Origin of the sequence: Borrelia venezuelensis (assembly GCF_023035835.1) — a bacterium.
GTDB classification, from domain to species: domain Bacteria; phylum Spirochaetota; class Spirochaetia; order Borreliales; family Borreliaceae; genus Borrelia; species Borrelia turicatae.
Window position 1 is genome coordinate 346,029 of sequence record NZ_CP073220.1, and the last position, 57,671, is coordinate 403,699.

Sequence of the window (57,671 nt, forward strand, 5' to 3'; positions counted from 1 at the left end):
ACATTATTCTTATCTATAACTTTATTTCCAGAATCGACAAAATAATAATAAATTCTACCCTTAGGAAGGTCTTTAAGCTTAATAGTATATACCCCTTTATAGGGTTCTTGTTCAACCAATCTATTTAAAAATGGATTAAAATTATTAAAATTGCCAGCTATTGTAACAATCTGCCCAGGACGACCTATATAAAAAATTTCAACTTCTCTTCCATCAGAAGAATCAATCGGATTTCGTAAAGACACGTAACTATGATCTACACCTATATCAATTATAGAGAATGGTATTAAGTCTTTATTAAACACTACATTTTTATTATATTCATCATTTGTCCAGATACCATCTACAACAAGCCTATACTTAATGCTACCAACTCCATGAGGGAGATTAATCTTTACAAAAAAAAGTCCATACTTATTCTTCTTAAATAAATACTTTTTTGCATAACCATCAAAATCAAAAGCAGCAAAAATTTTCCTAATACCCTTATTCGAAGGATAAAACATAATGACTCTCTTAGAGTCAACAATTGGTGATAAATTATCCTTTCTTGTTGAAACTTCCAAAAACTCATTTAAAGATAAATCAAAATTTTCAATTACATAACATTGTGAACAAATATTAAAAATATTAAAGAAAAAGAATATAAAATAAAATAGCCAACCTAAAATTCTTTCCATGATTTAATTATAAAATCCAATAAACAATTCTTTTGCAAAAATACTACACATTTGTCTTATTTGTTATTATACTAAAAATATATACTAAAGTAAATATACAAATATTAACCAATAAGGAGCGGAAAATGGGCTTTCATATTTATGAAATAAAAGCTAGGCAAATAATTGATTCTAGAGGAAATCCAACTGTTGAAGCAGATGTCATACTTGAAGATGGTTCTCTAGGCAGAGCAGCTGTTCCATCAGGCGCATCAACAGGAACCAATGAAGCTGTTGAATTAAGAGATGGTAATAAATCTGTTTATATGGGTAAAGGGGTACTCAAAGCAGTTGAAAATATAATAAATATTATCTCTCCAGAACTTGAAGGAATGAGTGCTTTAAACCAGGTTGAAATTGACAAAAAAATGCTTGAACTTGACGGCACTCCTAATAAATCAAAACTTGGGGCTAATGCTATTCTTGCGGTTTCAATGGCTACAGCTAGAGCAGCAGCCGAACACCTTGGACTTAAAGTTTATCAATATCTTGGTGCCTACAAAGCCAATATTTTACCTACACCAATGTGTAATATTATAAATGGAGGTGCTCACTCAGATAACTGTGTCGATTTTCAAGAATTTATGATAATGCCAATTAGAGCAAAAACTTTCAGTGATGCAATAAGAATGTCTGCTGAGGTTTTCCATACACTCAAAGGTATCTTAAGTAAAAAAGGTTACGCAACAGCTGTTGGGGATGAGGGTGGATTTGCACCAAATCTAAAGTCAAACGAAGAAGCTTGTGAAGTTATTATAGAAGCCATACAAAGTGCAGGATATATACCTGGAACAGATATCGCAATCGCTCTTGATCCAGCAACATCTGAATTATATGATCCAAAGACAAAAAAATATGTACTTAGATGGTCAACAAAAGAAGAACTCACATCTGAAGAAATGGTTGAATACTGGGCAAAATGGGTAGAAAAATATCCTATCATATCAATTGAAGATGGAATGGCTGAAGAAGATTGGGACGGCTGGAAAAAACTTACAGATAAGATTGGGAATAAAGTTCAACTTGTTGGTGACGATTTATTTGTAACAAACACATCATTCCTTAAAAAAGGGATTGAAATGAAAGTTGCAAATGCAATTCTCATTAAAGTAAATCAAATTGGAACACTGACTGAAACTTTTGAAGCTGTAGAGATGGCAAAAAAAGCAGGATATACTGCAATAGTTTCACATCGCTCAGGAGAAACAGAAGATACAACAATTGCCGATCTTGTTGTTGCACTTGGAACAGGACAAATCAAGACAGGATCTTTATCAAGAACAGACAGAATAGCTAAGTATAATCAGCTCTTAAGAATAGAAGAAGAACTAGGAAGTATTGCCGAATACCACGGAAGAGACGTTTTTTATTCCATCAAAAAACAATAATAACAACTAAAGCCCTCTTATGAGGGCTTTTTTTCATACAAACAAAATACTTATCTTTTTGAAAACTGAAAGCTTTTCCTAGCCTTTTTCTTACCGAATTTTTTACGCTCAACTTTTCGCGAATCTCTTGTTAAAAACCCATTGGACTTAAGAACCATTTTATACTCTTCATCAAGATCAAAAAGAGCTCTTGCAATACCATGTCTAATAGCACCGGCCTGACCTGAAATGCCCCCGCCATAAATATTAATGTAAAGGTCATATTTTCCAAGAGTATTTGTTAAAACTAATGGAGATAAAGCAATTGTCTTTAAATTTTCAAGTTGAATATAAGAATCAAAATCCCTATTGTTGATCTTAATATCACCCTTACCTTCCCTAATGTAAACCCTAGCAACAGAAGACTTTCTCCTTCCCGTACCCATTCCTAAATTAATACCTTTAACATCTGACTTTGCCATTTTTCCTCTCTTAATTTGCTTCTAATTTATAAAAATTTTGAGAATTAAGCATATGATTAGAACCCGCAAAAACTTTAAGATTTCTAAAAAGTTCACGTCCCAAAGGTCCTTTTGGTAACATACCCTTAATAGCTATTTCAAGAGGAGCTGTTGGCTTCCTCTCAGATAATGTTCTAAAAGTATCAGAACGAAGACCTCCAGGATATCTTGAATGTCTATAATAAATTTTCTGAGAATATTTCTTACCAGTAAGCCTAATCTTTGAAGCATTAATAATTATAACATTATCACCTAAATCTTGGTGGGGCGTATAATAAGGCTTATGCTTACCTCTCAAAATTTTAACAGCTTCTGTAGCAACTCTACCAAGAACTTTATCTGACGCATCAATCATACACCATTTTTTCTCTACACACTTAGGTTTAACCCATATTGTCTTATTATTCGTTATCCTATTCATAATAATATACAGCCCTCACTTAGATATTCTACAAAGTTATACTTTTTCATTGTATTATTTGTAAGTTAACCTGTCAATACTAACAGCCAAATTTATCCTGTAGCTTAAGAGAAACTTTGTGAAAACCATCTAAATCTCCTTTAGAAAATTTTAAAGGAACAAGCGAAGGAACATCAAAAAAAGGACTAATTAAATAGCCATTCTTTAAATACTCATTAAAAATTTCATTATGATACTCAGATTTATAAAGAGGAAACATATATCTATTAATTAGTTTAAATATAGGTGTAGCAAAAATATTAAAATTAATTTTTGTACTCTTTTCATAAGACAAAATCTTAGTAAGCATATGCCTAGCAACTGCTAAAGTTAAAGCATCAAAAGAATCTCTAAATTCTATTTTTCTAGATAAATTATCTACTATAGCAATGTTAATAGACATGCATCCAGGCATTGGAATCTTTACAAGCATAGGATATCTAAAATTATTAAATCCAGCCTTAAATTCATATATACCCTGCTTTTCCTCCCAAGGACTACTAAAACAACACTGGTCTGTTAAAGATAATAAAAAATCTCTAGCATCCCTTTCAAATTTAAAAATACACACAAATCCTGCTTCTTTAAAAAAAGAAAAAAGAACATTTTCAAATTGTTTTCTAAAAACAGAAGGATAAGAAGCAGTAAGACCTCTTGAAAAAGTTTGCTTAAGAATAAGATTTAACCCTTGAACCCTATGTCCTAAAAAGCTTAGTCCCCCATTCAAGTATAAATCCAAATACCTATTACCATGAATATCATAAAGATAAAAAAATCTTGCTCTTTTAATTATTGGAAAACGGCTAAACAAAGATCTATTATACATCTCTTAATTTATTCATTAAAATCTCATTTGCAAGAACGGGATTAACCCTTCCAGAAGTTTTGCGCATAATTTGACCCATCATAAACTTAATTGCATGACTCTTACCTTTTTTATAAAGTTCAATGGATTTAGGATTTTCATTCAAAACCTCAAACACAACTGACTCAATGAAAGAGATATCACTTATCTGTGCTAAATTTTTTTCATTAATAATAATAGCAGAAGAAACATTTCGCTCAAGCATTTCTAAAAATATTTCTTTTGCTATCTTACCACTTACCCTATCATTAACAATGAATTCAACAAGTTCACTAATATATGATGGTGGTAAATTAAAATCAAGTATATTCATTTCTCTACCATTTAGTACACTTAATACCTCAGACAATATCCAATTTGCCACTCTCTTAGGATCACTCGAGGCAATTGCTGCCTCTTCAAAATATTTAACCAAGTTTTTATCAGCCGTTAAAGTCACAACATCAAAATCACTAAGACCATATTGCTCTTTTAATCTAACTCTTGTATCAAAAGGCAATTCCACCATTCTATTAGACTTTATACTTTCAATATAAGAATCATCGAGTTTGATCAAAGGCAAATCGGGATCCTTTATATAACGATAATCAGCTACTGTCTCTTTGCTCCTTTGAAGCACTGTAATACCCTTTTTATCATCAAAACCCATTGTATGTTTACCTACACTCTCAAAAGTTCTTCTATGTAAAATCCACTCTTCTTTTTGCCTTGACTTTTCATAATCAATTGCCAACTTTACTGATTTAAAAGAATTTAAATTCTTTATCTCAGAAATGGGGGTTTTATACTCAACACCATTTTCATTGATAAGTAAATTAACGTTGACATCACAACGAAATGACCCGTTTTCCATGTTACAATCAGACAAATCAAGATATCTAAAAATTTCTCTTAAAGCACTCAAATAAGCCACAGCTTCTTCTCCATTATTAATATCTGGTTTTGAGACAATTTCTAGTAATGGTGCACCTGAACGATTAAAATCAATATAACTTCGATTTTCACTCTCAAGCAAATGCAAACTCTTGCCAGAATCTTCTTCCATATGTATCCTAACAATATTGATTTTTTTTAAACCTGAACAAGTTTCAATAAAGATAAATCCATTCTCACAAATTGGTGCATCATTTTGAGATATTTGATATCCCTTAGGTAAATCGGGATAGGCATAATGCTTTCTATCAAATTTAATAATATTTTTAATTTTAGAATTAGTAGCATGCCCAGCTAAAATTGCACTACTAATAAGTTCTTTATTTATACTAGGCAATGCTCCAGGAAGTCCAAGACATGTTGGGCAAGTACGAGAATTTGGAATTCCACCAAAATCATTCTTACACCCACAAAAAGCTTTGGTCTTTAATCCTAATTGTACATGAACTTCTAAACCAACAAGCAACTTATATTCCATTTAATCCCAATTCCTCTATTACATTTTTTGCAAAACTTAAAAGATCAAAATCTCTCTTAACTTGACCAATTATTTGCATACCAATAGATAATCCCCTATCATCTTGAGAAAAGGGAATAGAGAGTGCAGGGGAGCCAATAAGATTGGCAATCACAGTACACATATCAGAATAATACATCTTTATAGGATTATCAAAATTTTCACCAATTTTAAAAGGTTTCACAAAACTTGTAGGCGTAATAATATATGAATAATTATTAAAAATTTCATTGAATTTTGGAATTAATACATTCTCAACAATTTTACAAGCCTTTACATAGTATTGCAAATCATAACCTTCTGATAACAAATAATTACCAAGCACAATACGCCTTTTCACTTCTTCTCTTAAAAATAAACTCCTATGTCTATAGTAAAAATCATTAAGATTTAATTCATCATTTAACCTTTTCCCATAATGAAGACAAGTATAACGAGCAAGATTAGATGCAGCTTCAACTGGAGATAATGAATAGTAAAGAGAAAGTACAAAGTTCACTGCCTCTATTGAAACTTCATGAATTTCAACGCCTCTGTTTAAAAGTGCAGATTTAAATTTAGAAAATTCGCATGCAACCTCCGGTTCCATCAAATCTTCACTAAGTTCTTTAATTACAGCTAATTTAGTACCTGCTAAAGACTTACTTAACAATGGATAAGGATCTTGAATAAGATCTATGCTAGTAGCATCCATTTTATCAATTCCACAAGTATATTTTAATATTAAAGCCACATCATCAATAGAATTAGCAAAAAATCCTATTTGATCAAGAGATGACGCATATGATGCAAGTCCATAACGAGATAAACCTCCATAAGAAGGCTTAAAACCAATTAAACTTGAAAAGGATGCGGGAATCCTAACAGAACCTCCAGTATCACTACCAAGTGCAAAAGGAGCTTGATTGGCAGCAACAACAGCTCCAGAACCACCAGAACTACCACCCACAACATATTCTTTATTTAAAGGATTAAGCGTAACACCATAATAAGAAAACTCACAAGAAGAGCCCATTGCAAATTCATCCATATTCGTTCTACCAATCATAATTGCACCACTATCTTTTAATCTCTTAATAACAGTTGCATCATAAGGGGAAACATATCCTTGCAAAAGTTCAGATGCACAAGTCAAGGCTTTATTTTTAATTGAAATATTATCCTTAACAGCAATGGGCATACCAATTAAGGGCAAATTTTGTCCCTCACCTTTACCCAAAAGTTCATCATATTTTTTTGCCAATTCTAATGAATCATCAAAAAATTCAATATATCCATTGATATCCTTATTTGCTTCATAAAGTTCTTTATAAAAGAGCACAATATCATAAATTTTACACCTGCGAGTCAATATTAATTCTTTAATTTTTATTAAACTTAAACCTCTGAAGTCCAAATCAATACTCCCTATTCAAGCACTTTAGGTGATGAAAAGTAACCATCCACAAACACATTGCTAAAATTTTTAATAGATTCAATTGCCAAAGAAGGTAAAATCTCATCGTTTCTCAAAACAGAAAAATTACATGCCTCTTTTTGAATGCCATCTTTTATCTCAAATTCAGAAATTTTATTTAACATGCCAATAATTTTTTCAAATTTTATGGCAAATTCTCGTTCTTCATTCTTACTTAACCTTAGTAAACTTAACTTTAAACTATCTTCTAAACGAATATCTCTAATATCTCTCAAATTTAACCTCTAAATTTTAGCAAGTCCTTTAATATAGCTTGAGCTTAAAATAGCTTTTCTCCCATTTCTTAGATTGATTTTAATAAATGGCTCACCATTTTGATACCACTTATCAACAACTATTCCGTTCTCACCATTATAAGTTATATAATCTCCAATATTAAAGCTTTTATTACCACTTTTTGAAAAAAAATCTTTAAAATTATCTTTTAAATATTCTGGAACAAAAACAATATCATAATTATCTTTGCTAATATCTTGAAAAAAGACTGACATAGCTGTATTTCTGAGCATGCCTCCAAAAAATCTTTGCAAATTCATTGTAACAATAAGTTCAAATTTGGCTCTAGTAATAGCAACATAAAAAAGTCTTCTCTCCTCTTCCAGTCTCTCTCCGGTCAATTCTTCAATCTCAGCAGGCAATAAACCCTTTTCAAGACCAGATATTATCACTCTATCAAATTCAAGTCCTTTAACCCCATGAATTGAAGAGAGTAGTATACTAGACTTAGAATCTCCATGTATTAAAGGTGAAAGAGATGAATTTTCCAAAAATATTACAAGTCCCTCAAAACTGCCTGAATATTCAACTCCACTGCTGATAAGTTCATCAATATTTCTAGATTTTTCATCACCATCAAATTTTTGATAATAATCCCAAAATCCAGATCTAATTACAACATTTTTAATAAATTCAGATAAATTTACATAAACATCTTTTTGTATACTTTCTGCTAGTTTATCATACAGATTTAAAAAAGCAACAAGAGAATCTTTTGCTTTGCCCTTAAGACTATCAGCAACTTTTCTACTTGCAAGAATTAAATCAAAATTAACATTACGATCATTGAGCATTGCAATTATTTTATTCGTAGTAGTTTTTCCAATCCCCCTAGCAGGCTTATTTATTACTCTTAAGAAAGAAATTTTATCTTTTTTATTTACAAAAAGTCTTAACAAAGAAATTACATCTTTAATCTCCTCTCTTTCATAAAATCTAATTGAACCTAATATTTTATGTGGAATATTATGTTTAAAAAAAGATTTTTCAAACTGCAAAGATTGGTAATTAAATCTATAAAGAACAGCTGTCTCAAGTTGATTTTCAATAAGGAAATTAGAAAAATATTCAGCCTCCTCTGCAGGATTTCGAAAAACAAAAAATCTTATCTTCTTGCCCATTTTGTTTTCTGTACTTATTACTTTTTCATATCGATTTCTATTTTTTGAAATAACATCATTTGCAACATTAACAATGCTTAAACTAGAACGATAATTTTGTACCAAATAATATTTAGACACATTGTCAAATATTTTTTCAAATTCAAGAATATTTTCAATTCTAGCACCTCTAAAAGAATAAATAGACTGATCTTCATCTCCTACTACCATAAAATGCATATCTTTACAATAAAGCTCTTTTAAAAACAAAAACTGTGTATAATTGGTATCTTGATACTCATCTACAAAAACAGCCTTAAACTTCTTCTGAACCCTCATCTTTACATCTTCACAATCTCTTAACATCAAAACAGCTTTAAGAATAAGATCAGCAAAATCAAAAGCATTATTTTTAGATTTTTCTTGCTCATAAAATTTAATATCCTTGTAACTTTTCTCATCAAGACCACAATAATTATCTAAAAAACAATTTTCCTTATATTTAAGTATGAAAGACGCAACATGCTTTGAAAGTTCAATGGTTGAAGCAAGCCCAATTTGCTTAACAAATTTAACAACATCATTAGTATCCCAAATCGTAAAATTTGAATCATAATTTTTATCAAATTCTTTAAAATAAAGTCTCAAAAGCCAAGCACCAAAAGAATGAAAAGTCTGGATATGTAAAGCCTTATTAAAATCAAAAAGATAATTTAGTCTTAAATTCATTTCATTTGCAGCTTTATTTGTAAATGTTAAAGCAAGAATCTCTTCTGGTTTTAATTGCATTTCCTTTATTAAGTGTGCTATTTTAGCTGTTATAACCCTTGTTTTACCACTGCCTGGACCTGCCAAAACAAGAATGGGATTTTTAGTATCATCTAAAACAATTTGTTTCTGATAAAAATTTAAACTAAAGAGGAATTTTTCTATTTTGTCCATTAATAAACTTCAGAAACCTTAAGATCAAAACCTCCAGGGGTTTTTAACCAAAAAAATTGCACTGCCATTATTTCTCTTCCATAACTCTTTAAAATAGAAGTAATATCCTTACCTTGAAGAATAATATTAACATCAGAAAGTCTTGACAAAAATAAGATTAAAGATTTTTTGAACTTTAAATTAAGAGGCAACCCCTTAGATACAAGCAAAGATTTACCATAAATATTACTCTCATCAGCATATCTTAAAAACGTATCGTTTAAAAAATTAATCATTAAATCAATATTGGAAATATCTTGAGAAGAATATACAGTAGGATAATCACTAATAACTCTACTCTTAGGTCCATTAACTTCAAATCCCCAATTTAAAACATTAAATCTACTAGAAAGACTAGTTTCAAGCACATATTCAATATTGAGCATAAAAGATTCTAAGCTTACATGAGCCTTTCGAACCTTACCTTGAGAATAATTATCATACACAATCTTAACTTTAACATTATCACTTAAATCTATTTCCCGAAATTTACCTAATTTAAAAACATATCGCCCATTTTTCAAATCATTTGTAACAACCAAATCATCATTCATAAAAGAGACTCTATAATTTGCAATAGTATTGCCATAAACTAAAGATAAAAAATCACCATCTCCAAGAGCAACGTTCCAAAAACTTTCTTTATCAAAAAGAACTTCATGAACTTCTGGAGCTCGCTTCGCAGCATGATTTGCTTTGAAAAAATTCCCTAAAAATTGCTTAATCCCACTAAAATTTGAAATTAAAAGTATTAACAATATAATACTAACTAATCCTACCAGTATTTGAATCATTTTAGGAAAAGCTATCTTAGACAGATCTAAATACTGACCCCCAAGCCTGCCTTCGTTCACAAAATTTAAACTGCCATTTTGATCTTCAGTCTTAATTCCAATATAGCTACTATTAAGTCTTCTTTTGTATTCTTTAAAAAGGGACGAGACATACCAAACATCAATTCCTAAATACTCACTATAAGTCCTTAAAAATCCTAAAGCTAAAACTTCATTTGGAAACAATTCAATATTAGAATCTTCAAGTGCCTTAAGATATTTAACAGAAATTCTAATATCATCAGATATCATCTCAAGAGTTAACCCCTTATCAATCCGAGCCTTTTTTATAAAATCTCCAAATCTAATGAAATTATTTCTTTCCATTTCTCAACACCTCAAGTTTTTTTAACATCATATAAAAAATTATCCACTTTATTTGAAGTTTTTGGCAAATCATACTTAAATCTACTATCAGGAATTCCAACATTAAATTTTACAGATAAAAGATCAATAATTATTTCACGACCACCACCTGTAGGATAAGCAATCACTCTCCTAATTACACCATTTCGTGTAAAAGCAATCATAAAGGAATCAATCGTAGCAGCACCCTTATAAAGTCGCCTTGAAAAAGTCAATTTTATAAAATTCTCTGTATTTCCTCCTCCAGATTCGTCAAGTGGTTCTAAATTGGGAGAATTAGTATAAGACACACTATACTCAGTACTTAAAATATTCATAAAACCACTTCCCACTTTTCCCATAGTCAACTGTTGTCTAAAAGAAGTACCAAGAGTTGGTACATAAACGGTTAAAATTTCACCATCACTTACAAAAACCTGATTATTTGAATCCAAATTAACAATGAATTTATCGGGGGATTTATATAACAGAGTTCCTGCTTGCTTTAACCCTTTTATGTTAAGACTAATCTTAGCCTGCATATCTTCTATATTTTGGTAATTTGAATAAATATTCTCAAAATATTGATTGGCAGATACTTGAGCAAAAATTAAACAAGGAAACAAAATTAATATTATTTTCTTCATTATAAAACTCGTATATTACTAAGCTCAATTTAACAACAAATACATTATGTACGATCTATGTCTAATATAAATAGTACAACTTGTTATGATAATAAGCTATTATCATAATATACCATTTTGTAAATTAATAATAAACATATTTAGCAAAAGATCAAAGGGGATAAAATGTCATTAAACTACAGTGAAATAAATATCTTACTTAAAGAAGTGCCATTAAAAAATTCATTTTTAAGAAAAATCAAACAACCCAACCATAAAACTTTGATTATGGAACTTTATAATAAAGAAACAGAGGAAAAAAACTTTAATATATTAATCTCATTAGATCCAAAAAAAACAAGAATTCACAAAACAAACAAGAAATTTGAAAATACCAAACCCCCTTTAAGATTTTTTGAATTTCTAAAATCAAAAGTTCAAAATGGTAAAATACTTGAGGCATATCAAATAAAAAATGAAAGAATAATTTTAATTAAAGTGTTTAAAGATAAAATAATAATCTTTATCTTCATAAAATTATGGCCATCATCTCCTAACATAATTGCAACAGACGCAAATTTTAAAATCCTTGATGCATATTATAGAAAACCAAGATCAAAAGAAATTACAGGTGAAATATTCACAAAAGCCAAAGAAATTATTGAAAATAATGATATAACTGACAAAAAAGAAGTCAAACTCAAAGATGGATACAACAATGAAATATCTTACTCCGAATTTATTGAAAATTACTATGACAATTTAGAAATAAAAGAGACTCAAGCACACAACATAGAACTACTTAAGCAAAAATACGAAAAAGAAAAAATAAACTTAGAAAAAAAAATAACCTCTCTAGAAAAACAAATAAACTCAATTGAAAAAATCGAGGATCAAAGAAAAAAAGGTGAAATGATCTTATCAAACATTAACAAAATAAAAAAAGGGATGGATGAAATCATTTTAAACAATAACAATGGTGAACAAATTAAAATAGTGCTGGACAAAGCATTACTCCCTAAAGATAATGCTTTAAAATATTTTAAAGAATACAAAAAAAACAAAAATTCTTTAAAGATCATACAAGAACAATTAGAATATACAAAAACACAATACAATACATTAATATCAAAGACAGCTTATATCGACAAAACAGACTGTGTCATACCGACAAATGAAAAAACAAAAAAACAAAAAATTATAAAAAAACCATCTATTGGCCTTCATTTCATATCTTATGGATTTGAAGTTGTTATAGGCAGAAATGCAAAAGAAAACGATGTACTCTTAAGAAATTGGGCAAAGGGAAATGATTACTGGCTACACACAAGAGACTACCCTGGTGCTTATGTTTTTATTAGGAGCAAAAAAGACAAAACACCTCCTCTTGAAGTCTTGATAGATGCTGGAAACTTATGTGTGTTTTATACAAAACCTGCAAGACAATCAGGCGAAGCTGATCTTTACTATACCAATGTTAAATATTTAAGAAGAATCAAAGGAGAAAAAAAAGGACTTGTAATACCTAATAGGGAAAAAAATTTAAATATCAAACTAGACAAAAAAATATTAAACAAACTAAAAAACAAAAATTAAGTTTATAATATATGCTAATTTAATCTTAAAATAAAATGACAAGTTCTTAAAAAAATATTGTTATTGAAACTTAAAAAGCATAAAATTTAAGTACTGTAGGAGAAAAATAAATGATACAAAAATTAACAAAAATAGTAGCAACAATATCTGACCTCAGATGTGATCCAGAACACATAAAAGAGTTATATGAAGCAGGAGTAAATGTAATAAGACTTAATACTGCTCATCAATCTCATGACGATGCAATAAGAGTAATAAACAATGTTAGAAAAGTTTCAAATAAAATAGCATTAATGATCGATACAAAAGGGCCAGAAGTTAGAACAGCTAATATTGAAAATCCTATTACCGTTAAGATAGGAGACAAAATAATAATCTCAACATCATCTATCAATGAGTCTAATGCATTGCAAACCAACTATGATGGATTTGTAAATGAAGTCCCAAATGGCTCGACAATCCTTATTGATGATGGCGAACTTGAAATGACTGTTATTGAAAAACTCACAGATAGATTAATCTGCAAAGTTAAAAACGACGGACAAATCAAAAACAAAAAATCAATTAATACACCGGGAATTTCACTTAAACTACAATCTGTCACTGAAAAAGATAAGGGATTTATTGAACTTGCAGCAAAACAAAATATTGATTTTATTGCCCATTCATTCGTAAGACATGCAAAAGATATTCAAGACGTTAAAGATATATTAAATGCTGCTGGAAATCCAGACGTCAAAATTATTGCCAAAGTTGAAAATCAAGAAGGAATTGATAATATTGAAGAAATTGCAAAAGCTTCCTATGGAATTATGGTTGCAAGAGGCGATATGGGAGTTGAAATACCAGCTGAAGATGTTCCTTTAGCACAAATTAAAATAACAAAAACCTGCATTAAATATGGAGTACCTGTAATTACTGCAACACAAATGTTACACACAATGATTGAAAATCCAAGACCTACAAGAGCAGAAGTATCTGATGTAGCCAATGCAATTCTAAATGGTACAGATGCCATCATGCTATCTGGAGAGACAGCTTATGGTAAATACCCAATTGAAGCTGTTAAGATGATGACCAAAATTGCTATAGAAGTTGAAAAATATAGAGAAAAAACACTATTTCAAGATGAAATTTTCCACAGCAAAAGGATCATAAGAAACTATATTATTAAATGTGCAATTGATGCAACCAAAATAATGCCTGTTAAAGCCATTATTGTTGATTCACTCAAAGGAAGAACTGCAAGAATAATGGCAACATACAGAGCAAGTGTACCTCTATTTATTACAACAAATAATGAAAGGATAGCAAGAGAATTATCACTCTCTTATGGTGTTTATGCTAATCTGGTTGATCATAACTTCAAGGCAACAACTGAATTTGTAGTAACCTCTCTTGAAATGCTTAAAACACAAAAAGTAGTTCAAGATTCAGATATTGTAGTAATTATCTCCGGAAATCCAAATAGAGATACTAATAAAGGTACGGAATTTATGGAAATAAATACAGTAGAAGAAGCAATTAAAGGACACAACAGATAAATAAAATAAGAAATAGTTTAGTTGATAATATATTTTATTCAACCAATGATTGCAATTTAGAATTATTTAGCTTAAATAAAAGAAAAACTCATAAAGCACTTTTGATTAGTTATGGTGCTTATGAGTTTTTCTTAAACAATATTGCTCTGTTCAAAAAAGTAATAGCACATAATACAAAAAATGTGTTTATATTCTCACAAACAAAAGAAAACTCACAGATTAACATCTCAGATCATCAAACTTGGAAATTCTTTAATAAAACAATTGATGTCAATCTAAACATAATAAATTTAATAAAAAATTTTGAATTTACAAATACAGAAGATAAAATAATAGAAAATGATCATAAAATTGAAATTGTATTAAATTTTATCAAAGATATAACACAAAATATAAAAATTATTCCCATTATTTTAGGTAAACTTAAAAATCAAACTTTGAGAGAATTTTGTACATTTTTAAATCCGCTTATAACAAAGGAAGAAAATTCTTTTATATTCCTCTCCCACTTCATATCACACTCTACACACTTAAATAAAAGTATTCAACTATCAACAACATTAAAGGAGCTCTTAAGTACACCTAATTTAAATTCATCTACTCTATTAGAATATTATAATGCACGCAAAATATTTCCTGAAAATATAAACGCAATCATCATAATCCACAAGCTTTTCCACAAATTTGAATTTATAAACCAACAAATCATCAACAATGACAATGAATATTCAATAATAGAAAACATATTAATAAATTAAAATTAACAAAGACACAATTTTTAAATAAAATCTTCTATCTTTTTGGAATTTTTCTTCAAAAAAACACTAAGACCTAACTTCGAAATACTTCTTAGAGTACTTGCAGAAACTTTTATATTAACACTTTTCCCAAGCTCAGGAACAAAAAATTTCTTATTTATCAAATTTACCTTAAAAGTTCTCCTGGTCTTTACACCAATGTGTTGGCCCCCTCCACCCTTTTTTCTGGAAAGTCCCTTCCTTGGAACATTGTTTCCAAACATTGTCTTTTTACCTGTTATTTCACATTCTCTTCCCATCTAAATCTCCTAAACTGTATTTTTCTTCTCCAGATATAAATCCATCAATTTCAAAAACAAATTTAAACTATCAACTACATTTTTAATTATACTACCAAAGTTTACATTATTGCCATAGCTTTTTACAAGCTCAATATCAAGCTCTTTCCAATTATAAATAAACTCCTTTTCTGAAGCAGGTTTAAAATAATCTTCTAAACAATCATTCAAACGTCGTTCCAAAGATTTAATTACTAAATAATACTCATTCAATAAAATTAAAGCCTTTTTATTAATATCTGCTATTATATTCAACAGCAATTTCTCTGAGGATTTATCCCCAACAGAAATTCTGTGCAAAAGTGAATTTATTCTATTACCATAAGTACCCTGTTCGCCAAGATTATTATCAAAATCAATAAGATTGGAATAAACACCAACTAAAGAATGAATATCATTAGAAATTTCTCTAGAAACTTCCATATTCTTCCACTGTCCCTTAATAATAAGAACATTAATAATATCACTTAGCTCCTTTTTCACAAAATTAACCGCATGAGTTTTTATATAAACTAAAAGATCAGAGTAAACATATCCTGTAGTATTCACAATTGCAGATGTAATCTTAGCATGCATACGTTCACTATAATTCTCTAAACTTACAAGAGTCATTCCAGGAAATAATTTTTCGGCCAAAAGCTTAGATTTACTATTTTTTTGCAAAATTTCAATCTTTGCTCTCTCATTTGAAACATGTTTAGAGAGATCATTAAAAAATAATTTTGCCTTTGCCTTTGCCTTTGCCTTTTTGACACCAGATATAGGCAAATAATCAGGATCACCGCTAACATACCTTATAAGATATAAAATTTCCTTATTTTTATTGATCTCAATTATAGAGGTTAATATCTTAAGCCAAACATTTGGTTTAATAGGGAAATTGTCCCTATCCCCATATACTTCTAAAAGAATATCGTAGAGATTTCTCCAAATAGAAACATCTCTAATAGAATATATACATTCCAAAAAATCCTTAATATCATCAAGAATTAGACCACAACTAACCGCATTAAATCTTGGCTTATATATAAAGTCATTTTCTGGAAACAAACTATCAAAATTCTTAATAATTGAATAATACTGATACGAGGCTAAGTCAAAAAAGATATCCAAAGCACTACAAGTCTCATCTATCAACCTGATTTGTTCTTGAGTTATATTGTTCAACAAATAATTTAAATTATTATCCAAATTCTTAGATATATCAGGTGTAAAATTGACTACATCATTAGATGAGAAAGAATAAATATATTCCAAAGCTTGCTTTTGATTATCATTTAAATACTTTTCAACAACAAAATGAATTATCTTATTTGAAGTTCGATATCTTTGTACAAAAAACTTGAAAGGCATAAATGCTTTATAAAGATTATAAATAAACTTAGCAAATTGAGGTAAAGCCTGAATTTTTGAAGCATTAAAAAAATTGCCTACCTTAATTAGATTATTCTTTACCTCTCTAAGTCTTCTTTGCTTCACTTGTTCAGGAGTAAGCTCTCTATTAAAGATAGAAACTAAAAAATCAACTAAACCCAAACTAGCTACTCTCCTTTCAGAATAAAATCTGGAGTTCTCAAAGAGATCTAAAATTATAAAATAACTATAAAAATTATACATAATTTATTGTAAAATGGAAGAAAATAGAACAAATAATTTTTTATGTGCATAAAGAAACCAATTTTGATCATAGTTTTTACTTTAATTTTTAGTTGCTCAAGAAATGATACCATCACTATATTAACTGATAACAAAATCATGCCATTTTACATCAATCAATTCAATATCCAAAATAAAACTAGCTTTATCATTAAATATAGAGAACATATTAACATGCAAACGATTAATGAAGAAAATGCGCAAGTAATTATCTCAAAAAATATAGATAACATAAACATAAATAAAAACTTTAAAAATATTCAACAATACTATTACTCAGATTATCCAATATTGAATAATATATCTGAAAAATTCGCATACAAAATTGTCCCCTTAAGCTTTGATGTTCCAATTTTAATATATAAAAATGAATATAACATACAAAAATATATTGATATACAAAATATTAAAGAAATATACAAAAGCTTTCAAAAGGAAAAAAAAATTTTTATCTCTCCATACATTTCTGAAAATCTATTCTACACAATATCTGAAATCAATGACATAAATTTTTACTTTGGAAACAATAAGCCAGAATATAATGAAAAAAAAATGTCGGATATGATAAACCACTTTAAATCTTTCATAGACACAAATGAACTTGCATTACACAAAAACTTCACAGAAAAATACAAATATTTAAATTTAGAGAAAATATTACTTCAAAAGAAAACCATTTTAATTGCAGGATTAACTAACTTAACATACTACAATAGCTTAAACAAAGATATTAAAGATAAAATTAATTTTTCATATCTAACAAATAAAGAAAAAAAATCATCAATATGCAACATAAGCTTTATGGGGGTTAAAGAAATATCAACGCCTATAGAAAAATTTATTCAATGGATACTAAACCAAGAGGTACAAAAATCGCTAATTAAACTTAAAGAAAAAGCAAAATTCAATGAACATTTTGGATTTGCAAATGGATTTACACCCTATAAAGGTTTAAATTTAAAATTAAAACACATAATAAAAAAAATACCTTCATTTATTATAGATGAAAATTACATAAATAAAAATTCATATATAATCACTAAAGAACAAATAGAAAAAGAAAATCGCATAATTAATGAATTATTTTTATCTAATATAAACAACACAAAATCTAATGAAGATCATTCTTCTTTATAATTAACTCGTATTATATGCAACACAATAAAAAACAAGATAGAAAAAATCAGAATAAAAGACATGTATATATTAACGGATATTTGAATAAAGAGTGCTATTAAAATCAACAATAAATAATTTATAAAAAGAGAAATAATACCTGAAAAAATAGCTATTATTAAGGATATAAGAAATATCATAAGTTTTGAATCAAATTCAAAACTTATCTTAGAAGCTACAGCTGTAAACATAACACCAAAAAAAACTAATAAAATAGGACTCATCATTAAAAAAAGACTTGAAGAAAACACACTTATCAGTATTAAATTAAACGTTTTAACTCTATTAAAAGCACCTAAAAGAACTTGAATGGGCAAAAAAATGCTATCCTTACCAGAATTTGCAAATAAAAGCAAATTATTAACATCATTATTAATATTAATGATTTTTGTATTACTTAAATCAAAGTCTGTAAGCGATACAATCATCCTAGTGGCAGTAATGTCACTACTTTCATTTTTCTTATCTAAAACATTTTGATAAACCCCATTGCCCTTAAGAGTAGCAAATGGTACTTTAATATGCAATATAATATTACCTGATCTATTAAATCTAATAAGCTCAAAATTTTTAATCATCTTTATATAAGAAGAAACAGTATTTACAACCTTTTGCATATAAATATAATCATATGTCCCATTACCAGAATTAGGTTGAAACAAAAATATATCATTGATGCCATAATGCTCATAATGTTTTTCAATCTCATCAAAAAAGAAATACTCATCCTTAAGCTTTTCCAAAGATTTATTCTTATAACTTAAGATCTCATTATCATTTGGAAATAAATTATGAAGCCTTAAAAAGCCATAATATGCGGGCTTAAACTTTTCTGTATTGAGATATAAAAAATTTTTTTGCTTCTCTTCAAAAATTAAAGATTTCTTTTCAATTTCAATATTTTTATATTCATTAATAGCTTTGAAAGTTAAATCTAAGAGTGCAGCAAATTCATCATCTCTAGTCGAAACCAATCCCATATAAGCAAAATAATTAGCTGTAGAATAATCACCTTTAGAAATAAATCCATTAACAATATCTTGAAAATCCCTCTTCGTCAAATTTTTAATCAAATGTAATTTAAGCGTCTTTCTAACTTTTTCCAAATCAACATCATAAATAGGCATTCTATCATACTCAGACCGAGTCAAGTAATAATTAATTGAAAGTTCATCGTTATCAGAAATAAGTCTCATTTTTTCATACATTCTAAGCAACTCTTCAAGGTATTTTCTTTTCTGTTGCAAAACCTCTATCAACTCATTTACATCTAGTGTCTTATTTGAAGACAAATTTATATCTATACTTTTAACCTCATTAACTATCGCATTTGCCTGACCTGCAAGAAGATTATATCTCTCATAGTTATACTTATATTCACTTCTTTGAGTAAGAACATAAGACATAATAGAGTTAAAAACAAACATAAAAACAATGCCTATTATAAAAAACAGAAACATGAATGGAGAGAGTTTTTTAAATAAATATCCTTTATAGTCTCTCAGATAAAGCCGTGTCTCATGTTTAGCTAAAAAGATAAAATAAACTAAAACAAAGAAAATAAAAAATCCATTAAAATAATGATAAACACTTAAAATAGTATCAAACAATGTGGCTATTAATACATGTTTGTCTAAATAATCTGCCCCAAAGAAATACGTGTAACAAAAAACAAAGCAAATAAACAAAAGCAAAAGAATAAAAAATTTACTTACAAATGTATACAATTCTCTTTTCATATATAACAAATTAGTTTAACGTAAACTATTATCAAATCCTTCACTCACCCTAATATACTTAAAAATAAAGCTAATCAAATAAGTAGCAAAGAAAGTAAGTACACAAAAAATAAAAGGAACATAATTAGAAACTACATTTTCGCCCATAATCAAATCCAAACTCTCAGGGAATTCAATCGCATAAATATTATAAACCTTAAAAAACAATATAATAAAAATAGGATAAAGAAAAAAAGATAAACCACTTGAAAATATAAGATTAAAAACATAAGAAAATGAAAATAAAAGTAAAGCAAATCCAAATATGTTAAAAATCAAACTAAAAGATTCTAAAGAAAACAAAAAATTATTCAAAGTATCCAAATCACTAAAAACATAATTAATTAAATCATTATATAATTTCTGAGTAAAAAATGAATTTGCATTAAAATTCATGATATCGGATTCAGAAAAATCTGAATCATATGAAAAAGTTTTAAAATCTCCCTCATTAAACCCATTATCCTCAACTTTTAAAACACCCTTAAAACCAAATGATTTAACATCATCACTATAAAAGACTATTTTGTCATCAAAAAAATGCACTACCCCATCTTTAATAATTTTTTCACCTCTGCTATGAAAGTCCAAAAAAACAGAATTAAAATTAGCAGATGCTAAGAATCCAAAATAAGATAAAAGCAATATAAAAATAAAAATGATACCATAAAAACCCCCAGAAACACGCAACGTCTTCACATTAAAAGGATAAGCAATTCTCATAAAAGTAACAACTAAAGATAAAGGAAAAGCATAAAGATAAGCATCATAATAAAGTTCAAAACTTACAATAGAAAGATTCGCTTGTAAAAACTTATATTTCAAGTAAGAGGTACAAACAAACATTAAGGAAAAGATAACAAACATAACAATAAATCTAAAAGATATTAAAAAAATAAACCTCAAAATACTCAACATAATAAGTTCCTACAAGTTATAAACAATAAACAATCTAAGATTTTCCCATAGACAGGACTTCTTTTATCTTTTGTTTAGCTTCTTCAAAGCTAATTTGCAAGGCTAAACTAATCTCATGTTGCAAAATCAATTCAAAATCATTTAAAATTCTTTTCTCATAGAAAGGCAATTCTTTTTGCATAGATTTTGTATACAAAAATTTATACAATTTAGCGGTACTTAATATATCACTTTGTTTATAAAAATCATGACTACCATCTTTTATCTTTTTTTGATCTATTTGCTCTTCAAAATCTTTAATGATATTAAAAACTTCTTCTACTTTTTCCTTACTAACCAAGGCTCTAATTCCAAGATCATCTGCTCTAGAGACTGGAACCATGAAAGTCATTTCATTAAATGGGAAATATATTTCATAATAATCAATAAACTCACCATTAAATTCCTTATTTTGAATGTTTTTTATTTTTCCCACCCCCTGCATTGGATAAACTACAGCTTGATCTAATACAAATGCCATTTCTTTACCTCATATAAATTTTCACCAATATATAAAATTAAAAAAATCACAAAAATACACTTAAATTAGTTCTAATGCCAAATTTATTTGCATAAAACAAATCCTCAAGATAACTATCACTACAAAAACTTATTATCATACTAGGAGTAAGTTTATTAATATTGGCAAAGAACATTTCCTTGTTTCTCTTAACAGCTTTCAAATCATAATAACCAATAAAGTTAATCTCTTTATGTGACTCTTTTAATCTTAAAAAATTTCTCTTAGAAATTATTTTGTCTTTATCAATAATATAACACGTTTTATATGTATTTTCCAGTACGCTCATTAAAACAAGCAAAATCGAATTCGAATCATAACAGCCAATATCGATTCTTTTAAAAAACTTACAAAGGGCTCTTAATAATTTAGAATTTGAGAAAACAAGTGAAGAATTCCTAACAAGATTTCTAAATTTTTTAAAAAACAAAAATTTTAGCAAAGACTTACAATCAATAAAAATAACCATCGAATGATATGGATAAGACACAAGATATTCAAATCGACTAATCAATTTATCACTGCTCTTAAATACATCTATTGGAATTCCAAAGAAATAAATCCTATCTGGTTTTGAATATATATCTTTTAAATTAGCCATTATTACCCTCTAATAATAATTTAAAATGAGCAAGTGAATAAACAACAGCCGTATCTGCTCTTAAAATTGGGGTATTAAATCTTACAAATTTAAAATTTAACTTTTTAAAGAAATCAATTTCTGATTTTGAAAAACAACCCTCAGGACCTATTAAAATTCCAATCTTACCAAAGACACTAATATCATCACCACAACCTAGCAAAACACCTTCTTTATGAGCAACATAATAATTCACAGATGGAGAATAAGAAATGCTAAAAAAATTTTTGTAAAAATTAAGACTAGGCACTTGGGTATTGCCACTTTGCTTTAAAGCCTCATTAATCAATTTTAAAAATCTTGTACTTTTAAATTCCAAATCATCCATGTCTATCCTAGCAACAGAATTATCAGCATTAACAATATTTATATGATCTACACCAATTTCAACAACTTGTCTTAAACTTAAATCTAATTTTCTACCCTTAAGACTAGATATAAATATACTTACTTCAAAATCACGCTTCTTAAGCATTTCTACCTTAAGAGTAGAGAGTTTAATAAGATTATTATCTATACTAGAAATTTCAGCAAACCTCACCTCTCTTCCTCCTAAGAGAACATTCAACGTGTCGCCTACCTTAACCCTTCTTACATCAACAAGATAGTGATAAATCTTAACATCATCAATAATGATATCATTATCAAATAAACAAGTATCGTCTAAGACTATTTGTTTCACAGATTAATTTTTAGTCCCCTTTACAAGATATTCATAAGCAGCCCTTAACGGCTTATCATAATGTAAATTATAAATTGGCATTTCATTGTGTGTGTCTTGATAAAATTGCGAAAATACATAATATCCTAAAATATCCTTATCTATATTATGGATCGAATGTTCTTTAAGAATTTTATCCACAAAAGCATCTATTTCTTTCTCAGTAATAGACTTTTTGTTTTTTCTGCTATTTAAAAAATCTTCTACTAATTTCTTATCAAGAATTTGTCTGTATGCTAAGACCTCAGTCTCAGAAAACTCTCTCTCCCCAACTTCCAAATCAGGCTTAATACCAATATTATGAATACTATGACCAGAAGGAGTATAGTATTTGGAATTTGTAATCTTAAATCCTCCAGTATAGAAAGGTAATATACGTTGAATTACTCCTTTACCATAAGATTTTTCACCTATAACATAAACTCTTTGATTATCTTTTAAAGCTCCAACTAAAACCTCCGATGCTGATGCTGAATGTTTATCAATCAAAACAACAATTGGCATGTCCAAAGGCACTATATGTGAAGAACTAGCCTTGTATTCCACAGGAACCTTAGAATCTCTTGCCCTGGTTGATACAATAAGTCCTTCAGCCAAAATATCATCAGCTATCTCTATTGCATCTTGAAGATAACCCCCAGTATTAAATCTTAGATCTAAAATCAAAGATTTGATGTTCTGAGCTTGCAGTTTTTCAAAAGCTTTTTTAAAATATGTATTAGTATTTGGATTAAAACTTAATATCTTAATATACCCAACACTTTTATTAATAACATCATGTTTAACAGTCTGTATATCTACTTTTTCTCTAACAAGTTCAAATTCAAGTTTTAAATCTTTATCTCTTAGAACAGAAATTTTAACTTTCGTACCCGCTTTTCCTTTTAAAAGACTACCTACTTGCTCTATTGTCATTAAAGTAGTACTCTTACCATCAATATCCGTAATGTAATCACCAGACTTAACTCCGGCCTTATAAGCAGGTCCCTCTTCAAAAGCAGTAACAATCATTACATAAGAAGCATCAAGAACAGAACTATCAGATTTTACAGGAACATTTTTCTTAACAATAGAAACTCCAATCCCAACATAATTTCCTTCAGTAGTCTTTGAAATTTCTACTAAATCTTCCTTTGTCAAATATTGCGAATAAGGGTCATTTAATGCTTTAAACATACCTTTTAAAGCACCTTCAAAAATAGCCTCATCATCAACAGGCTCAACATAATTCCTCTTAATAAAATTAAAAGCATCCATCATCATTTGACCATAAGTGGATGCAGACATCTTACCTTTAGAAGGATCCGTTTGTGCAAAAATAGATTCTACAATAACTGAAGAACTGATACTTAAGGTTAATACAAAGTATACAAATACTAAACATTTTTTTTTCATTGAATAATTCCTACATAAATAAAACTTGATTTTATCTTCATAATATAATATTTTAAGATTATGTTAAAGACAAATAACTCAAAAACAAAAAGAATAATTACAGGTCTCGTTCTTATTTTACAAACAGTCGCAAGCATATTAATACTGTTAGCACTATATGGATTTGCTGAGAGAACAATATTTGTAAATAACTCTTCTATCAAGTTTATGATAGCATTCATCATATTCTCACCAGAATTATGTATATCAATATTAACAACAAACTACATTCTGTATGAACAATTCAAAATCCTTCACAACTTAATCATCATAACAAAAACCTTTCAAATAGTAATGGTTTTTTTACTTATTATATTGGGATTAAGCCTTGACTTATTATATGTATATCAACCATGGATATTTATGCTTTTAGGAATAATAATAACTTACACTATATTTAACGCAGTGATTTTAATTTTAATAAAAATAAAAGATAAAATAACGGGGTAAAGGTTTGATTATCATTCCTGTAGCTAGTGGAAAAGGAGGTGTTGGTAAATCTCTTTTTTCGACAAATATTGCAATTTGTCTTGCAAATGAAGGGAAAAAAGTATTACTTGTCGATCTTGACCTTGGCGGTTCAAATTTACACTCTATGCTAAATATCATACCTAAGAAGAGTATTGGAACTTTTCTTAAAACAAAAATTCCCTTTAAAGACGTAATAATTGAATCAGGAATAAAAAATTTAAGCTTTATTGCAGGAGATTCAAATATTCCTGAACTTGCAAATATAGCCATCTTTCAAAAGAAAAAAATAATAAACAACTTAAAAAACTTAAGCTATGATTACCTAATAATTGACCTTGGTGCTGGCACAACATTTAATACAATAGATTTCTTTCTAATTTCAAATCGCGGAGTAATAATAACGATCCCAACAGTAACAGCAATAATGAATGCTTATTTATTCTTAAAAAATGCAATCTTTAGGCTTATATCAAAAATATTTACAAAAGAGACAAAAGCATACAAACTAATATCTGACATAAAAAAAGACTCTAGCGATTTACAAAGAATATATATACCTAATCTATTACTCAAAATAGAAACTTATGATCCTGAAAGTTATGAAAAATTTATGAAAAAATTTTCACAGTTTAGTCCTTTCATAATATTTAACATGTTAAACAAACCTGATGACATCAAAAAAATTAAAAAGATACTAAAATCTGCAAAAGACTATTTAAATATAAATTTACAAAGTATAGGTTCAATTTATAAAGACGAGCTTATTGACAAAGCATTAAACCATAAAATACCAATAACTATTTATAAACCAACAAGCTTAACTTCTAAAAGTATTAAAAAAATAGCAAAAAAATTAATTGAACTTGAAACCATAATAAATGATGTAGAACTATTAAGTGAAGACGATCTAAACGAAAGCTATCATTTTGTAATTCAAGAAGCACAAGATGAATACCTAGAAAAATATGCATATCTTGAATCATTACTAATGAACAAAACAATAGACAATAATGCAATTATTGATATAATCAAATCTCAACAAAAAGAAATTGCAACATTAAGAAAACAAAATATAATGTTTAAAAAAAAATTATTTGCACAATTAAAAAAAGACTAAGGAGAAAAAAATGCCGAATTATATAAACTATCCTAGTTGGTTACATCCTGAAATAATTAAAGGTATTCCAATTACATGGTATAGCCTATCTTATATTATCATAATAATAATTTCTTACAAATTCATTTGGTATCAAATACAAATTGATAAAATTAACATAGAAAAAAGTGATTATGAAAAACTAATGTTTTCGCTTGTTATGGGAGCAATAATTGGCGCAAGACTAACATCTACTTTGATTTATGATAGAAGTGGCATTTACTATACACACCCATGGCTCATCTTTCTGCCATTCGATCGAAACTGGAATTTCACAGGTTTTAGAGGAATGGCAATACACGGAGGATTTTTCGGAGTAATTATTGCACCAATAATAATGATAAATACCAAACTTAAAAACACAAATATAAAAAAATACTTCAGAAAGATAACTGATTACGGAGCAATAGCCTTTTCTTCAGGATATATACTTGGAAGATTTGCTAACTTTGCAAATGCAGAACTTTATGGAAGACCAATGAAAGGCGGTATAATATTTCCCAATGCAGAACTTTTTAAAGTAAGTCAGAAAGGAGTAAGAGAATTTGCAAAATCAATTGGACTAGAAATATTACCTCACGACTTGTTTATTAACCTACCGAGAATTCCATCACAACTCATTGAGGGATTATTTGAGGGAACTGTAACCTTTTTATTACTATGGTTTATTTTTAGGAAAATAAAAAGATATGACGGTTTTATCTTTGGAGTATACATAATTCTTTATGGACTATTTAGATTCTTTATCGAGTACTTAAGAGAGCCAGACAAGGAAATAGGTTTTGTTATAACTTACAAAAAACCTGAGAGCATATTAGATTTCTCATTTTTAAACATATCAATAGGACAAATATTTTCATTAATTTTAATATTATCTGGAATAATTTGGCTATCATGGGCCAAAACAAGATCGGAAAAATTAAAGAAATAAATCACAAAATATAGATTTATACCAAAATTAATATAAATTTATTTAAATAAGATGAAAAATCCAAATGCAATTGTAATATCTGAAGGAACAATTAATGATAATGATATTACAAAGATCAAATCTATTTTTAAAATATCACAAATAGTAAAATCTAGAAAAAATATCTCTAGCGAATACATCAAACAAAGTAATATTAAATTTGCTATTATTTATAACCACAAAAGACCAATAGATTTTTCAATCAATATGGCAAATGACTTAAAAAGCATTAATAACATTCATTCTATTATCATAGACAACAAATCTATAGACGAAGCAATATATAGGCCAAATTACATAGAAATATTAAAAAATATCAGTGAATTAAACGATAAAAACAAACTAATACAACAAAAAAAACTTTATTATGACAATAACAATGCTAATCTTGATTTTTTCTTAAATCTATCTGAACTTATTCAAGAAATAGTGATCATTACAAATACTGACAATGATATCATTTATATTAACGAAAAAGGAAGCAAAGAACTTGAACTCCCAATAAAGATTGGAGGCAAAACAAATAAAATAAGTGACATCAATATCATAGATTTAGAAAAAAATACAAAAATAGATTTAAGTTACAATATAAATGATATTCCCGAATTCAAAAACATACTAATAACCGACTGCCTTTTAAAGATTAAGAATAACAAAAAATTAATAGTAGACTTATTTATCAGTACAATTGCTCAAAACAATATTGATAAATTAATTACAATAAAAGACATATCAGAGTTAAAATCTAAACACAATATTCAAGATCTCACAATTATCGATCAACAAACAGATCTGTATAACATTAAAGGACTTGAGAAGCTATTGATAAATCAAATTGAATCTTCTTATAAAAAAATATATTTATTTGATCTGGATTTACACATAAATACAGAATGTAAATATAAAGACAAGAAAGCCAACTCCGACTTAAAGATACTTAAGAAAATTACTTCGAGAATAATGTCATTTTATTCAGAATACATATTTAGATTAAAAGACAATAATTTAATAGTCATTATATCCACAAGCGGAGGGGAACAAAGACTAATTTCAATTGCAGAAGAAATCAAAAAAACCATTTCAAGAGAACTTAAAAAAGAAGGCCTCATAATATTCAAATTCAACATAGGAATAATAGAAGTAAACCTAAAAGAAGATATAGAGACAAAGATTTCAAAATTAAAAATAGCAACAAAAATATCCGATGAATATAAAGATTCTACGCCTATTTTATACAAAGATGAATTACCAGAAACAATACTTATCAAAAAACAAAATAAAATATTTGAATATATAGTAAAAGCAATAAAAAATGACTTTTTTAGTCTATACTATCAAAAAATTACTCCCCTTAAAAAAGATCTCAAACCCAAAATTGAAATATTAACAAGACTTTTTGACTATACAGGAACTCCTATCCCAAACGGCAATGTATTTAGCTTAATAGATAAGTATAATTTAACTGTTGAAGTGGATAAGCTGGTAGTTACTAAAGCACTAAAAGAATATACAAATTTTGTAGCAAAAAATGGTGCTCATATCTTTTCAATAAATATTTCACCATACTCACTCAAGTCCAAAAATTTCAGAATGTTCTTAAAAGAAACACTTCTTACAAGCCATGTTCCACTTCAAAACATATGCTTAGAAATAACAGAAACTGGAATTTTAGAAAATTTTGAATTAATCAACACATATTTCAACGAACTTAAAACCTTTGGAATTAAACTTGCACTTGACGATTTTGGCAGCGGATATACGTCACTTTCATACATTAAAATCTTGCCAATAGATATCATCAAAATAGATGGTTCTTTCATTCAAGTAATAAATTCTAGTCAAACAGATCTCGTAATAATAAAATCAATAAAAGACATTGCTGACACAAAAAAAATAAAAATTATAGCTGAATTTGTATCGAATGAAGAAATACTTAAAAAGATAAACGAGATAGGAATAGATTATGGACAAGGATTTCTGTGGCATAAACCAGAGCCAATCTAAAAATATACAAAAATATTTTTTAATACTATAACAACATTTAAACTCATTTTATCTTAAAAATAATTGTAAGTTCAAACTCGCAAATCCATTGCACCCTATTTTCTATTATTATTAAACTGCATTTAAAAAAGAATAGAATGTTATAATAAGTAATCAAGAGGAGAAAATTCAATGACAAAACAAAATCCTTGGACTTCTTTAAACGAAGAAGATAGAAATAATATTTTAGAATTTACTCAAAAATACAAAAAATTTTTAAGCACAGTTAAAACTGAAAGAGAAGCCACCAACTATGCTACACAAAGGGCAAAGGAACAAGGTTTCATTAATGCCTGCGAAAAACAAGAACTCAAAGCTGGAGATAAAATCTTTTACACATGTCGCAATAAAAATGTTGCTCTTGTATTTATCGGGAAAGAACCTATTGAAAACGGAATGAATTTCATTGTATCACACACAGATTCACCAAGACTAGATGCCAAACCATCACCAATTACTGAAGAGAATGAATTCACAATGATGAAGACAAATTATTATGGTGGTATCAAAAAATATCAATGGTTATCCCTTCCTCTATCAATACGAGGAATAATATTTTTGCAAAACGGAGAGAAAGTAGAGATTAACATCGGTGATGATAAAAATGATCCCGTATTTGTAATTCCCGACATACTGCCACATCTCGACAGAAAAGTACAAAGAGATAAAAAAGCTGATGATATCATTGAAGGTGAAAATTTAAAAATCATAATTGGAAGCCTACCTATTGAGACTAAAGAAAAAGAAAAAGTAAAATCTGCTACTCTAAAGTTAATAAAAGAAAAATACAAAATAGAAGAAGATGATTTCGTTTCAGCAGAAATAGAAATAGTACCAGCAGGAAAAGCAAAAGACGTAGGATTTGATAGAGCACTAATTGGTGCTTATGGTCAAGATGACAGGGTGTGCGTTTACACTTCACTAGAAGCCATCCTAAATTTAGAAGAAACACCAAGCAAAACCGCTATATGTTTTCTAGTTGACAAGGAAGAGATTGGATCTACTGGATCAACCGGGCTAAACTCAAGATATCTTGAATACTTCGTATCAGACATAATATTCAAACTTGAACAGAACAAATATAATAATCTCTTTGTTCAAAAAGTATTATGGAACTCAAAAAGTATATCTGCTGATGTTTGCGGTGCAATAAATCCATTATTCAAATCAGTTCATGATGAACAAAACGCACCCAAATTGGGATATGGAATATCTATCATGAAATATACAGGTCACGGGGGTAAAATCATGGCAAGTGATGCTGATGCTGAACTTGTCTCTTATGTTAGGAATTTACTAAATAAAAATAAAATAGCTTGGCAAGTAGCAACACTTGGAAAAGTAGACGAAGGTGGTGGAGGAACTGTTGCAAAATTCTTAGCACATTATGGCATAAGAACAATAGACATAGGACCTGGTGTAATTAGTATGCACTCACCATTTGAAATAACCTCGAAATTTGACATATATACTTCTTATACGGCTTATCAAGCATTCTTTAAAGGATGACAAACATGAATAAAGAAACAATAAAAACATCAGAACACATTTTAGAATGCTTTGGGGGCATTGCAAATATCAAACAAGTAGACAAAGATCTAACTAGAATAAAAATATTAGTTGACAGCAATTCTCTAGTTAAGAGAGAAAATTTAACAGAAGATCACAATATTATAGGAGCAATTAAGTCAAATGAATTCACAGAAATTGTAATGAACTTTGAAATAATTGATGACGTCTATAGCAATATCGTATATATGATGAACAAAAAAATACAATAGGGCCCGTTTGGGTCCTAAACTTTAAAATTTCTTATATAATCAATGACAGCTTCAGGTCTTAATTCTTTATTTAAAATTTTATACACTATGCTCGCTAAATTATGATAACTTGAATCACTACCTAAACATTTAAAAAGCAAAGCAACTTCATTAGCAGCAATTACTCCCTCTGGCAAATAACCAATTTTATGAATATTATTTATCAAATCATTTATACCAGCCAAACCTTCTAAGATATTTTTACTAACAATTTCACGACCAAATCGTCTATTTCTTCCAAAAATACTTCTACAAGTAACATCTAAATCCCCAGAACCAGCTAAAAATAAAAATGTTTCCGCATTGCAAGAACCAAGCTTAAACGCAATATTTTTCATGTCATTTAAAGAAACTGAGAATAAAAAAGACTCCGTATTACTGCCTATTAAATTTGGATTTTCAATTTTATACTCATCCAAAATTCCAAATGCAATGGCAAATATATTTTTCAAAGCCGATGCTATTTGAACCCCAAGAATATCATCACTATAAAACATAGAAATAGAAGTATCACTAAATAAATTAATAAATTCAAAAGCATTGGCTCTATTCTTACTGGCAGCAACAAGTCCTGTAATAATTCCAAGTCCAACTTCTTCAGCATGACTTGGCCCTGCAATATAGGTAATTTCATCTTTATAGTCACTTAAAATACTCTCTGCAACATCTATAATCGTACAAGGCCTCCCATCAATTGTTATAAAACCTTTTGTAAGTATTGCCAAATTAAACTTTTTAGTAGTGTACATACCTTTCAATTTATTCAAAACATTTAAAGTATAAAGAGAAGGTGTCACAACAAAAACATAATCGGCTTGATCTACAACATCATGCAAATCAGAACTTGCAACCAAATTATCTGCTAATTTAATATCCTTTAAATACTTAACATTTTCATGATCATTATTAATGCTATCTCTAACATCTTCTTCAAAAGACCATATTAAAACATTATCTTTAAATTTATCCGACAAAACCTTAGCAATAGCAGTTCCCCAAGCCCCTGCTCCTACTATAGATATTTTCATATATACCTCCTTATAATCATGAGTTTACAACAACTCATATTTTATTGTTTCGTCCAGGAAAACTCTAATCTTATCATTCTCTTTGAATTTTTTTGAAATCATGTCATTGACTAATAAACCTCCAATCTCCTTGAGCACAATTTTACGCACACTCTTAATGCCAAGCCCACTTCTATAAGTCTTATTTTGAAAATAATCGACAATATTTTCTTCAAAAAAAACATCGACTTTTTCATTTTTTAGTATCTTAATAAAACTATTCATCTCTTCAATAATAACTTTTTCAAAATCATCTTCACCCACAGGCTTAAAGAAAAAAATATGATCCACAAGATCCAAAAGCTGAGTAGAAAAACGTTTCTCTAGCAAACTTCTACCATCGATTGTTTCGGTTTTGAATCCAATACCATCAAATTCCCTATGTTTTATATCAATATCTAGTATTATTATACTATCTGATAAGCTTACACTTCTACCAAGACTATCAAAAAGCCTACCCGTATTAAATCCTTCAAAAAAAAAATCTATAACCCTCTTGGAAGATTTATCAAAATCAGACAGGACAATAATTGAACTTGAAGATTCACTTAAAAATTTAAAAAACTTAGTAGGTTCATCATAAGATTCAGATCCATATACAGGTCCTATTAATCTATTAATGCCATCAAAATCACCATATTCACTCATTCCCAAAGTCAATTTAGGTATCTTAAGTTCTTCTGATAAAATACATGAAAGCTTATTCTTATCTACATCAGAAGAACCCATCAAAATGAAGATACCAAGAGTATTATTTTTTAAGAGAAATTTAATCCTTAAAAGTTTGATGTTTAATATCAAATCAGATAAAATATTCTCATCAATTATCATACTCTCTCTTATTTTACGCTCCAGATTAATGAGTAAGTTTTGATCATAATCATCAAAATTAAAAACATTAGTTCCAATCATGGACTTAACAAAAATTTTTACATCATCGCCCGTTATAACTTTCTTATTGCCCTCAAGTTTAAATTTAGCCCCAAGACCATCTAATAGGTCAAAAGCTTTATCAGGAAGAAATCTGTCTTTAATATACTTAGACATAGTAATTGAAGCCCATATGGCCTCATCTGTGTACTCCACATTATGATGTTTTTCATATTGTTCCTTACTCCCTTTTAAAATAAGATAAGTATCCTCAAAACTTGGTTCTTTAAGCTCTATGCTATGAAATCTTCTCATTAAAGCTTTATCTCTCAAAAAGAATTTTTGGTATTCATATTTGGTAGTAGCACCAATTAATTTTACTTTACCTAAAGTTAATATAGGCTTTAACAAATTTGAAACATCTATGTTACTAAAAGACGTAGCCCCAGCTCCAACTATCATATGAATTTCGTCGATAAAAAGAATTACTTTTTTTTTTAAATATAAAAAATCTAAAAGTTTATTTACTCTATCTTCAAGATCTCCTCTATACCGAGTTCCAGATATAAGTCTCCCAATATCAAGAGAATAAACCTCATAACCTACCAATTCCTGAGGCACTTGGCCTACCTTTATCATATAAGCAAGTCCTTGCAATAATATTGTCTTTCCAATTCCAGGCTCTCCAAATACAATTGGATTACTCTTATATTTACGAAGCATTACTTGAGTCAACTCACACAACTCTTCCTCGCGGCCAATCAAGGGGTTTTTATCTAAGCTTGGCTCTAAACTATCAATAACATTAACTAAAAAATCTTCAACCAAATTATCATTATCAGACAAATCATCACTTTGCTCTAACTTTAAATAATCTTCTTCAAAAATACTCAAACCCCCATCCTTATCTATCTCTTTACCGAAAAGATCATTTGCAATAAATTTTTCATTTTCACTAGAGTTTAAATCTAAGTCTGAACCTAAGTAATCATAAACTTCAATTATCTTGTCAAAGATAGTCAAACTAAAACCTGATTTTAATAAAGCATCTAAAATTATATTTTTTCTTTTCCTAATTAATACCCATAACAAGTCTTTCTCTTGCAACCTATAAGGCTTCTTATAATAAAAAATTGTATCGACTATCTCTTGATATAAATCATTCATCTTAAAAAGATAATCTGAAATATCAGAATCTCTTAAAGGAAGCTTTTTAAAGAACTTTTCCAAAATTTTATTAAAACTATAAAAATCAAGTGTACATAAACTAAGCAACTCTTTAATTTTTTCATCGCTAATTAAACTGTAAAAAATATGCTCTTCAGTAAAAACAAGATGCTTACGTTTCATAAAAAACAGAAATGATTTAAAAAATAAATTATTTAAAGCTCTTCTGTTATACATGAAACACCAACTACAAAATAACCCTCAAAATCCTCTTTTTGCCAATTTTAAGTTCAATTTCACCATTGATAAAATTATCCTTATTAAGACAATAATCTTGATCCCCTATTCTCACCTTATCTATATAAACTCCACCAGAATTAATAAGCCGCCTAGCCTCTGACTTACTAGATACAACTTTAGAGAGAACCATTAGGTCAATTAATAAAATACTTCCTTCTAAACTATCTAATGCCAATTTAAAGAAAGGAATATCTGCTCTATCCCCTTCACTTCCTTTAAATGCTGCTCGAGCTGCTGAGGATGCCTTTAAAGCTGCATCTTCTCCATGAACAATTTTTGTTATTTCAAACGCCAAGGTTTCTTTTGCCTTATTTAACAAATACCCTTTAACACTTGAAATATGTTCGATTTCATCATTGCCCAAAAAAGTAAATAAATACAAAAAATTCTTAACATCCAAGTCTGGAACATTCCTAAAATATTGATAAAAATCATAAACACTGTAAAGCTCTGCATCGAGATAAACTGCTCCCTTTTCTGATTTGCCCATCTTTTTACCATCACTTCTTGTAATAAGCGGCAATGTAAGTCCAAAAACTTCTGTTCCCAACTTTTTCTTAATTAAATCAACACCTGAGACAATATTTCCCCATTGATCATCGCCCCCAATCTGAAGCTTACAGTTCTTAATTTTGTTTAACATATAAAAATCATATGACTGCAAAAGTTGATAATTAAATTCAATAAACGAAAGACCATCCTTAATTCTTCTCTTATAAGTTTCAAAACCCAACATACGATTAACAGAAAAGCAAACCCCAATATCTCTTAAAAACTCAATATAATTAATATTATCAAGCCATGCTGAATTATCTAGGATATACCCGTGACTAAAATCTATTATTCTAAGCAATTGTGCTCTTATTGCCTTAACATTTTTTTCTATATCCTCTTTTGACAAAATTTTTCGCATTGCATCCTTACCTGAAGGATCTCCTATCTTTGTAGTTCCACCACCAACCAAAGCAATCGGAATATGACCTTGCCTTTGAAGGTGTGCCATTACCATAAAAGGAATCAAATGTCCAATATGCAATGAAGTAGAAGTAGCATCAACACCAACATAAAAAACTACTCTCTCCTTATCCATTAAGGTACTTAAAGCTTCCAAATTTGTACACTGTTTTAAGAATCCTCTTTTTTCCAAAATCTCTAAGGCAAGATTCATCTATTTGCAACTCCCTTATAATTTAGAATTTCAGTTCTAATATATGAATATAAATCATCAATAGGAATCCTTATTTGAGCCATACTATCTCTATCCCTTAAAGTAACCGTTCTATTTTCAATAGTATCATAATCTACTGTTACACAATAAGGTGTACCAATTTCATCTTGACGCCTGTAACGTTTGCCTATTGTACCATTGTCATCATAAAACATGTAAAAATCATCGCTAAACTGCATAAACACCTTTCTGGCAAGCTCAGGAAGCCCATCTTTTTTTACAAGAGGAAGTATTGCAACCTTATAAGGAGCAAGTTTAGGATGCAAACGCAGAACTATTCGTTTACCTTCTCCCTCAAGTTCCTCATGAGCATAAGCATCACAAAGAGTCATTAAAACGCTCCTTGTAAGTCCAAGAGACGTCTCAATAACATAAGGAATATATTTATCACCGCTTGTTAAATCATGATATTCAAACAATTTAGGCTTACCACAAAACTTTGCATGCTGAGACAAGTCGTAATTACCTCTATTATGAATTCCTTCAATTTCTTGAAAACCAAATGGAAATTTATACTCAATATCAACTGCTGCTTTAGCATAATGAGCAAGTTCATCCCCTTTATGTTCTTTAAACCTAAGATTATCAGATCTTATTCCAAGAGTTTCAATAAAAAAATTCATTCTCTTTTGCTGCCAATAATAATACCAATCATTCATCTGATTAGGATGTACAAAAAATTGCATTTCCATCTGTTCAAATTCACAAGTCCTAAATATAAAATTCTTAGCTACTATCTCATTCCTAAAGGCCTTACCAACCTGAGCTATGCCAAAAGGAACTTTGAGTCTTGTAGAATCTAACACATTGCGAAAGTTAACAAAAATACCCTGAGCAGTTTCCGGCCTTAAATAAATTTCATTAGAACTATCCTCAACAGCTCCAATATTAGTCTTAAACATTAAGTTAAAACTTCTTGGAGTTGTAAACGTACCTATAGAATTACAACTAGAACAACCATTAGACAAATCAATAGAATCTATTCTAAATCTATTCTTACAATTTTTACAATCCACTAATAAATCTAAAAAACTATCAACATGTCCTGATGCTTCCCAAACCTCAGGTCTCATTAAAATCGAACTATCTAATCCTACTACATTTTCATGTAAGTAAACCATGGTGTTCCACCATTCTTTTTGTATGTTTTTCTTAAGCTCAATACCCAAAGGTCCATAATCCCATACACCTGAAAGTCCCCCATAAATTTCTGAGGATTGAAATACAAACCCTTTTCTTTTAGCAAGCGAAATAATATCTTCTATTTTAATCATATTAAACATCCTAAAAATTTATTCCAAACACTTATTTACATTCATGTCTTCTTAAAAATTGCTGTGCTTGATTTATTCTATTAAAAACTTTAGTTTTACCAAGTAATTGCAAAGAATCAAAAAGAGGCGGTGATACCTTACTTCCAAGAACTGCTATTCTAATTGGAAGAAGTACTTCTCCTATTTTTAGATTATTTTCCTTAGCAAAATTATAAAAAATTTTTTCGTTTTCAGACAATATTCTTGTTTCAAATCCTTCTAATAGTGGCTTAATCTTTTCTAAGAGCAAACAAATATCACCCGCTGTTTTTTTCTTACCTAAAAACTCGTCTAAATTCCACGTTTTAATATCTTCATAAAAAAACTTAAGCATCGTAACAGACTCACTAAGTTTTCTAATTCTTGGCTTTATTAGAGAAACTAAAAGAATTAATTTTTGCTCATCAAAAGAATTAATATCTTCTTTAATATAGCCTGCTTTTTGCAAGAATGGAATTATAAGCTTGGCTAACTCATTATTTCCTTTCTCCCTAATATAATGGCTATTAAAAAAATCTAATTTATTATAGTCAAAAACAGCAGGAGATTTATTGACTCTCTCAATAGAAAATAACCTTCGAAGTTCATCTTTTGTAAAAAATTCACTCTTATCATCATAAGACCAACCAAGTAAAGTAATGTAATTAATAATGGCTTCCGGAAGATATCCATCATCAATAAATTGTTTTAAAGCTGTAGCACCATGTCTCTTACTTAATTTTTTCCCATCACTTCCCATGACCATTGGCAGATGACAATAAATGGGAGGATTCCATCCAAAAGCACTATAAAGAAGTACATGTAAAGGACCTGAGGAAATCCATTCTTGAGCTCTTAATACATGAGAAACTCCCATCAAGTGATCATCAATAACATTGGCAAGATGATAAGTTGGAAGCCCATCGGATTTAAGAAGCACAGGATCAGGACTAATATCCTTATTTGCCCACGTAATTTTATCAAGTAAAATATCATTAAAACAAGTCTCCCCGTCAAGAGGAATTTTAAATCTAATAACAGGAGTGATTCCTAAACTTAAAACATCTCTCACCTCACTCTCACTTAAATTCCTACAATGTCTATCATAACCCGGTGCCATCTTGTTAACAGTTTGAATTTTTCTAACTCTCTCTAGTCTCTCAGGCGTGCAATAACAATAATAAGCACTTCCCAATTCAACCAATTGTTTAGCATATTTTTGATATATTTCTGTTCTCTGTGACTGAACATAAGGTGCATAAGGACCACCACAAGTAGGACCCTCATCAAAATCAATGCCAAGCCACTCTAAACTTTGATACAGGTCCTCTTCTGCTTCTTTAAAATACCTAGTTTGATCCGTATCTTCTATTCTAAGCAAAAATTTCCCACCACAAGATTTAGCAAAAAAATAATTGAATAAAGCTGTTCTAATTCCCCCAATGTGCTGTAAACCAGTTGGAGAAGGTGCATATCTAACTCTTATATTCACAACATAACCTCTTTTAGTAAAAGATATCCTTTTTTGAAATATCATAAATGTAGTAAAATACTACAAAAAATAAGTTTGAATTAAGTAACCTTGTATGCTTAACATTTAGCCGATCTTTATATTTAAAATATTTATCTCTAATCTCAAGTCTATTTTTTTCAACCAATTGGTACTCTAAATTTGATCTTTTTAAGACATAATAAAAATAAACTGTAAAAATAGGATCTCCTCTTAAAAAATACCTTTTTAAAAAGTTTATTTCATTACTCAACTTTTCATAATCTTCATCGGCAATAGTATTAAGTGCCACACAATACCTTAACCATTTATTTTTACTGTATGCATGATTAGCAATTAAACCAGAAGCCTTCTCTTTCTCCCTAAAACTAATAAATATAGAGTAAAGTTCTATAATTGTCTTATTACTCATTTTAGTATCTTTTAAATAAAAATAAATCTCGTCAAGACTCTTTTTATCTTGTTTAATTAAAATTATTTTTAAAAGAAGAGAAATATCAAATACACTCTTAAGTGTTTTGCGTAATATCTTAAGCTTGAAAAAAGTATAAGTATGCTCTATGCCATTCAACATAAAATATAATCTTGAATATAAAAATTTAGAATAAACAATATTAAAAATAAATATAAATACAATAAAAGTTAAAATAAAAGAACAATGTAAGAAAATAAAGTCTAAAAAATTTGAAAATTTGAAAATTTCTAATAAATAAACAAAATACAAAAAAGCAACAAAAAATATGATATTAAAAATAAAAAGTATTCTGTCAACCATTAAAGATCTCTTATAATAAAGTTCAATGTTAAAATTGATGCATACATGTAGTATTATACTAAATAGATATACAATTAATAAATAATATGCGATAGATGCTTATTATTAAGTTTGCAGCTTAAGGGGGAAAATGCAAAATTTTGATAACCTAGCAAAAGATATAAAAAATTTTTCGTACATAATAGACAAAGACTTTCTAGTATGGCCTCAAAATTCGCTCTTACAACCCGTAAACACTGAACTTATTGAAAAATGGGACTTAAAGAGTTCACTCAAAATACAAAGAACGTTCTTTAATGAAACATTAATACGAGAAACAAAAAAGCTTATTAATGTAGAATATGATGAAGAATCAATTGCCAACTATCACATGCTAATAAACAATTTAGAAGAAATATATGAAAATTGCAAGAAAAATAAAAAAATCTACTATCAAGACGTCCTTCCAGCCGTCAAAAAGGTAATGGAATTTTATAAAAAAAATCAACAAACATTCATCAAATATATGAAACTACCTAAGCTCCTATCCGATTATCATATCGTTCACTCAATAAATACCGCAATACTAACCGTCGCACTTGGAAACGAGATGAATTTAAATAATCACAAAATGGTTGAACTCTGTACAATAGCTATTTTGCACAAAATAGGTTTCCTATTTATCCCCTTGCAAATAAGTGAAAAAAAAGAAAAATTAAGTAACGAAGAATTTGAAGTAATAAAAAAATATCCCGTACTTGGTCATAAAATACTCTCAACCACTAATTTTTCACAATCTATCTGCTCAGCAATACTAAATCACAAAGAAAACTTAGATGGTTCAGGATATCCTAATAAACTCAAAAGTGAAAATATAAATATCGAGTCTAATATAATAGGTGCTGCTAGTGCATACAGCGCAATCCTTCTAGATAGAACATATAAAGGGGCTTTAAACTCTGGAGCATCTCTTATTGAACTAATACAAGATGCTGATAAGAAATTTGATAAAAGAGTTTTAAAACTAATAATTAAGGTTCTCTCTCAATGCCCTCTGGATTTTATTGTTGAACTCAATGACAACTCAATTGCCAAAATAACAAAAATTAACGAAGATAATATTAATGTCCCATATATAAAATACATAATAAAAGATGACAAAATTGTACCTCCTAGTGAAAATAAAAATTATGTCAAGTCCATACCCAAAACAGAAACAGGAATAAAAAAAATACTAAGACAAGATGAAATAGAATTTATTTCAAAAAAATATGGATTAAAGGAAATATAAAAGGAGTAAAGTATGATTTTAATAACATCTGCAATGGATGAAGAATCGATAGAAATAAATAAAATTATCGAGAACAAAGAAGAAATTATATTAGACGATTATTCAGGTGAGAAGAAAATTTATAAGGGAGAAATTGCGGGTCACAAGGTAATCTCTTTAACTACTGGCATTGGAAAAGTAAATGCCGCCATGTGGAATAGTTACATTATATCAAAATATAAAATCACTCACATAATCAACTCAGGAACTGCTGGTGGGCTTAAAAAATCTGAAGATCTTAAAATAACAGACATCATAGTATCATCAGAGACGGCATTTCATGACTTTAATTTAACTAAATTTGGACATAAAATAGGACAAGTACCAGGCTTTCCACAAAAATTTAAAGCAGATGAAAATTTATTAAACAAAGTTGTTAATATTATTGAAGACAAACTTAAAAATATTAGTGTTCATATTGGCCTAATACTTACAGGTGATCAATTTATTGGAGATAAAAAACAATTAGAAGAAATTAAAAATAACTTTGCAGATGCTTTAGCTGTAGAGATGGAAAGCGCTGCAATTGCCCAAGTAGCACACACATTCAAAATACCTTTTATTATTACTCGCTCTGTATCTGATTTACCAAATATCAAAGATAATCACATAGACTTCAATAAGTTCCTACAAGATGCATCAATGAATTCAGCTAAGATAGTAAAGGAATTAATTAAACTCATATAACTTAAATAAGGTGACAATATGCTCAATAATAATTTAACATCAATATCTGAAGCCGTATCTGAAGGACATCCCGATAAAATTGCGGATCAAATCTCTGACGCTATACTTGATGAAATACTCAAAAGAGATAAAATGGCAAAAGTCGCATGTGAAACTTTAGTTTCACAAAATTTAATAATCATAGCAGGAGAGATAAGCAGCAAAGCAAAAAAAGAAATAAATATAAAAGAAATTGCAAAACAAACAATAAAAAATATTGGATACACAAATATAGAATATGGACTTGACTACAAATCTGCCACAATAATTGATGCTATTGGCTCTCAGTCAATTGACATTACAAATGCAGTTGAGAAAAAAGATACAAACGATATAGGAGCAGGTGATCAAGGAATAATCTTTGGTTATGCATGCAACGAAACTAAAAATTTCTTGCCCATAGCATACGAATTATCTAACTTAATCCTGCAAAAAGCTAGTAAACTTAGAAAATCAGGTCAAATTAAATGGCTACGCCCCGATGCAAAATCCCAAGTTACCATTGAATATGATTCTAATAAAAATCCTATTAGAGTCAATAATATTGTTGTATCTCATCAACATGATCCTGGTATTCCCCAAGATTTTCTAAGACAAACAATCATTGAAAAAATTATCAAACCTATCCTTCAGAGTAAATCAATGCTTGATGAAAATATCAAATATTATATTAACCCCTCAGGCAACTTCGTCATCGGTGGCCCTACTGGAGATACGGGCCTTACAGGGAGAAAGATTATCGCTGACAGTTATGGTGGATTTGCAAGACATGGTGGTGGTGCTTATAGCGGCAAAGATGCTACTAAAGTTGACAGATCAGCAGCTTATATGGCAAGATACATTGCTAAGAACATGGTGGCAGCAGGAATTTCTAAAGAATTTGAAATGCAACTTGCTTATGCTATTGGAATCCCAAATCCAATATCCATTAAAATAACTACAGGCATAAATAACAACGAATATGAAAAAAAAATATTAAGTTTCATCATCAATAACTTTGACCTAACTCCCAACGGCATAATTAAAAAATTAAAATTAAGAGAGCCCATTTACTCTAAGACATGCACATACGGACATTTTGGAAAAAATGAACTAGAATGGGAAAAACTAGATTTCGTAGACACAATAAAAAAGGAGTTCAAAATATGAATAAAATACCAAGCTTTACAATTGATCACACAAAACTAAAACCTGGCATATATGTTTCAAGAAAAGATATATTTGATAATTTAACATTCACTACTGTAGATATTAGGATGAAAGCTCCTAATAGAGAACCTGTAATTAACAATGCAGAAATGCATACAATCGAACACATAGGAGCAACATTGCTTAGAAACAATAAAGTCTGGGGCGACAAAGTATTATACTTTGGACCAATGGGTTGCCGGACTGGATTTTACTTAATCCTTTTGGGTAATTATGAGAGTAAAGATCTAATTGATTTAATATCTTGGCTCTTTCATGAAATTGCAAATTTTCAAGGAAATATTATAGGCGCAACTGAAAAGGAATGTGGAAATTACCAAGATCATAATCTAAACATGGCAAAATATGAATCTAATCGATATTTAGCAATACTAGCTAACATAAAAGAAGAAAACTTAACATATCCTTAAAGTAAAAATTTATTTACAATTCAGAAATATTATATCTTTGAAAAATCTAAGCAAAATACTCTACAACATATAATAAAATTCAAAAGACATAATAATCAAATTACGCAGCAAATTTTTATAAAATCCATTTTAAGAAAAAATCTCAAATATTCTGGCTTATATGCTTAGATAAGTCTAAAAACTCATCTCCTGAAAGTTCAATATTACTGCCTCTCGTAAAACCAAAATTATCTCCCTTAAATCTTGGAACCACATGAAAATGGGTATGAAAAATAACTTGTCCCGCGTCAGAGCCAATTGCACTATAAATATTAATTCCGTTACAAATATTTGAACCTAACTTTTTTAAAGAGAGAGCTACTTTCTTACAAACCTTCAATATTTGTCCATTAAGTTCGTCGCTCATACCCAAAGCATCATTGCTATGCTGTTTTGGAATAACAAGAGTATGTCCAACATTTAAAGGATTAATATCGAGAAAAGCAAGCACCAACTCATTCTCATAAACCTTATAACAGGACATTTCATTTTTTACTATCTTACAAAAAATACAACCACTCAAAATTGTCTCCAATTTAATTCTGTCTTAATCTCAACTTTAATTTTACTAAAAATAGATCATACTTAAAAATAATTGGTTAATACTAATCTTGCTATATTAAAATAAGCAATTAAGGTAACAACATCAGCAATAGTAGTAATTAAAGGTCCAGCCATTAAAGCTGGATCTATTCTTATAAACTTGGCTAAAATGGGTAAAAGACCGCCCAATATTTTTGCTACCATCAACCCTATCATTAAACATGCAGAAACAACAAAAGCTATTTTGAATTTTTCATTATGCTCAGGAATTACAAAAAATACAATTCTTAAAAAATTAATACCGGCAAGAATTGAACCAACTAGAATACTAACACATACTTCCTTAAGTAACACCTTGAAAAAATCCTTTACCTTAAGAGTTCCAAGAGCAAGTTCACGAATAATCAATGCAGATGCCTGAGAACCAGCATTACCCGAAGTATCCATTAAAAGTGGAATAAAGCTGGTTAAAATAACCAAAGATAAAACCAAATGCTGATAATTAGTGATTATAGTGGCAGTTAAGGTAGAAGATATCATAAGAATCAAAAGCCAGATTATTCTATTTTTTGTCATATCAAAAATAGAAGTATCAAGATAAGACTTACCTAAAGGAGTAACTGCAGCCATTATCTGAAAATCTTCAGTATTTAAATTCTGAATAACTTCAAGAATATCATCAATAATAATAACTCCTATCATTCGCCCTTCATTATCAACAACAGGAACACTTGAGATATCATGATTCTGAAAAAGAAGAGCAACATCTTCCTTTTCATCACCAACTTTAACAATATAAAATCCGCTAGTCCTCATTATTGCAGAAATAATAACATCATCACCAGATAACATCAAATCTTCAATTTTGATGACACCTTTTAACCGTTTTTCTTCATCTGTAATATAATAGGTATAAATGTCTTCCTTCGTTTTTGCAACCCTTCTAATATAATCAAGGGCTTCTCCAACACAAAAATAATCTTTAAGCTCAATATATTCTATCGTCACAATTGAACCAGCAGAGTCATCACTGTAAGACAAGAATTTATTAATAATTTCCCTATTCTCCTCAGTAGAACTTGCTAAAAATCTTTGCACAACATTTGCTGGAACTTCTTCTAAGAGATCAATAACATCATCAAGATTTAATTCATCTATCATCTCTCTTATTTCTCTGTTTGTAAAGGAATTAGCCAATTTATTTTTTGTGCCTTGATCAAAATTAGAAAAAGCTTCAACAGCAACCTTTTTGGGGAGGAATCTATAAAGTAAAATCAAATCAGAACCATTAAGTTTTTTTAAAGCTTCACTAATATCAAAAGCATCGTATTTTAAAAGCTCTTCCTTTATGTCAGAATATTTCTTCTCTTCAAGCAAGGTTCTTAAAAATACAACATCTATCATATCAATATCTCCAAGATTTAAATTTTGAATAAATGTTTATAGCCAAATTATTAATTAAAGCTTATCTAAAAGCATCGAACATCTACCTGAAGGTATAGGCAAAGTCTTTTCTTTTTTATTCAATATATTTATTGTAAAGTAATAAAGTTTTTCAGACTCCATCTTGATCTCCCAGCCCCTCTTGCCCTTATTACATATAATTGTGGTTTGATTTTTTTTAAGTGATAAACTCTCTATTCCCATAACTTCAAGAGCAGGAATATTCCAATAGACTGTTTTATCGGGCAGACTAATTGTAAGTCCAATAATATTTTCTATCATCAGGCTAATACTAAAAAGTGCAAGATAACAAATAACATCTTTTTCTGGAAGAATCTTTTTCTCAACATCTAAATATGCAGGTCCCTCTTTCATTGGCTTATAAGCCTCCCAAACATGTCCCTTAACTTTGCCATCAGGCAATAGAGTATCTAATATATAATACAGATGTCTTATGGTAAATTCTCTTGCAATATTTGAACGTCTACAATATTCAAGTCCTTTAATAACAAAAAAATTCATATAAGTATAAACAGAACCATAATATCCATTTCCATCTAAATTAAAGCTAGGATCATTAGCTGAAAGAGTAGGAAAAGGATTTGGAGTTCCAAAGTGTTCATGACTCTTTAAATAAAAAATCATTCTCTCTATTCTATCTTCACTTGGAATTTCGGAAAGCAGTGGTAAAAATCCTACTATTGTCTTACACCTAACAATATTTTCGTTAATATCAAGATCATAATAAAAACCATCTTTTTCATCCCACATCAATGAGTTAATTTTAGCCTTAAGAGAAAAAAATCTTTTTTTATACTCAAGGGATAAATTTTTATCATTTAATATGTCTGCCAATTTTGCAATACAATATGCACTGTGTACCTGAAGTGAATTAAAATCTATCGGGTAATAAGCATCATTTCTGGGAGAATTTTTATAAAAAATCTTATTCATATCAATTGAATAAAGACCATTTGCTTTTAAAAACTTTTTCTCTATCCACTTATAATACTTATCAAGAACTGGTAAAACATCACAGATACGTTTCTTATTGCCTGTTTTATGATATAAATTGTATTCAACCCAAGCAAAAATGGGCAAGCCAATACCATCATCATTTCCTTCTATATGAACAATATTATTATTGCGGTCATAACGAGCTCTAATTGCACCAGATGCCTCTTGAAGTTCATAAAATTTATCAATAGTAGATGTGGGAGAATATTCCCCATTACTATAAACAAGAAAAAAGCTTGAAAGACAAGCTTGAAGTTGATCTATAAACTCAAGGTTTTCAGAATAATAGTTTTTATCCTTTCTACCCCTTTCCAAAGCTTGAGGAAAAACAATTTTGTCTCGAATCCAAGAAAGACTCTTATTATAAATATCAATAAAATCCTGATCGTAATAATAAATTTTGGGAAACACACTCTTATTCAATGCTCGAACCTCTGAAAAACAAATATCAATCAACTCCTATTTATTATACATTATAATAATAACAAAATGAGACTGAAAACCAAAAATTTTAATATTAAACACAATTTTAAAGCTAAGCAATACCCAAGCAAAATAAATTAGTTAAAACTATATATTGCAACAACAGATTGATGTAACTTAAAATAATTAAAAAAGCTTAGGCCTAAATGATAATCACACAAACCTAACTGATATTAAAGATGAAAATATATTTCTCAATAATTACTTAAAATAAAAACTAATTAACAAATTCTTTCAGGAATTTATTATAAGTACTCTCATTATTTGGAACAACAATCTTCCTGTTAATTATCTTTTCAGAAATATCATCTAATTCCTTTTCAAGCTTGAAAGAAATCATCTTAGGATTTTTAACAAAATCTAAAAAGCCCTCCCTTAACCCATAATTTAATATACGGCCCCCTTCAAAAGCATTAATTTTTAAGTAATTAGAAATTATAATATTCAAAATTCGTCCAATATCTTTGATTGAAGATGTAATTACACTATCAGGAGCAAGATGTGATTGATCCTGATCAACTCCAATAACATAAGACTCATCTCCAAAGTTGTGAGCAGCCTCAATAACTCCAAGTCCAGCTAAACCCGCAACATGATAAATAATGTCTATTTTATCTACATACATCTCATTTGCCATGTTTCTTCCAGTATCAATATTAACAAAACTGCCAATATACTTATTATCAATATTGATATTCCTATTTGCATACATAGCACCAGCCTCATATCCATACCTAAATGCATTAACAATTACATTATCAACTCCACCTAAAAATCCAATTTTACCCGTCTTAGATATCTTAGCTGCAATATAACCTACCAAAAATGCTCCTTCTTCATTTCTAAAAGTTATGGCTGACAAATTTTCAGGGATGACCAAATCACTATCATAAACAGGATCAATAATTACATATTTAATCTCTGGATTTTTTAAAGCAACAATAATAGCAGAATCACTAAGCTTATATCCAATTAGCCAGATAAAATTTGAGCCATTATTCTTTAATGACTCAAGATCGGCTAAATAAGAATTTGAATTAGATTCCTTCATAACTATTTCCAATCCAAATTCTTTTTCTACTTTCTTAGCACCATCCCAAGCACCCTTATTAAAAGTCTTATCATCAAAGACTCCATCAACTAAAACGGCAATCTTAGCAAGATTACCATTAACTTTAGAATTAAAGCATGAACAACATAACATACATAAAATTAAAAATAAATTCTTCACATAATATCTCCCTTTAAACCTATCTAATTAAAAAGTTTATAATCTTGCCTTAAATAAATCAAATTCATGTTCAGTAGAAGGTATAATAAGTTGCCCATTAACTATCTCAGTCTGAATCTTTGTCATGGTATCAAATAAATTATTGCCAATAATATTAGGATCTTTGACAATATCTATAACGCCTTCTTTTACTCCTTCTTCAATTATTCTACCACCATTAAATTTGTGTTTTTTTATAGCATCTAATGAAAAATTATATATTGTCTTTCCAACATCCTTAAGCACAGAAGTAATAACATGCCCAGGTGCAAGAGATGACTGATCCTTATTAATCCCAATGACGTAATGACCAGCTCCAAGCTTCTTTGCAGCAGAAAACACACCAAGTGCAGCAGGACCCATTACAGGAAAAATAACATCAACACCGTCCTCAATATACATATGCTCAGCAACAGATTTACCAGAAGCTTCGCTAAATTCGTCTAAAACTCTCTTTACAATCATTCTTGTTTTAGGTTCTGCGTAAAAAGCCCCTGCTCTAAAGCCGACTAAAAATCTCTCAACATATTTAATATTAACACCAGTCATAAATCCAATTCTATTACTCTTACTCATCTTAGCAGCAAGATAACCAGCTAAAAATGCTCCTTCCTCAGCTTTAAAATTAATAGCTAAAAAATTTTTAGGAATTAAAATATTATCATCATAACCAAAAGGATCTATAATGCCATAAGAAGTATTTGTATTTTCATGAGCAAGTCTTAAGGCAGAATCTGAAAAATGGGAACTAATAAACCAAATAAGATTGGCACCATCCTTTTGCAATGTGTAAACATCTTCTTCTAATACTTCACTAGCCGTCATTAACCTTTTGCCTTCAACAGGATAAGGTGTTAAAACTTTTGGAAGAAGCTTAATTTCAAATTCATTTGTTATTTTAACGGCACCCTCAAAAGCATTTTGGAAATATCCTTTATCATCAAAATTACCTGGAAACATGATTCCCATAATAATTTGTCTGTCAACAAAAGAAGAAGACTCTTTTGAAGAAAAACAAGATACAAACAATAAAATAAATAAAATTATAAAACATAAATTATTTGACACAACCTATCCTCTCCTTATAAAATAGCTTTAAACATTTTTTAATTTTTAACAAACTATCAACAATAATAATAAGTTATAAATATCAAAATTTACCTTACATAAAATAAAGGTAAATTTAAAAAAATAAACATTAATGAAATTGCCTCTCTCTAAGCAAGAAATCAATTCAATAGATTATAAATATCTAAAAACCTATTATATTCGTAAAGATTACTTGGAACTGAAATATCGCCACTAACTATTTTATCTTCTATAGTTTCAATCTCGACTTTAATATCATCCTTGATGGAATCATGCTTAACAATACTTACGGAATCATTTTTAAGTCCTAATTTTAATACTTTTCCACCATCAAAATCATTCGTATTCAAATAATTCTTTGTTATTTCATAAATAGAATTCCCAACATTTTTAACAACTGACGTTAAAACATTATCAGGTGCAAGATATGACTGATCTTGATCAACTCCAATGATATAATATCCAGCTCCAAGTTCCTTTGCAACCTCAATAGCACCAAGACCTGCAAGGCCTGCTGCTACAAATATGACATCGGTACCATCTTCGTACATTTTCAAAGCAATAGTCCTAGCTAAAGATAAATCCACAAATGATTCCAAATACTGAGAATTCAACTCAATATCTTTATTTGCATATTTAGCACCAGCTTCATATCCATATCTGAAGGCATTAATAACCACACCTTCCATTCCACCTAAAAACCCAATTTTACCTGTTTTAGATGTCTTAGCAGCTAAATATCCAGCTAAAAATGAAGCCTCTTCAACTTTAAACGAGAGGCCAAGAAAATTATCAGGCAAATTTATATCATCTTCATAAGTAACATCAATCATTCCATAATTAACATCTTTATTAAGGGTAGCGGCCTGCTCAGTAGTTTCTTGAAGTCTAAAACCAACTCCCCAAATAATGCTGGAACCTTTATCTTTAAGATCTTCTAAATCACTTGCATAAGCAGTACTTGTTGAAGCTTTGCCAATAATCTCAACTCCAAAACCTCCTTCTAACATTTGAGAACCTTTCCAAGCATCCTCACCAAATGATTTGTCATCAAAAGTTCCATCAACTATCAGAGAAATTATGGGCTTTGCCAAAGATTTAGAAGTCAATGATTTTTTATCACAACCTAAAAAAGTTAACACAACAAAAATGAACATTACGAATTTATTCATATAAAAACTCCTCATAGTTATATTGTTATATTAGCTCTTATGTCACAGATTAACAACAAAGTCACCATAAGATTTTTCGTCTTTAGGAACTTTAATCTCATTACCAACTATTTTGTTTTTAATTTCTGAAAGAAAATCATAATCTTTGATTAAATCTAAACTTATTGATTTATTAAGAATCAAATCAAGTGCTCCATCTTTAAGTCCAAATTCTAAATTATCTCCACCATTCCACTTGCCAACGTCTAGATAAGATCTCATCAAATCTAACATAACTAAGTCAACCCTCTTAACATATGATAAAAGTACATTATCAGGTGCAAGATATGACTGATCCTGATCAACACCAATAATGTAATGTCCATTTCCAAGCTCTTTTGCAACCTCAATAGCACCAAGACCTGAGAGGCCTGCTGCCGTAAATATAATATCAACCCCAGAAGCATACATCTTACTTGCCATTAAATGTCCAAGAGAGAGATCCGAGAATGTCCCCACATACTGGGAATTCAACTCAATATTCTTATTTGCATATTTAGCACCAGCTTCATATCCATATCTGAAGGCATTAATAACTACACTTTCCATTCCACCTAAAAATCCAATCTTACCTGTTTTAGATGCATTAGTGGCCAAATACCCAACTAAAAACGCTCCTTCTTCAGATCTAAAATTTACATTCACTAAATTTTTGGGCAACTCAACATCTTCTGAGTAAGCACCTTCAATAATCCCATAATGCACATTGGCATTTTCAAGAGATTTTCGCAAAAACGTATCTGTAAACTTAAAACCAACTCCCCAAATTAAACTAGAACCACCTTCTTCTAATATTCCAATATCTGCTAAATAATCAGAAACCTTGGATTCTTTCCGAATTATATTAACTTTAAACTCTTCTTTAATTTGAGCCATTGCATTGGAAGAACTCTCATTAAAACCTCTATCATCAAAAGTCCCATCGACAATGACAGAAATAGTATCAGAAAGTGAAGTTTGATCTCGTGAACCTGAACAACCTAGAATAAAAAAAAACAAAAAAACCTTTTTTAACATATAGATACCCCTCATCAATTATATCTAAGATCAACAAACCTCACAACAATATGTATGAAAAAAGTGTTTTACTATTACCATCTGTAATGTGTGAAGGCTCTATTTGCCTCTGCCATTCTGTGAGTATCTTCTCTCTTCTTAAAAGCAACACCTGTTGAATTATAAGAATTAACAAGTTCATTTCCCAATTTTTCTTGCATTGATTTTCCACTTGCTTTTCTGGCAGCTGCAATAATCCACTTCATTGCCAATGCCTCACGCCTTTCCTCTCTAACTTCAACTGGAACTTGATAAGTGGCACCACCAACCCTTCTACTTCTAACCTCTACCAATGGCTTAACATTATCTAAGGCCTTACTAAAAGCAGCAACCTTATCAACCTCCTCAGTTTTTTCTGCAAGAAGATCAATTGAATTATAAACTATGGCTTCACTGATGGATTTTTTTCCATCATACATCATTCTATTCACAAATTTAGCAATAACTTGAGAATCATACTTAGAATCTTTAAAGACCTTCTTTTTAATTTTTTTACTCTTTCTTGACATACAATTTATACCTCCTAAGCTTTTGGTTTCTTAGTTCCATACTTAGAACGACCTTGCTTCCGATTATTAACACCAAGAGTATCCTTAGCTCCTCTGATGATATGGTACCTAACACCTGGCAAATCTTTAACTCGTCCACCTCTAATTAAAACAACTGAATGCTCTTGTAAATTATGTCCAATTCCTGGAATATAAGCTGTTACTTCAAATCCATTTGAAAGCCTAACACGGGCTACTTTTCTTAAAGCTGAATTAGGTTTCTTAGGTGTAACCGTCATTACACGAGTACAAATTCCTCTTCGTTGAGGACAATTTTGAAGCGCAGGAGATGCTGTCTTTTCTTTTTGACTCTTTCTTGGCTTCCTAATTAGTTGATTGATTGTAGGCATCTATGCTCCCTTTTTCCTAATTTTACCAATAAATGGTATCAAATATACAATTTATTTTCAAGCTACATTTCAGAGCTTGAATTTTCCCTCACCTTAACTCTTTTATATAAATTCATACCTGTTCCGGTAGGAATTAAATGTCCAATCACAACATTTTCTTTAAGACCTTTAAGATCATCGACACTACCTGCAATTGAAGCATCTGTTAACACTTTAGTTGTTTCTTGGAAAGAAGCAGCTGAAATAAATGAATCGATATTAAGAGATGCCTTTGTTATCCCAATAAGGATTGGACTAGCTACTGCAGGCTCACCACCCTGTTCAATTACCCTTTTATTTTGCTCATAAAAAGTATGCTTATCCACCTTTTGATTATAAACAAAATTAGTATCACCTACAGACACAATCTTAACTTTCTTCATCATCTGTTTAATGATCACACCAATATGCTTATCATTAATACTTACACCCTGCTTCCTATAAACATCCTGAATTTCTGCTAATAAAAATTCTTGCAAACTAATTCCACCAAGGATTTCAAGAACATCATGAGGATTAATTCTTCCATCACAAAGCATATCTCCAGCCTTAACAACGTCTCCATCCCTAACTAAAAGATGTTTTCCAGCAGGAATATAATGCTTATGCTCAACTCCATACTCATCTAAAACATTAATGAGTCTTTTACCTTTTTGAATCGCTTTAAACTGAACAACTCCACTTACCTTAGCCATCTCAGTCAAATTCTTTGGAATTCTTGTCTCAAACAAATCATTAACCCTAGGAAGACCACCAGTAATATCTTGAGTTTTTTCAGAACCTTTGGAAAGTTTAGCAATGATATCCCCTATATCAATGTCTTGTCCATCCTCAACTTGCAGATAAGCATCTCCAGGAAGAACATAAGATGCAATCTCAATTCCTCTATCATTAATAATTAAAATCCTAGGATCAAGAGACTCAAAAACTTGATCCGTAATTCTCTTTTCAATATTTCCTGTTTCAAGGTTTATTTCTTCTTTAAGAGTTGTTCCTAAAATAATATCTTTAAATTTAACTTTTCCCCTAACTTCAGCAATAATTGGTTCCGCAAATGGATCAAATGTTCCAATTACACGCCCAGCCTCAACATAATCACCCACATTTACCTCAAGTTTCGTACCAGTCTTGAGAGATATCTCTTGCTCTTCAGAGACAATCATCAGCTTGTTATCTTTAATTCTAACATAACCAATATGAGATGATAATACATCAATACCATCCTTGCTTGTAAACAAAGGCATTCCCTTAATTACCTTTTGAGAATCTAATACCTTAAAATCTTTAATATCCTTAATATCTTCTTCATAAATAACATTTATTACTCTTAAAGTTCCTTTTCTTGTAAAAAGCAATCCACCATCAACTTGCACATTAAATCCCTCTAGTCCATTAAGAATAAAAGAGTTCTTAAGCGCAATCTTATCATCTTCACTACCAGCCTGTGCAACTCCCCCAATGTGAAAAGTTCTCATGGTAAGCTGTGTTCCTGGCTGACCTATTGACTGAGCTGCTATTATCCCAACAGCTTCTCCAATATTAACAGGCTTATTATTTGAAAAGTCACGTCCATAACATTTTTGACAAACTCCATGCTCAGCTTCGCAGGTCAAAACAGATCTAATTACAAGCTTGTCAATACCAACGGTTTCCAATAACTTTATCTTATCCTCTGTAATTTCTTCATTTACATCTAAAATAATCTCGCCCGTAATAGGACTTTTTATTCTCTCAATTGAATAACTACCAACAGCTTTTTCTCTTAAAGGCTCAACTATTTCTTCACCATTCTTTAAAGCCTCAACTTTTATACCATTAATAGTTCCACAATCTTCTATTCTAACAACAACATCCTGAGCAATATCTACCAATCTTCGCGTTAAATATCCGGCATCCGCTGTCTTAAGAGCTGTATCTGCAAGTCCCTTTCTTGCACCATTTGTAGAGATAAAGAACTCTATAACAGAAAGCCCTTCTTTAAAATTAGAAATAATTGGAAGTTCAATAATATCTCCAGAGGTTTTAGCCATCAATCCTCTCATTCCCGCAAGCTGTCTTATCTGATTTCTACTTCCACGAGCACCAGAATCAGCCATCATATAAATCACATTAAATCCATCTCTATCTTTTTTAAGAATTTCCATCATCTTATTGGTAAGCTCTTCATTTGTCTTTGACCAAACAGAAACAACATTGTTGTATCTCTCTTCTCCAGTAATAACACCTTTAGTATAATCATTCTGAATTTTTGCAATTTCTCTATTAGCCTTATCCACATATACTTTCTTCTCTTCAGGCACAATAATATCGCTCATACTTATTGTACATCCAAATTTAGTAGCATATTTAAACCCAAGCTCCTTAATAATATCCAACATTTCAATTACAATAGAGGAACCATACACAACATAAACTTCAGAAATCAAATTCTGTAACTCATAATCACTAAGGGTTTTATTTACAAATGAAATTTTATCTGGTAAAGCCTCATTAAATACAACACATCCCGCCGTAGTTTCTATATACTCACCATCAACCTTTACATAAATCCGTGCATTATAGTCTAGACTTTTATTATTAATCGCAAGAAGAACATGATTGAAATTAGAGAACTTACGCCCTTCTCCCACTACATTTTTCCTCTCCATGGTTAAGTAATAAAGACCTAATACAATATCTTGAGATGGAAATACAATAGGATGTCCGTTTGCAGGATTTAACAAATTATTAGTTGACAACATCAAAGCCCAACTTTCAGCCTGTGCTGCAGGTGTTAAAGGAACATGTACAGCCATCTGATCACCATCAAAATCAGCATTATATGCATGACAAACAAGAGGATGTAATTTAATTGCCTTCCCTTCAACTAACACTGGTTCAAAAGCTTGTATTCCCAGCCTGTGAAGTGTTGGGGCCCGGTTTAAAAGCACAGGATGCTCTTTAATAACATTGTCTAAAATCTGCCATACTTCATCTACTTCTTGTTCAATTAGACTCTTTGCTCGCTTTATATTAAATACGGATTCACTCTCAATCAATTTTCTAATTACAAATGGCTTAAAAAGCTCAAGCGCCATCTTTGCAGGAATACCACATTGATGTAGCTTAAGTTCAGGTCCCACAACAATTACAGAACGACCTGAATAATCAACCCTCTTTCCAAGAAGGTTTTGCCTAAATCTACCTTGTTTACCCTTTAGTGCATCAGAGAGAGATTTAAGAGGTCTATTGGATGTACCCTTCACAACCTTTCTCTTATGAGAATTATCAAAAAGAGAATCAACTGATTCCTGTAACATTCTTTTTTCATTTCTGACAATAATCTCAGGGGCATTAAGAAGCAAAAGTTTTCTTAACCTATTATTTCTATTTATTACTCTTCTATAGAGATCATTGAGATCAGAAGTGGCAAATCTTCCACCATCAAGCTGAACCATTGGTCTAATTTCTGGAGGAATAACAGGAAGAACATCCATAATCATCCATTCTGGCTTATTTCCAGAAACTTTAAAATTTTCAATGATCTCAAGACGTCTTAAAAGTTTTTTATCTGTCTTATCATCTTTATCAATCATCTGAAGTCTAAGCTTAGATGAAAGTTCATCAAGATCAAGGTTCTCAAGTAAAGTTTTAATGGCCTCAGCACCCATTGAAGCACTAAAAGACATCCCATATCTCTCTTTTGCTTCAGAGTATTCATCTTCATTTAAAAGTTGCATCTTTTTAAGATCAGTATCACCTGGCTCAATTACGATATACTTTTCATAATAAAGAATAGAGTTTAAATTAGAAGCCGTAATATCAAGTAAAAGACCAATTCTAGAAGGAATATATTTATAATACCAGATATGAGCAACAGGAGCTGAGAGTTCAATATGCCCCATTCTCTCACGCCTAACTTTAAAATGAGTCACCTCAACATTACAACGATCACAAATAATACCCTTATACCTTATTGACTTAAACTTTCCACAATAACATTCCCATTCTTTAGTAGTTCCAAAAATTCTCTCGCAAAAAAGACCATCTTTCTCAGGTCTCAAAGTTCTATAGTTAATAGTTTCAGATTTTTTAACCTCTCCATAAGACCAACTCCTAATTTGATCAGGAGATGCTATCTTTATTCTTATCTTTTCAAAATCTTTTATCTCTTTCATAAAACCCTCAAAACCTAAGTTTTATTAATTAATTCCTCTTCCTTTTCTGTTAAAGGAATTTGATTGCCATTATCATCATAAATTGATAAATCAAAACCAAGACCTCTTAGTTCTTGCATCAAAACATTAAAAGATTCAGGAATTCCAGATACATTGGTAGGAATACCTTTAACAATATTCTCATATATTTTAACTCTACCTGACATATCATCTGATTTCACTGTTAAGAGCTCTTGAAGAGTATAAGCAGCTCCATAAGCTTCAAGTGCCCAAACTTCCATCTCTCCAAGTCTTTGACCACCAAATTGTGCCTTTCCTCCAAGAGGTTGTTGAGACACAAGTGAATAAGGACCTGTAGATCTTGCATGCATCTTATCGTCAACAAGGTGATGCAGCTTAAGCATATATATAATTCCAACCATTACCTCATTTTCAAATGGTTCCCCTGTATATCCATCATATAAAATTGCTTTTGATGTTTCATTAAATCCGGCTTTTTTCAACTTTTCTTGAATACATTCATTTGTAGCAGATTCAAACACAGGAACATTATAATATTCACTAAGATATTTACCAGCAAGACCAAGCTGAGATTCCATCAATTGCCCAATATTCATACGAGAGGGTACTCCTAAAGGATTTAGACATATATCAAGAGGGGTTCCATCTGCAAGATATGGCATATCTTCAACAGGAAGGATCTTTGCAACTACACCCTTATTTCCATGTCTTCCTGCCATTTTATCACCCTCTTTAAGTCTCCTTTTCTTGGCAACATAAACCTTTAATATTTCGTCAACACCAGGTGGAAGATTACCAACATCATTCTTAGTAATTCTTTGAACATCAATTACAGTACCCTCAGTACCATGTGGTACTTTGAGTGAATTATTCTTAACATCTTTAGCCTTTTCACCAAAAATAGATGTCAAAAGTTTAAATTCAGGAGTAATATCTCCCTCTGATTTTGGTGTAACCTTACCAATTAAGATATCACCCGGCTTTACATAAGTACCTATCCGTACAATTCCATTTTCATCAAGTTTATTTAATATCTTTCCACTAACATTGGGAATATCAGCTGTAACTTTCTCAGGTCCAAGCTTAGTCTCCCTTACCTCAATACTAAATTCTTTAATATGAATTGAAGTGTAAAGGTCTTCCTTTACAATTCTCTCCGAGATTAATATAGCATCTTCATAATTGAATCCATTCCAAGGGATAAAACCAACCAACAAATTGTTCCCAAGGGCCAGTTCTCCATATCTAGTAGCAGGACCATCAGCTATTATTTCACCCTTATTAACTACTTGGCCTTCCTTAATTAAAACTGAATGGTTAAAAGAAGTGTCCTGATTTGTCCTTTCATATTTTGCAAGTTCATATTCATCTAAATCATGCTCATCATCAGCATTATCAGGTCTGATAATTATTCTTTTGCTCGTTGCCAATACAACTGTACCTGATCTTTTTGCCTTAATAACAACACCAGAATCCTTTGCGACTATTCGCTCCATACCAGTACCAACAATAGGGGGTTGTGGAAATAACAAAGGAACTGCCTGACGTTGCATATTTGAACCCATAAGGGCACGGTTTGCATCATTATGTTCAAGAAAAGGTATTAATGCCGAAGAAACAGAAATTAACTGTCTAGGTGAAACATCCATATAATCAATATTCTTAGGAATCATTGTAGTATAATCACCAGAAACTCTAACGGAAATTAAATCATCAATATAATTACTCTCAGCATTAACAGCAGCATTTGCCTGAGCAATACATTTTTTCTCTTCATCAATTGCAGACAAATACTCGATCTCATCAGTAACCTTGCCATTAATTACTTTTCTATAAGGGGTTTCTAGGAACCCATAATCATTCACCTTTGCATACGTAGCTAAAGAAACAATAAGACCAATATTTGGTCCCTCAGGAGTTTCAATAGGACACATTCTACCATAA

Annotated in this window: 50 protein-coding genes (2 of these 50 cut by a window edge); 14 read left to right on the top strand and 36 right to left on the bottom strand. The window is 29.7% G+C overall.

From position 1 onward, the window contains the following. Positions 1-680, bottom strand: the 5' portion of a protein-coding gene (locus bvRMA01_RS01655) for a hypothetical protein (protein ID WP_011772289.1). It extends 76 nt beyond the left edge of the window; only the first 680 of its 756 coding nucleotides appear in the window; its start codon is at positions 678-680; the stop codon falls past the left edge of the window. 125 nt (positions 681-805) lie between these two features. Here bvRMA01_RS01655 and eno point away from each other — a divergent pair, with 125 nt between their 5' ends. Then, positions 806-2,107, top strand: coding sequence for a phosphopyruvate hydratase (gene eno / locus bvRMA01_RS01660; protein WP_247031732.1), 1,302 nt, complete (start codon positions 806-808; stop codon positions 2,105-2,107). A gap of 50 nt (positions 2,108-2,157) precedes the next feature. Here the strand turns inward: eno and rpsI are convergent, their stop codons facing one another. The 9 genes from rpsI to bvRMA01_RS01705 form a co-directional block, all read right to left on the bottom strand. Beyond that, positions 2,158-2,568 carry a 30S ribosomal protein S9 gene (gene rpsI / locus bvRMA01_RS01665; protein ID WP_011772291.1) on the bottom strand — a complete coding sequence of 137 codons (411 nt, stop codon included), beginning with the start codon at positions 2,566-2,568 and terminating at the stop codon, positions 2,158-2,160. Between the two features lie 10 nt (positions 2,569-2,578). After that, a complete protein-coding gene (gene rplM / locus bvRMA01_RS01670) occupies positions 2,579-3,028 on the bottom strand; it encodes a 50S ribosomal protein L13 (RefSeq protein ID WP_011772292.1) in 450 nt (149 codons plus the stop codon). A gap of 79 nt (positions 3,029-3,107) precedes the next feature. Further along, positions 3,108-3,893 carry a hypothetical protein gene (locus bvRMA01_RS01675; RefSeq protein ID WP_247031734.1) on the bottom strand — a complete coding sequence of 262 codons (786 nt, stop codon included), beginning with the start codon at positions 3,891-3,893 and terminating at the stop codon, positions 3,108-3,110. Then, on the bottom strand, positions 3,886-5,343 hold the full coding sequence (gatB, locus tag bvRMA01_RS01680; RefSeq protein WP_247031736.1) for an Asp-tRNA(Asn)/Glu-tRNA(Gln) amidotransferase subunit GatB: 1,458 nt from the start codon (positions 5,341-5,343) through the stop codon (positions 3,886-3,888). The genes bvRMA01_RS01675 and gatB overlap by 8 nt, the downstream gene beginning before the upstream one ends. Next, positions 5,333-6,778 carry an Asp-tRNA(Asn)/Glu-tRNA(Gln) amidotransferase subunit GatA gene (gene gatA / locus bvRMA01_RS01685; RefSeq protein ID WP_247031738.1) on the bottom strand — a complete coding sequence of 482 codons (1,446 nt, stop codon included), beginning with the start codon at positions 6,776-6,778 and terminating at the stop codon, positions 5,333-5,335. Before gatA ends, gatB begins: the two co-directional genes overlap by 11 nt. Positions 6,779-6,789: 11 nt before the next feature. Beyond that, complete coding sequence (gatC, locus tag bvRMA01_RS01690) at positions 6,790-7,065, bottom strand: Asp-tRNA(Asn)/Glu-tRNA(Gln) amidotransferase subunit GatC (RefSeq protein WP_247032398.1); 276 nt, start codon at positions 7,063-7,065, stop codon at positions 6,790-6,792. Positions 7,066-7,083: 18 nt separating this feature from the next. Continuing rightward, complete coding sequence (locus bvRMA01_RS01695) at positions 7,084-9,177, bottom strand: ATP-dependent helicase (RefSeq protein WP_247031740.1); 2,094 nt, start codon at positions 9,175-9,177, stop codon at positions 7,084-7,086. Beyond that, positions 9,177-10,376 (bottom strand): helix-turn-helix domain-containing protein, encoded by a 1,200-nt coding sequence (locus tag bvRMA01_RS01700; protein ID WP_247031742.1) that lies wholly within the window; start codon positions 10,374-10,376, stop codon positions 9,177-9,179. Before bvRMA01_RS01700 ends, bvRMA01_RS01695 begins: the two co-directional genes overlap by 1 nt. A gap of 11 nt (positions 10,377-10,387) precedes the next feature. Continuing rightward, positions 10,388-11,041 (bottom strand): LolA family protein, encoded by a 654-nt coding sequence (locus tag bvRMA01_RS01705; protein WP_247031744.1) that lies wholly within the window; start codon positions 11,039-11,041, stop codon positions 10,388-10,390. Positions 11,042-11,206: 165 nt separating this feature from the next. Here bvRMA01_RS01705 and bvRMA01_RS01710 point away from each other — a divergent pair, with 165 nt between their 5' ends. The 3 genes from bvRMA01_RS01710 (at position 11,207) to amrB (ending at position 14,918) form a co-directional block, all read left to right on the top strand. Beyond that, entirely contained in the window at positions 11,207-12,616 is a 1,410-nt protein-coding gene (locus bvRMA01_RS01710; protein ID WP_247031746.1) for an NFACT RNA binding domain-containing protein, read from the top strand. Between the two features lie 110 nt (positions 12,617-12,726). Beyond that, entirely contained in the window at positions 12,727-14,160 is a 1,434-nt protein-coding gene (gene pyk, locus bvRMA01_RS01715; RefSeq protein ID WP_247031748.1) for a pyruvate kinase, read from the top strand. Between the two features lie 5 nt (positions 14,161-14,165). Further along, positions 14,166-14,918, top strand: a complete 753-nt coding sequence (gene amrB / locus bvRMA01_RS01720) for an AmmeMemoRadiSam system protein B (protein ID WP_247032399.1) — start codon at positions 14,166-14,168, stop codon at positions 14,916-14,918. A 20-nt stretch (positions 14,919-14,938) separates the two neighbouring features. Here amrB and rpmB read toward each other — a convergent pair whose 3' ends face one another. Together rpmB and bvRMA01_RS01730 are read right to left on the bottom strand one after the other, a co-directional pair. Further along, complete coding sequence (rpmB, locus tag bvRMA01_RS01725) at positions 14,939-15,217, bottom strand: 50S ribosomal protein L28 (protein ID WP_247031750.1); 279 nt, start codon at positions 15,215-15,217, stop codon at positions 14,939-14,941. 9 nt (positions 15,218-15,226) lie between these two features. Continuing rightward, positions 15,227-16,792, bottom strand: coding sequence for a hypothetical protein (locus bvRMA01_RS01730; protein ID WP_247031752.1), 1,566 nt, complete (start codon positions 16,790-16,792; stop codon positions 15,227-15,229). Between the two features lie 123 nt (positions 16,793-16,915). Between bvRMA01_RS01730 and bvRMA01_RS01735 the strand changes: the two genes are divergently transcribed. Further along, positions 16,916-18,049 carry a hypothetical protein gene (locus tag bvRMA01_RS01735; protein ID WP_247031753.1) on the top strand — a complete coding sequence of 378 codons (1,134 nt, stop codon included), beginning with the start codon at positions 16,916-16,918 and terminating at the stop codon, positions 18,047-18,049. Here the strand turns inward: bvRMA01_RS01735 and bvRMA01_RS01740 are convergent. The 7 genes from bvRMA01_RS01740 to bvRMA01_RS01770 are packed head-to-tail and all read right to left on the bottom strand — an operon-like array spanning position 18,034 to position 24,323. Next, the gene (locus tag bvRMA01_RS01740; protein ID WP_247031754.1) at positions 18,034-19,827 is read right to left on the bottom strand and encodes a hypothetical protein; all 1,794 of its coding nucleotides are present in this window, start codon (positions 19,825-19,827) and stop codon (positions 18,034-18,036) included. The genes bvRMA01_RS01735 and bvRMA01_RS01740 overlap by 16 nt on opposite strands. A 15-nt stretch (positions 19,828-19,842) precedes the next feature. Further along, a complete protein-coding gene (locus bvRMA01_RS01745) occupies positions 19,843-20,784 on the bottom strand; it encodes a hypothetical protein (RefSeq protein WP_011772307.1) in 942 nt (313 codons plus the stop codon). A 34-nt stretch (positions 20,785-20,818) separates the two neighbouring features. Beyond that, on the bottom strand, positions 20,819-21,304 hold the full coding sequence (locus bvRMA01_RS01750; RefSeq protein ID WP_011772308.1) for a CarD family transcriptional regulator: 486 nt from the start codon (positions 21,302-21,304) through the stop codon (positions 20,819-20,821). A 46-nt stretch (positions 21,305-21,350) separates the two neighbouring features. Continuing rightward, positions 21,351-21,944 carry a hypothetical protein gene (locus tag bvRMA01_RS01755; protein ID WP_247031755.1) on the bottom strand — a complete coding sequence of 198 codons (594 nt, stop codon included), beginning with the start codon at positions 21,942-21,944 and terminating at the stop codon, positions 21,351-21,353. After that, the gene (locus tag bvRMA01_RS01760; RefSeq protein WP_011772310.1) at positions 21,937-22,665 is read right to left on the bottom strand and encodes a 16S rRNA (uracil(1498)-N(3))-methyltransferase; all 729 of its coding nucleotides are present in this window, start codon (positions 22,663-22,665) and stop codon (positions 21,937-21,939) included. The genes bvRMA01_RS01755 and bvRMA01_RS01760 overlap by 8 nt, the downstream gene beginning before the upstream one ends. Before the next feature lie 3 nt (positions 22,666-22,668). After that, the gene (locus bvRMA01_RS01765) at positions 22,669-24,099 is read right to left on the bottom strand and encodes a S41 family peptidase (protein WP_247031757.1); all 1,431 of its coding nucleotides are present in this window, start codon (positions 24,097-24,099) and stop codon (positions 22,669-22,671) included. Further along, positions 24,096-24,323, bottom strand: coding sequence for a hypothetical protein (locus bvRMA01_RS01770; protein WP_161491409.1), 228 nt, complete (start codon positions 24,321-24,323; stop codon positions 24,096-24,098). The genes bvRMA01_RS01765 and bvRMA01_RS01770 overlap by 4 nt, the downstream gene beginning before the upstream one ends. A 269-nt stretch (positions 24,324-24,592) precedes the next feature. Between bvRMA01_RS01770 and bvRMA01_RS01775 the strand changes: the two genes are divergently transcribed. The 5 genes from bvRMA01_RS01775 (at position 24,593) to bvRMA01_RS01795 (ending at position 30,559) form a co-directional block, all read left to right on the top strand. Continuing rightward, on the top strand, positions 24,593-25,726 hold the full coding sequence (locus tag bvRMA01_RS01775; protein WP_247031759.1) for a P-loop NTPase: 1,134 nt from the start codon (positions 24,593-24,595) through the stop codon (positions 25,724-25,726). Positions 25,727-25,736: 10 nt separating this feature from the next. After that, positions 25,737-26,696 carry a prolipoprotein diacylglyceryl transferase gene (gene lgt, locus bvRMA01_RS01780; protein WP_247031761.1) on the top strand — a complete coding sequence of 320 codons (960 nt, stop codon included), beginning with the start codon at positions 25,737-25,739 and terminating at the stop codon, positions 26,694-26,696. A gap of 51 nt (positions 26,697-26,747) precedes the next feature. After that, entirely contained in the window at positions 26,748-28,739 is a 1,992-nt protein-coding gene (locus tag bvRMA01_RS01785; protein ID WP_247031763.1) for an EAL domain-containing protein, read from the top strand. A 171-nt stretch (positions 28,740-28,910) separates the two neighbouring features. Then, positions 28,911-30,287, top strand: a complete 1,377-nt coding sequence (locus tag bvRMA01_RS01790) for an aminopeptidase (protein WP_247031765.1) — start codon at positions 28,911-28,913, stop codon at positions 30,285-30,287. Continuing rightward, positions 30,284-30,559, top strand: coding sequence for a PTS transporter subunit EIIB (locus bvRMA01_RS01795; RefSeq protein WP_011772317.1), 276 nt, complete (start codon positions 30,284-30,286; stop codon positions 30,557-30,559). The genes bvRMA01_RS01790 and bvRMA01_RS01795 overlap by 4 nt, the downstream gene beginning before the upstream one ends. A gap of 14 nt (positions 30,560-30,573) precedes the next feature. Here the strand turns inward: bvRMA01_RS01795 and bvRMA01_RS01800 are convergent, their stop codons facing one another. The 6 genes from bvRMA01_RS01800 to bvRMA01_RS01825 are packed head-to-tail and all read right to left on the bottom strand — an operon-like array spanning position 30,574 to position 38,807. Beyond that, positions 30,574-31,626 (bottom strand): NAD(P)H-dependent glycerol-3-phosphate dehydrogenase, encoded by a 1,053-nt coding sequence (locus bvRMA01_RS01800; RefSeq protein ID WP_247031767.1) that lies wholly within the window; start codon positions 31,624-31,626, stop codon positions 30,574-30,576. Positions 31,627-31,650: 24 nt separating this feature from the next. Continuing rightward, a complete protein-coding gene (locus bvRMA01_RS01805) occupies positions 31,651-33,939 on the bottom strand; it encodes an AAA family ATPase (RefSeq protein WP_247031769.1) in 2,289 nt (762 codons plus the stop codon). 10 nt (positions 33,940-33,949) lie between these two features. Further along, positions 33,950-35,170, bottom strand: coding sequence for a tyrosine--tRNA ligase (tyrS, locus tag bvRMA01_RS01810; RefSeq protein ID WP_247031771.1), 1,221 nt, complete (start codon positions 35,168-35,170; stop codon positions 33,950-33,952). Further along, entirely contained in the window at positions 35,167-36,504 is a 1,338-nt protein-coding gene (locus bvRMA01_RS01815; protein WP_247031773.1) for a glycine--tRNA ligase, read from the bottom strand. The genes tyrS and bvRMA01_RS01815 overlap by 4 nt, the downstream gene beginning before the upstream one ends. 31 nt (positions 36,505-36,535) lie before the next feature. Next, a complete protein-coding gene (gene gltX / locus bvRMA01_RS01820; RefSeq protein ID WP_247031775.1) occupies positions 36,536-38,059 on the bottom strand; it encodes a glutamate--tRNA ligase in 1,524 nt (507 codons plus the stop codon). Beyond that, positions 38,028-38,807 (bottom strand): hypothetical protein, encoded by a 780-nt coding sequence (locus bvRMA01_RS01825; RefSeq protein ID WP_349642996.1) that lies wholly within the window; start codon positions 38,805-38,807, stop codon positions 38,028-38,030. The genes gltX and bvRMA01_RS01825 overlap by 32 nt, the downstream gene beginning before the upstream one ends. 130 nt (positions 38,808-38,937) lie before the next feature. Between bvRMA01_RS01825 and bvRMA01_RS01830 the strand changes: the two genes are divergently transcribed. From bvRMA01_RS01830 to bvRMA01_RS01845, 4 genes are read left to right on the top strand one after another with little or no spacing between them, the layout of a single operon-like run. Further along, a complete protein-coding gene (locus tag bvRMA01_RS01830; RefSeq protein WP_119024133.1) occupies positions 38,938-40,077 on the top strand; it encodes an HD-GYP domain-containing protein in 1,140 nt (379 codons plus the stop codon). 12 nt (positions 40,078-40,089) lie between these two features. Next, positions 40,090-40,803 carry a 5'-methylthioadenosine/adenosylhomocysteine nucleosidase gene (locus bvRMA01_RS01835; protein WP_247031779.1) on the top strand — a complete coding sequence of 238 codons (714 nt, stop codon included), beginning with the start codon at positions 40,090-40,092 and terminating at the stop codon, positions 40,801-40,803. 18 nt (positions 40,804-40,821) lie between these two features. Further along, positions 40,822-41,991, top strand: a complete 1,170-nt coding sequence (gene metK, locus bvRMA01_RS01840; protein ID WP_247031781.1) for a methionine adenosyltransferase — start codon at positions 40,822-40,824, stop codon at positions 41,989-41,991. Beyond that, positions 41,988-42,461 carry an S-ribosylhomocysteine lyase gene (locus tag bvRMA01_RS01845; RefSeq protein ID WP_041178463.1) on the top strand — a complete coding sequence of 158 codons (474 nt, stop codon included), beginning with the start codon at positions 41,988-41,990 and terminating at the stop codon, positions 42,459-42,461. Before metK ends, bvRMA01_RS01845 begins: the two co-directional genes overlap by 4 nt. Positions 42,462-42,603: 142 nt before the next feature. Here the strand turns inward: bvRMA01_RS01845 and bvRMA01_RS01850 are convergent, their stop codons facing one another. From bvRMA01_RS01850 to rpoB, 11 genes are all read right to left on the bottom strand, one after another. Further along, positions 42,604-43,023, bottom strand: coding sequence for an HIT family protein (locus tag bvRMA01_RS01850; protein WP_181005554.1), 420 nt, complete (start codon positions 43,021-43,023; stop codon positions 42,604-42,606). A gap of 62 nt (positions 43,024-43,085) precedes the next feature. Further along, positions 43,086-44,447, bottom strand: a complete 1,362-nt coding sequence (mgtE, locus tag bvRMA01_RS01855; RefSeq protein WP_011772329.1) for a magnesium transporter — start codon at positions 44,445-44,447, stop codon at positions 43,086-43,088. Positions 44,448-44,501: 54 nt separating this feature from the next. Further along, positions 44,502-45,926 carry an MGH1-like glycoside hydrolase domain-containing protein gene (locus bvRMA01_RS01860; RefSeq protein ID WP_041178464.1) on the bottom strand — a complete coding sequence of 475 codons (1,425 nt, stop codon included), beginning with the start codon at positions 45,924-45,926 and terminating at the stop codon, positions 44,502-44,504. Between the two features lie 277 nt (positions 45,927-46,203). After that, positions 46,204-47,190 carry a BMP family ABC transporter substrate-binding protein gene (locus tag bvRMA01_RS01865; RefSeq protein WP_247032400.1) on the bottom strand — a complete coding sequence of 329 codons (987 nt, stop codon included), beginning with the start codon at positions 47,188-47,190 and terminating at the stop codon, positions 46,204-46,206. Between the two features lie 63 nt (positions 47,191-47,253). Then, the gene (locus bvRMA01_RS01870; RefSeq protein WP_247031783.1) at positions 47,254-48,324 is read right to left on the bottom strand and encodes a BMP family ABC transporter substrate-binding protein; all 1,071 of its coding nucleotides are present in this window, start codon (positions 48,322-48,324) and stop codon (positions 47,254-47,256) included. 161 nt (positions 48,325-48,485) lie between these two features. Continuing rightward, entirely contained in the window at positions 48,486-49,517 is a 1,032-nt protein-coding gene (locus bvRMA01_RS01875; protein WP_247031785.1) for a BMP family lipoprotein, read from the bottom strand. 42 nt (positions 49,518-49,559) lie between these two features. Continuing rightward, positions 49,560-50,573: a BMP family lipoprotein gene (locus bvRMA01_RS01880; RefSeq protein ID WP_247031787.1), complete on the bottom strand. Its 1,014-nt coding sequence runs from the start codon at positions 50,571-50,573 to the stop codon at positions 49,560-49,562. 74 nt (positions 50,574-50,647) lie between these two features. Next, complete coding sequence (rpsG, locus tag bvRMA01_RS01885) at positions 50,648-51,121, bottom strand: 30S ribosomal protein S7 (RefSeq protein ID WP_011772335.1); 474 nt, start codon at positions 51,119-51,121, stop codon at positions 50,648-50,650. Between the two features lie 14 nt (positions 51,122-51,135). Further along, the gene (rpsL, locus tag bvRMA01_RS01890; protein ID WP_011772336.1) at positions 51,136-51,510 is read right to left on the bottom strand and encodes a 30S ribosomal protein S12; all 375 of its coding nucleotides are present in this window, start codon (positions 51,508-51,510) and stop codon (positions 51,136-51,138) included. 62 nt (positions 51,511-51,572) lie between these two features. Beyond that, positions 51,573-55,706 (bottom strand): DNA-directed RNA polymerase subunit beta', encoded by a 4,134-nt coding sequence (rpoC, locus tag bvRMA01_RS01895; protein ID WP_247031789.1) that lies wholly within the window; start codon positions 55,704-55,706, stop codon positions 51,573-51,575. Positions 55,707-55,720: 14 nt separating this feature from the next. Continuing rightward, positions 55,721-57,671 carry the 3' portion of a DNA-directed RNA polymerase subunit beta gene (rpoB, locus tag bvRMA01_RS01900; protein ID WP_247031791.1) on the bottom strand. The gene runs 1,517 nt beyond the window's last position, so 1,951 of the gene's 3,468 nt are visible here — the last part of the coding sequence; its start codon lies beyond the right edge, outside the window; its stop codon occupies positions 55,721-55,723.

What these genes read in the sequence shown, in the direction of transcription:
- bvRMA01_RS01710 (WP_247031746.1), top strand. Translation starts at nt 11,207, where the DNA reads ATGTCATTAAACTACAGTGAAATAAATATCTTACTTAAAGAAGTGCCA.
- bvRMA01_RS01695 (WP_247031740.1), bottom strand. Translation starts at nt 9,177, where the DNA reads ATGGACAAAATAGAAAAATTCCTCTTTAGTTTAAATTTTTATCAGAAA.
- bvRMA01_RS01745 (WP_011772307.1), bottom strand. Translation starts at nt 20,784, where the DNA reads ATGTTGAGTATTTTGAGGTTTATTTTTTTAATATCTTTTAGATTTATT.
- gatB (WP_247031736.1), bottom strand. Translation starts at nt 5,343, where the DNA reads ATGGAATATAAGTTGCTTGTTGGTTTAGAAGTTCATGTACAATTAGGA.
- rpsI (WP_011772291.1), bottom strand. Translation starts at nt 2,568, where the DNA reads ATGGCAAAGTCAGATGTTAAAGGTATTAATTTAGGAATGGGTACGGGA.
- bvRMA01_RS01765 (WP_247031757.1), bottom strand. Translation starts at nt 24,099, where the DNA reads ATGAAAAAAAAATGTTTAGTATTTGTATACTTTGTATTAACCTTAAGT.
- bvRMA01_RS01800 (WP_247031767.1), bottom strand. Translation starts at nt 31,626, where the DNA reads ATGAAAATATCTATAGTAGGAGCAGGGGCTTGGGGAACTGCTATTGCT.
- bvRMA01_RS01830 (WP_119024133.1), top strand. Translation starts at nt 38,938, where the DNA reads ATGCAAAATTTTGATAACCTAGCAAAAGATATAAAAAATTTTTCGTAC.
- rpmB (WP_247031750.1), bottom strand. Translation starts at nt 15,217, where the DNA reads ATGGGAAGAGAATGTGAAATAACAGGTAAAAAGACAATGTTTGGAAAC.
- mgtE (WP_011772329.1), bottom strand. Translation starts at nt 44,447, where the DNA reads ATGATAGATGTTGTATTTTTAAGAACCTTGCTTGAAGAGAAGAAATAT.
- eno (WP_247031732.1), top strand. Translation starts at nt 806, where the DNA reads ATGGGCTTTCATATTTATGAAATAAAAGCTAGGCAAATAATTGATTCT.
- bvRMA01_RS01835 (WP_247031779.1), top strand. Translation starts at nt 40,090, where the DNA reads ATGATTTTAATAACATCTGCAATGGATGAAGAATCGATAGAAATAAAT.
- bvRMA01_RS01845 (WP_041178463.1), top strand. Translation starts at nt 41,988, where the DNA reads ATGAATAAAATACCAAGCTTTACAATTGATCACACAAAACTAAAACCT.
- bvRMA01_RS01815 (WP_247031773.1), bottom strand. Translation starts at nt 36,504, where the DNA reads ATGATTAAAATAGAAGATATTATTTCGCTTGCTAAAAGAAAAGGGTTT.
- pyk (WP_247031748.1), top strand. Translation starts at nt 12,727, where the DNA reads ATGATACAAAAATTAACAAAAATAGTAGCAACAATATCTGACCTCAGA.
- bvRMA01_RS01700 (WP_247031742.1), bottom strand. Translation starts at nt 10,376, where the DNA reads ATGGAAAGAAATAATTTCATTAGATTTGGAGATTTTATAAAAAAGGCT.
- bvRMA01_RS01865 (WP_247032400.1), bottom strand. Translation starts at nt 47,190, where the DNA reads ATGTTATGTTGTTCATGCTTTAATTCTAAAGTTAATGGTAATCTTGCT.
- bvRMA01_RS01750 (WP_011772308.1), bottom strand. Translation starts at nt 21,304, where the DNA reads ATGGCATTTGTATTAGATCAAGCTGTAGTTTATCCAATGCAGGGGGTG.
- bvRMA01_RS01805 (WP_247031769.1), bottom strand. Translation starts at nt 33,939, where the DNA reads ATGTATAACAGAAGAGCTTTAAATAATTTATTTTTTAAATCATTTCTG.
- bvRMA01_RS01875 (WP_247031785.1), bottom strand. Translation starts at nt 49,517, where the DNA reads ATGAATAAATTCGTAATGTTCATTTTTGTTGTGTTAACTTTTTTAGGT.
- metK (WP_247031781.1), top strand. Translation starts at nt 40,822, where the DNA reads ATGCTCAATAATAATTTAACATCAATATCTGAAGCCGTATCTGAAGGA.
- tyrS (WP_247031771.1), bottom strand. Translation starts at nt 35,170, where the DNA reads ATGAATCTTGCCTTAGAGATTTTGGAAAAAAGAGGATTCTTAAAACAG.
- bvRMA01_RS01705 (WP_247031744.1), bottom strand. Translation starts at nt 11,041, where the DNA reads ATGAAGAAAATAATATTAATTTTGTTTCCTTGTTTAATTTTTGCTCAA.
- bvRMA01_RS01795 (WP_011772317.1), top strand. Translation starts at nt 30,284, where the DNA reads ATGACAAACATGAATAAAGAAACAATAAAAACATCAGAACACATTTTA.
- bvRMA01_RS01785 (WP_247031763.1), top strand. Translation starts at nt 26,748, where the DNA reads ATGAAAAATCCAAATGCAATTGTAATATCTGAAGGAACAATTAATGAT.
- bvRMA01_RS01675 (WP_247031734.1), bottom strand. Translation starts at nt 3,893, where the DNA reads ATGTATAATAGATCTTTGTTTAGCCGTTTTCCAATAATTAAAAGAGCA.
- rpsL (WP_011772336.1), bottom strand. Translation starts at nt 51,510, where the DNA reads ATGCCTACAATCAATCAACTAATTAGGAAGCCAAGAAAGAGTCAAAAA.
- bvRMA01_RS01740 (WP_247031754.1), bottom strand. Translation starts at nt 19,827, where the DNA reads ATGAAAAGAGAATTGTATACATTTGTAAGTAAATTTTTTATTCTTTTG.
- bvRMA01_RS01735 (WP_247031753.1), top strand. Translation starts at nt 16,916, where the DNA reads ATGTGCATAAAGAAACCAATTTTGATCATAGTTTTTACTTTAATTTTT.
- gltX (WP_247031775.1), bottom strand. Translation starts at nt 38,059, where the DNA reads ATGATATTTCAAAAAAGGATATCTTTTACTAAAAGAGGTTATGTTGTG.
- lgt (WP_247031761.1), top strand. Translation starts at nt 25,737, where the DNA reads ATGCCGAATTATATAAACTATCCTAGTTGGTTACATCCTGAAATAATT.
- rpsG (WP_011772335.1), bottom strand. Translation starts at nt 51,121, where the DNA reads ATGTCAAGAAAGAGTAAAAAAATTAAAAAGAAGGTCTTTAAAGATTCT.
- bvRMA01_RS01770 (WP_161491409.1), bottom strand. Translation starts at nt 24,323, where the DNA reads ATGATGAATGCTATCATAAACTTGATAGAAGAGTTATTTACAAATATT.
- bvRMA01_RS01825 (WP_349642996.1), bottom strand. Translation starts at nt 38,807, where the DNA reads ATGGTTGACAGAATACTTTTTATTTTTAATATCATATTTTTTGTTGCT.
- bvRMA01_RS01755 (WP_247031755.1), bottom strand. Translation starts at nt 21,944, where the DNA reads ATGGCTAATTTAAAAGATATATATTCAAAACCAGATAGGATTTATTTC.
- rplM (WP_011772292.1), bottom strand. Translation starts at nt 3,028, where the DNA reads ATGAATAGGATAACGAATAATAAGACAATATGGGTTAAACCTAAGTGT.
- bvRMA01_RS01880 (WP_247031787.1), bottom strand. Translation starts at nt 50,573, where the DNA reads ATGTTAAAAAAGGTTTTTTTGTTTTTTTTTATTCTAGGTTGTTCAGGT.
- rpoC (WP_247031789.1), bottom strand. Translation starts at nt 55,706, where the DNA reads ATGAAAGAGATAAAAGATTTTGAAAAGATAAGAATAAAGATAGCATCT.
- bvRMA01_RS01790 (WP_247031765.1), top strand. Translation starts at nt 28,911, where the DNA reads ATGACAAAACAAAATCCTTGGACTTCTTTAAACGAAGAAGATAGAAAT.